This is a genomic window from Streptomyces sp. NPDC047079, assembly GCF_040643755.1.
Lineage (GTDB): Bacteria > Actinomycetota > Actinomycetes > Streptomycetales > Streptomycetaceae > Streptomyces.
In genome coordinates, this window is sequence record NZ_JBEYUZ010000024.1 from 1 (window position 1) to 56,665 (window position 56,665).

At 71.3% G+C, this 56,665-nt stretch carries 50 protein-coding genes and 4 pseudogenes (1 of these 54 cut by a window edge); 20 read left to right on the plus strand and 34 right to left on the minus strand.

Going from position 1 to position 56,665, the window contains the following annotated elements; genetic code table 11:
* The 12 genes and pseudogenes from ABZ823_RS25125 to ABZ823_RS25180 all read right to left on the minus strand — a co-directional run.
* Nucleotides 1–323: pseudogene (locus ABZ823_RS25125) on the minus strand (hypothetical protein); the annotation flags it as partial.
* Nucleotides 320–487 (minus strand): hypothetical protein, encoded by a 168-nt coding sequence (locus tag ABZ823_RS25130; protein ID WP_361664573.1) that lies wholly within the window; start codon nt 485–487, stop codon nt 320–322. The pseudogene ABZ823_RS25125 and the gene ABZ823_RS25130, both read right to left, overlap by 4 nt.
* Before the next feature lie 15 nt (nt 488–502).
* Nucleotides 503–1,045, minus strand: coding sequence for a single-stranded DNA-binding protein (locus ABZ823_RS25135; RefSeq protein WP_361664576.1), 543 nt, complete (start codon nt 1,043–1,045; stop codon nt 503–505).
* Nucleotides 1,045–1,308, minus strand: a complete 264-nt coding sequence (locus tag ABZ823_RS25140; protein WP_361664579.1) for a hypothetical protein — start codon at nt 1,306–1,308, stop codon at nt 1,045–1,047. The genes ABZ823_RS25135 and ABZ823_RS25140 overlap by 1 nt, the downstream gene beginning before the upstream one ends.
* Nucleotides 1,305–1,700 (minus strand): hypothetical protein, encoded by a 396-nt coding sequence (locus ABZ823_RS25145; protein WP_361664582.1) that lies wholly within the window; start codon nt 1,698–1,700, stop codon nt 1,305–1,307. The genes ABZ823_RS25140 and ABZ823_RS25145 overlap by 4 nt, the downstream gene beginning before the upstream one ends.
* A 233-nt stretch (nt 1,701–1,933) precedes the next feature.
* Nucleotides 1,934–3,007, minus strand: a complete 1,074-nt coding sequence (locus ABZ823_RS25150) for a helicase RepA family protein (protein ID WP_361664585.1) — start codon at nt 3,005–3,007, stop codon at nt 1,934–1,936.
* Nucleotides 3,004–3,951 (minus strand): bifunctional DNA primase/polymerase, encoded by a 948-nt coding sequence (locus tag ABZ823_RS25155; RefSeq protein ID WP_361664588.1) that lies wholly within the window; start codon nt 3,949–3,951, stop codon nt 3,004–3,006. Before ABZ823_RS25155 ends, ABZ823_RS25150 begins: the two co-directional genes overlap by 4 nt.
* An 86-nt stretch (nt 3,952–4,037) precedes the next feature.
* On the minus strand, nt 4,038–4,295 hold the full coding sequence (locus ABZ823_RS25160) for a hypothetical protein (protein ID WP_361664591.1): 258 nt from the start codon (nt 4,293–4,295) through the stop codon (nt 4,038–4,040).
* Nucleotides 4,292–4,615, minus strand: coding sequence for a hypothetical protein (locus tag ABZ823_RS25165; RefSeq protein ID WP_361664594.1), 324 nt, complete (start codon nt 4,613–4,615; stop codon nt 4,292–4,294). Before ABZ823_RS25165 ends, ABZ823_RS25160 begins: the two co-directional genes overlap by 4 nt.
* A complete protein-coding gene (locus ABZ823_RS25170; RefSeq protein ID WP_361664596.1) occupies nt 4,612–4,872 on the minus strand; it encodes a hypothetical protein in 261 nt (86 codons plus the stop codon). The genes ABZ823_RS25165 and ABZ823_RS25170 overlap by 4 nt, the downstream gene beginning before the upstream one ends.
* Nucleotides 4,869–5,336: a hypothetical protein gene (locus ABZ823_RS25175; RefSeq protein WP_361664598.1), complete on the minus strand. Its 468-nt coding sequence runs from the start codon at nt 5,334–5,336 to the stop codon at nt 4,869–4,871. The genes ABZ823_RS25170 and ABZ823_RS25175 overlap by 4 nt, the downstream gene beginning before the upstream one ends.
* 96 nt (nt 5,337–5,432) lie before the next feature.
* Complete coding sequence (locus ABZ823_RS25180; protein ID WP_361664601.1) at nt 5,433–5,681, minus strand: DNA-binding protein; 249 nt, start codon at nt 5,679–5,681, stop codon at nt 5,433–5,435.
* Nucleotides 5,682–5,947: 266 nt separating this feature from the next.
* Here ABZ823_RS25180 and ABZ823_RS25185 point away from each other — a divergent pair, with 266 nt between their 5' ends.
* Together ABZ823_RS25185 and ABZ823_RS25190 are read left to right on the plus strand one after the other, a co-directional pair.
* The gene (locus ABZ823_RS25185; protein ID WP_361664604.1) at nt 5,948–6,535 is read left to right on the plus strand and encodes a helix-turn-helix transcriptional regulator; all 588 of its coding nucleotides are present in this window, start codon (nt 5,948–5,950) and stop codon (nt 6,533–6,535) included.
* A complete protein-coding gene (locus ABZ823_RS25190) occupies nt 6,535–8,094 on the plus strand; it encodes a tyrosine-type recombinase/integrase (protein ID WP_361664607.1) in 1,560 nt (519 codons plus the stop codon). The genes ABZ823_RS25185 and ABZ823_RS25190 overlap by 1 nt, the downstream gene beginning before the upstream one ends.
* Nucleotides 8,095–9,184: 1,090 nt before the next feature.
* Here the strand turns inward: ABZ823_RS25190 and ABZ823_RS25195 are convergent.
* From ABZ823_RS25195 to ABZ823_RS25210, 4 genes and pseudogenes are all read right to left on the minus strand, one after another.
* The gene (locus tag ABZ823_RS25195) at nt 9,185–9,631 is read right to left on the minus strand and encodes a PIN domain-containing protein (RefSeq protein ID WP_361664610.1); all 447 of its coding nucleotides are present in this window, start codon (nt 9,629–9,631) and stop codon (nt 9,185–9,187) included.
* Nucleotides 9,628–9,870, minus strand: coding sequence for a type II toxin-antitoxin system Phd/YefM family antitoxin (locus ABZ823_RS25200; RefSeq protein ID WP_097222963.1), 243 nt, complete (start codon nt 9,868–9,870; stop codon nt 9,628–9,630). Before ABZ823_RS25200 ends, ABZ823_RS25195 begins: the two co-directional genes overlap by 4 nt.
* Before the next feature lie 143 nt (nt 9,871–10,013).
* Nucleotides 10,014–12,422 carry a helicase-associated domain-containing protein gene (locus ABZ823_RS25205; RefSeq protein ID WP_361664613.1) on the minus strand — a complete coding sequence of 803 codons (2,409 nt, stop codon included), beginning with the start codon at nt 12,420–12,422 and terminating at the stop codon, nt 10,014–10,016.
* Nucleotides 12,423–13,504: 1,082 nt separating this feature from the next.
* Nucleotides 13,505–13,830, minus strand: a pseudogene (locus ABZ823_RS25210) (VapC toxin family PIN domain ribonuclease); the annotation flags it as partial.
* A gap of 86 nt (nt 13,831–13,916) precedes the next feature.
* Here ABZ823_RS25210 and ABZ823_RS25215 point away from each other — a divergent pair.
* The 7 genes from ABZ823_RS25215 (at nt 13,917) to ABZ823_RS25245 (ending at nt 25,214) form a co-directional block, all read left to right on the plus strand.
* On the plus strand, nt 13,917–14,150 hold the full coding sequence (locus ABZ823_RS25215) for a type II toxin-antitoxin system VapB family antitoxin (protein ID WP_361664773.1): 234 nt from the start codon (nt 13,917–13,919) through the stop codon (nt 14,148–14,150).
* Nucleotides 14,147–14,554 (plus strand): PIN domain nuclease, encoded by a 408-nt coding sequence (locus ABZ823_RS25220; RefSeq protein WP_361664616.1) that lies wholly within the window; start codon nt 14,147–14,149, stop codon nt 14,552–14,554. The genes ABZ823_RS25215 and ABZ823_RS25220 overlap by 4 nt, the downstream gene beginning before the upstream one ends.
* Before the next feature lie 176 nt (nt 14,555–14,730).
* Nucleotides 14,731–16,332, plus strand: a complete 1,602-nt coding sequence (locus ABZ823_RS25225; RefSeq protein ID WP_361664619.1) for a TIGR02677 family protein — start codon at nt 14,731–14,733, stop codon at nt 16,330–16,332.
* On the plus strand, nt 16,329–17,600 hold the full coding sequence (locus ABZ823_RS25230; RefSeq protein ID WP_361664622.1) for a TIGR02678 family protein: 1,272 nt from the start codon (nt 16,329–16,331) through the stop codon (nt 17,598–17,600). Before ABZ823_RS25225 ends, ABZ823_RS25230 begins: the two co-directional genes overlap by 4 nt.
* Nucleotides 17,597–21,703, plus strand: a complete 4,107-nt coding sequence (locus tag ABZ823_RS25235) for a TIGR02680 family protein (RefSeq protein ID WP_361664625.1) — start codon at nt 17,597–17,599, stop codon at nt 21,701–21,703. Before ABZ823_RS25230 ends, ABZ823_RS25235 begins: the two co-directional genes overlap by 4 nt.
* Nucleotides 21,700–23,010 carry a TIGR02679 family protein gene (locus tag ABZ823_RS25240; protein WP_361664628.1) on the plus strand — a complete coding sequence of 437 codons (1,311 nt, stop codon included), beginning with the start codon at nt 21,700–21,702 and terminating at the stop codon, nt 23,008–23,010. Before ABZ823_RS25235 ends, ABZ823_RS25240 begins: the two co-directional genes overlap by 4 nt.
* Nucleotides 23,011–23,141: 131 nt before the next feature.
* Nucleotides 23,142–25,214 carry a hypothetical protein gene (locus tag ABZ823_RS25245; protein WP_361664631.1) on the plus strand — a complete coding sequence of 691 codons (2,073 nt, stop codon included), beginning with the start codon at nt 23,142–23,144 and terminating at the stop codon, nt 25,212–25,214.
* Nucleotides 25,215–25,797: 583 nt separating this feature from the next.
* Here ABZ823_RS25245 and ABZ823_RS25250 read toward each other — a convergent pair.
* Nucleotides 25,798–26,211 (minus strand): PIN domain nuclease, encoded by a 414-nt coding sequence (locus ABZ823_RS25250; protein ID WP_361664634.1) that lies wholly within the window; start codon nt 26,209–26,211, stop codon nt 25,798–25,800.
* The gene (locus tag ABZ823_RS25255; RefSeq protein ID WP_361664637.1) at nt 26,208–26,465 is read right to left on the minus strand and encodes a type II toxin-antitoxin system VapB family antitoxin; all 258 of its coding nucleotides are present in this window, start codon (nt 26,463–26,465) and stop codon (nt 26,208–26,210) included. Before ABZ823_RS25255 ends, ABZ823_RS25250 begins: the two co-directional genes overlap by 4 nt.
* Before the next feature lie 83 nt (nt 26,466–26,548).
* On the opposite strand from ABZ823_RS25255, the pseudogene ABZ823_RS25260 reads away from it, so the two are divergent.
* Nucleotides 26,549–26,768: pseudogene (locus ABZ823_RS25260) on the plus strand (transposase); the annotation flags it as partial.
* Between the two features lie 62 nt (nt 26,769–26,830).
* On the opposite strand, the gene ABZ823_RS25265 reads toward ABZ823_RS25260, so the two are convergent.
* From ABZ823_RS25265 to ABZ823_RS25275, 3 genes are read right to left on the minus strand one after another with little or no spacing between them, the layout of a single operon-like run.
* Complete coding sequence (locus ABZ823_RS25265; RefSeq protein WP_361664640.1) at nt 26,831–27,253, minus strand: arsenate reductase ArsC; 423 nt, start codon at nt 27,251–27,253, stop codon at nt 26,831–26,833.
* Between the two features lie 31 nt (nt 27,254–27,284).
* Entirely contained in the window at nt 27,285–28,016 is a 732-nt protein-coding gene (locus ABZ823_RS25270) for an MIP/aquaporin family protein (protein ID WP_361664643.1), read from the minus strand.
* Complete coding sequence (locus ABZ823_RS25275; RefSeq protein WP_361664646.1) at nt 28,013–28,387, minus strand: metalloregulator ArsR/SmtB family transcription factor; 375 nt, start codon at nt 28,385–28,387, stop codon at nt 28,013–28,015. The genes ABZ823_RS25270 and ABZ823_RS25275 overlap by 4 nt, the downstream gene beginning before the upstream one ends.
* Before the next feature lie 106 nt (nt 28,388–28,493).
* Between ABZ823_RS25275 and arsM the strand changes: the two genes are divergently transcribed.
* The 4 genes from arsM (at nt 28,494) to ABZ823_RS25295 (ending at nt 35,118) form a co-directional block, all read left to right on the plus strand.
* Nucleotides 28,494–29,387, plus strand: coding sequence for an arsenite methyltransferase (arsM, locus tag ABZ823_RS25280; protein ID WP_361664649.1), 894 nt, complete (start codon nt 28,494–28,496; stop codon nt 29,385–29,387).
* Nucleotides 29,388–29,562: 175 nt separating this feature from the next.
* Entirely contained in the window at nt 29,563–30,765 is a 1,203-nt protein-coding gene (locus ABZ823_RS25285; protein WP_361664652.1) for a permease, read from the plus strand.
* Nucleotides 30,766–31,277: 512 nt separating this feature from the next.
* Nucleotides 31,278–32,111, plus strand: a complete 834-nt coding sequence (locus ABZ823_RS25290; protein ID WP_361664655.1) for a ZIP family metal transporter — start codon at nt 31,278–31,280, stop codon at nt 32,109–32,111.
* A 361-nt stretch (nt 32,112–32,472) separates the two neighbouring features.
* Nucleotides 32,473–35,118, plus strand: coding sequence for a glycosyl hydrolase (locus ABZ823_RS25295; protein WP_361664658.1), 2,646 nt, complete (start codon nt 32,473–32,475; stop codon nt 35,116–35,118).
* A 47-nt stretch (nt 35,119–35,165) separates the two neighbouring features.
* Here ABZ823_RS25295 and ABZ823_RS25300 read toward each other — a convergent pair whose 3' ends face one another.
* Complete coding sequence (locus ABZ823_RS25300; protein WP_361664661.1) at nt 35,166–35,762, minus strand: hypothetical protein; 597 nt, start codon at nt 35,760–35,762, stop codon at nt 35,166–35,168.
* 38 nt (nt 35,763–35,800) lie between these two features.
* On the opposite strand from ABZ823_RS25300, the gene ABZ823_RS25305 reads away from it, so the two are divergent.
* Nucleotides 35,801–35,992, plus strand: a complete 192-nt coding sequence (locus tag ABZ823_RS25305; protein WP_361664664.1) for a hypothetical protein — start codon at nt 35,801–35,803, stop codon at nt 35,990–35,992.
* Between the two features lie 7 nt (nt 35,993–35,999).
* Here the strand turns inward: ABZ823_RS25305 and ABZ823_RS25310 are convergent, their stop codons facing one another.
* From ABZ823_RS25310 to ABZ823_RS25320, 3 genes are all read right to left on the minus strand, one after another.
* On the minus strand, nt 36,000–37,037 hold the full coding sequence (locus tag ABZ823_RS25310; RefSeq protein ID WP_361664667.1) for a rod shape-determining protein: 1,038 nt from the start codon (nt 37,035–37,037) through the stop codon (nt 36,000–36,002).
* Between the two features lie 204 nt (nt 37,038–37,241).
* Nucleotides 37,242–38,600, minus strand: a complete 1,359-nt coding sequence (locus tag ABZ823_RS25315; protein WP_361664670.1) for a carboxyl transferase domain-containing protein — start codon at nt 38,598–38,600, stop codon at nt 37,242–37,244.
* Complete coding sequence (locus ABZ823_RS25320; protein ID WP_361664673.1) at nt 38,593–40,044, minus strand: acyl-CoA synthetase; 1,452 nt, start codon at nt 40,042–40,044, stop codon at nt 38,593–38,595. The genes ABZ823_RS25315 and ABZ823_RS25320 overlap by 8 nt, the downstream gene beginning before the upstream one ends.
* Nucleotides 40,045–40,473: 429 nt before the next feature.
* Here ABZ823_RS25320 and ABZ823_RS25325 point away from each other — a divergent pair, with 429 nt between their 5' ends.
* A complete protein-coding gene (locus tag ABZ823_RS25325) occupies nt 40,474–41,361 on the plus strand; it encodes a hypothetical protein (protein WP_361664676.1) in 888 nt (295 codons plus the stop codon).
* A gap of 247 nt (nt 41,362–41,608) precedes the next feature.
* On the opposite strand, the gene ABZ823_RS25330 is transcribed toward ABZ823_RS25325, so the two are convergent.
* On the minus strand, nt 41,609–42,193 hold the full coding sequence (locus tag ABZ823_RS25330) for a hypothetical protein (protein ID WP_361664679.1): 585 nt from the start codon (nt 42,191–42,193) through the stop codon (nt 41,609–41,611).
* 370 nt (nt 42,194–42,563) lie between these two features.
* Here ABZ823_RS25330 and ABZ823_RS25335 point away from each other — a divergent pair, with 370 nt between their 5' ends.
* Nucleotides 42,564–43,337, plus strand: coding sequence for an IclR family transcriptional regulator (locus tag ABZ823_RS25335; protein WP_361664682.1), 774 nt, complete (start codon nt 42,564–42,566; stop codon nt 43,335–43,337).
* Complete coding sequence (locus ABZ823_RS25340) at nt 43,334–44,182, plus strand: SMP-30/gluconolactonase/LRE family protein (protein ID WP_361664685.1); 849 nt, start codon at nt 43,334–43,336, stop codon at nt 44,180–44,182. Before ABZ823_RS25335 ends, ABZ823_RS25340 begins: the two co-directional genes overlap by 4 nt.
* 41 nt (nt 44,183–44,223) lie before the next feature.
* Here ABZ823_RS25340 and ABZ823_RS25345 read toward each other — a convergent pair whose 3' ends face one another.
* Entirely contained in the window at nt 44,224–47,202 is a 2,979-nt protein-coding gene (locus tag ABZ823_RS25345; protein WP_361664687.1) for a beta-galactosidase, read from the minus strand.
* A gap of 65 nt (nt 47,203–47,267) precedes the next feature.
* Between ABZ823_RS25345 and ABZ823_RS25350 the strand changes: the two are divergent.
* Nucleotides 47,268–47,466: pseudogene (locus ABZ823_RS25350) on the plus strand (transcriptional regulator); the annotation flags it as partial.
* A 189-nt stretch (nt 47,467–47,655) separates the two neighbouring features.
* Nucleotides 47,656–48,192, plus strand: coding sequence for an ATP-binding protein (locus tag ABZ823_RS25355; protein WP_361664690.1), 537 nt, complete (start codon nt 47,656–47,658; stop codon nt 48,190–48,192).
* A 78-nt stretch (nt 48,193–48,270) separates the two neighbouring features.
* Here the strand turns inward: ABZ823_RS25355 and ABZ823_RS25360 are convergent, their stop codons facing one another.
* The 7 genes from ABZ823_RS25360 to ABZ823_RS25390 form a co-directional block, all read right to left on the minus strand.
* On the minus strand, nt 48,271–49,008 hold the full coding sequence (locus tag ABZ823_RS25360) for a LysM peptidoglycan-binding domain-containing protein (RefSeq protein WP_361664693.1): 738 nt from the start codon (nt 49,006–49,008) through the stop codon (nt 48,271–48,273).
* Between the two features lie 457 nt (nt 49,009–49,465).
* Nucleotides 49,466–51,097 (minus strand): histidinol-phosphate transaminase, encoded by a 1,632-nt coding sequence (locus ABZ823_RS25365; protein WP_361664695.1) that lies wholly within the window; start codon nt 51,095–51,097, stop codon nt 49,466–49,468.
* A 146-nt stretch (nt 51,098–51,243) separates the two neighbouring features.
* A complete protein-coding gene (locus tag ABZ823_RS25370; protein ID WP_361664698.1) occupies nt 51,244–52,392 on the minus strand; it encodes an aldose epimerase family protein in 1,149 nt (382 codons plus the stop codon).
* 25 nt (nt 52,393–52,417) lie between these two features.
* Nucleotides 52,418–53,662 carry a multiple monosaccharide ABC transporter permease gene (mmsB, locus tag ABZ823_RS25375; protein ID WP_361664700.1) on the minus strand — a complete coding sequence of 415 codons (1,245 nt, stop codon included), beginning with the start codon at nt 53,660–53,662 and terminating at the stop codon, nt 52,418–52,420.
* Complete coding sequence (gene mmsA / locus ABZ823_RS25380) at nt 53,659–55,218, minus strand: multiple monosaccharide ABC transporter ATP-binding protein (protein WP_361664703.1); 1,560 nt, start codon at nt 55,216–55,218, stop codon at nt 53,659–53,661. Before mmsA ends, mmsB begins: the two co-directional genes overlap by 4 nt.
* 42 nt (nt 55,219–55,260) lie before the next feature.
* Nucleotides 55,261–56,367, minus strand: coding sequence for a multiple monosaccharide ABC transporter substrate-binding protein (chvE, locus tag ABZ823_RS25385; RefSeq protein WP_361664706.1), 1,107 nt, complete (start codon nt 56,365–56,367; stop codon nt 55,261–55,263).
* 58 nt (nt 56,368–56,425) lie between these two features.
* Nucleotides 56,426–56,665, minus strand: partial view of a hypothetical protein gene (locus tag ABZ823_RS25390; RefSeq protein WP_361664709.1) — the 3' end only. 729 nt of this gene lie beyond the right edge of the window; 240 of the gene's 969 nt are visible here — the last part of the coding sequence; the start codon falls outside the window, past its right edge; its stop codon occupies nt 56,426–56,428.

Genomic DNA, 56,665 nt, shown 5'->3' on the forward strand with positions numbered 1-56,665 from the left:
TCCGGGGCAAGGTCGGCGGGCGGGGGCGCCCCGTGGTGCGGCCAGCGCTCACGCTGCACATCGACCCGCCACAGGTGCACGACCTCGGCGGCGCGACCCCAGTTCACCGTGTCGAGGACGTCCTCGTCGAGCGGGGACCGCGGGCCGGCCGCGCCGCGCGTCGCGACGATCTCGCCCCAGCCGGACCGGCGAGGCACCAGGCACTCGCCGACCTCGGCATACAGGGCGGGCAGCTCGTCCAGCTGCTTGGCCAGCGCGACCGTGTGCCGCTCGCACAGGTACCGGCCGGCGGAGTCCTCGCCGCACAGTTCGCAGGCGGTCACGCCGCCGCCCTCTCCCGCGCGGCCTTCAGCTTGGCCTCGGCTGCGCGCAGAGCCTTGCGGTCGCGGCGGTCGTCGAGGATCGCGAAGACCATCTGTACGAGCAGCATGAAGTCCGCGCCCGCGCCGAAGCCGAGGGCGAGCAGCTGCAGTTCGTGGTCAGTCATGTCGTACTCCCGGGTCTAGAACGGGGGTTGGTCGGAGTAGCCGGCGCCCTGCGCCGCGGGCTGCTGCTGGGAGGGCGGGTTGCCCCAGCCGCCGGCCTGCTGCTGGCCGTTGGCCGGACTGGCGTTGGCCCACGGGTCAGGTGTCACATTTCCCTGGCCGGGCGTTACACCTGGCTGCCGCTGCCCACTGCCCGCCGGGTTCTTCTCGACCTTGGCGGTGGCCCGGGCGAGGCTCGCGCCGACCTCGTCGACGTCGAGTTCGTAGACCGTGCGCTTGACGCCCTCACGGTCCTCGTAGGACCGCTGCTTCAGGCGGCCCTGGACGATGACGCGCATGCCGCGGGCGAGGGACTCGGCGACGTTCTCGGCGGCCTGGCGCCACACCGAGCAGGTGAGGAACAGGGACTCTCCGTCCTTCCACTCGTTGGCCTGTCGGTCGAAGGTTCGCGGGGTGGACGCGACGCGGAACTTGGCGACGGCCACACCGGCTGGGGTGAAGCGGAGTTCGGGGTCGTCGACCAGGTTGCCGACGACGGTGATCACGGTCTCTCCAGCCATCAGTTGGTCTCCTTCTCGGGGGCAACCGTGGCGATATCGACACGGTTGGGGTCGGCAACCGTGGGGCTCTGACCCACGGTTGTGGGCTGCTCGCCTACACCTGCGTGGTCCTCTGCCCCACGCAGGCGGCCGAGCTTCTGTGCGTGGCGGGCGGCGAGGCCGCGCTGTCGGGCGGCGGTGAGGGCTGCGCGCCGGCGCTTGGCTGCTTCGGTGCGGGCGCGGGCGGCGGCGATCTTCTCGGCGACCACGTCGTCGACGTTCACGACTCCTCTTCCGGCTCGTACAGGCGGACAAAGTTCGAGGCGGTCGTGGGGTCGTCGGTGTAGCCGTCACGGTCCGCGATGGTCGGAGTGCACGAGCCATCCGCACCCACGAGCCACGCCAGGACGGGGGTGGACTCGACGTCTCCGTTATCCGTGCTGTGCTCGGCGCGCCAGCTTCCCCCCGGGATCGCGCCGACGAGGTGAGTGTCTGCTTCGCGGAGGCCGGCGAAGTTGCTCCAACTGTCGGCGTCACGGAGACGACCCGTCTTCATGTCGGCGACAAGCGCGGCGCCGTCGTCGCCCCAGGCGATCACGGGCTTCGTGGTGAAGTGCGCGCGCCCGTTGCTCTCGTGGCGGTAGCTGGCTTCGTAGCGGGCAGTGGCGGGGATCATGCCTCTCCTTCTCGGGCAGTCCCACCGGCCGCGCCGTTCCCACTTTTCCCACTTCCCACCCCCCTAAGAGAGGGGGGGTGGGTGGGAATTTGGGCGGGCCGTTGGGAAGAAGATGGGAAGTTGGGAAGTGTGCAGGTCAGTTGCTGTGCACTGGGTGGGAAGTGGCCGAATGGGGTGGGAAGTTAGGGGCCTCAGGCAAGATCAATTCCCACGGCGAAAATGGGAAGTTTTCTCTACGCAGCGTCACCATCCTGTTCACTCGCAGTAGCGGTAGACAGGCGCCAGTTGGGCCGCGACTCACTGCCCGTCTTCACGAGGTAGCCCAGCCGCTCGAGCTTGGCGACCGCCCGGTAGACGGTGCTGGACGCCATCTCGGAGACGTCGACCAGGCGGGCCCGCGACACGGCCTCGTTCGGGAAGACGTCGTGCATCACGTCGAGAATCCGCTGCTCGGTCTTCGACAGCTGGTTCTCCTCGGCCGGGCTGGCCACCCGGTTGATGAGCACGCACGACTCGAGGACCGGCTGCATCTTCAGGAGCACGGTGTCGAAGTCCTCGACGTCCTTCTGCTTGTCGCACTGGACTTCGACGTACTCCTCGTTCTTCGTGACCTTGATGATTGAGGTGGCCGCGCCGTCGAATGCCGAGGCGCCGCGCATGTTCTCGCCGTTGCGTCCCGAGTGGTGGATCAGCAGCACGCAGGCGCCGGACGCCTCGCGCAGATGGTCCGCCGCGGCGACGACCTGGCCCATCTCGCCGTTGTCGTTCTCGTTCGCGCCGACGGTGCAGCGGGCTTGCGTGTCGATCACGATGAACGCGGGCCGCATCTCCTGCACGAGGAGCTCGAGGGCCCCGCGGTCGGTGCCGTGCAGCAGCTGCACGGCGATGGGCAGGAACGTCACATCCTTCATGGGGATGCCGGTGTGGCGCTCCCACGCGCGGACGCGCTTGCGGATACCGGAGGTGCCCTCGGCCACCAGGTACAGGACGGTTCCCTTGCTGACCTCGTGGACGCCGGCCCAGGGCAGGCCGTTGGCCACGCATCCGGCCCAGTCGATGCCGACGAACGACTTGCCCGAGCCGGGCTTCCCGTAGATCCAGGCGAGGGAGTCTCGGAAGAGGACGCCCTCGATGAGGGGTACGGGGTCGGGCAGGTTGTCGAGGCCGTCGGTGTCCACCAGGGCGCCGCGCAGGGCGGCGAGGCGGGCCTGCGTGGGGTTCTCCCCACCGTTCCCGTCCGGCGGCTCCTCGGGCGGCGGTTCCTCGCCGAAGAGCCGCTCGAAGTCCTCGTCGAAGGCCGTGCTCACGCCGCGTACCCCTTGTCGCTGGGCCGACTGGCGGCGCTGTCGAAGGAGGCGCGGGCCTCGGAGTCGGTGAGGCCGACGACGGAGGCGGCGTGGAGCAGGGCGGACTCGGCCTCGCCGAGGTCGATGAGCCCTTGCTCGGCGAGCTCGTGAGCGCGGCAGGCCGCGAAGTAGAAGGAGTTGTTACGCCCGTGCTTCCGGTCGCCGGCCACCGAGTCCATGACGTGCTGGACGAGCTGGTCGACGCTCCACATCTTGCCGCCGCCGGGACGGCGTGCCGACCGATTCCAGAACGGATGGCGGAGGTCGCCGGGACGGACGGACGGACGGGGCGCCGGAGGGGCCTTGCGCTCCTTCCGTGGCAGCAGCGCGGCGGGCCAGGCAACGTCCGGCTTGTGGAAGACGTTCTGAGTGCCGGGCCACATGTAGCGGTAGCCGGAGGAGTGCACGGACGGGGCGAGCAGGATGTAGCCGTTGTGCTTGAAGTCGATGCCCTGGAAGGGTTCGCCGGGCAGGTCGAAGTCGGGGGACTGGTAGATCATGTGGAGGCCGTCGCCGCCGGTGATCTGCATGGTGGTGCCGGGCAGGACGCCGACGCGCTGTTCGAGTCGGCACAGTGACTCGCGGCCGCCGTTGCGCGGGTCGACGTCGATGACGGCCCAGCCGTTGAGCTTGCAGGGCGCACCGATGTTGGCGTCGGGTTCCTCGCGCCACCAGCGGCGGACGAGGTCGACGTTGGTGGCGGCGGCCCAGAAGCCGTGACAGGTGGGGACGCCGCACTGGCAGTCCTCGGGGCGGTGCTTGATGTAGAGACTGCTCTGCCGGTCGCATTGCGGGCAGTTGGCATAGGGGGTCTTGTTGCGCCGGACGCGGAAGACCTTGATGCCCGCCTTGGCGTAGGTCTCGGCCGCGGCCGGGAGGTCGGCGGGGATACGAATGCCGGTCACGAACGTGCTCTCTTCTACGAGCTGGATCAGATGGTTCGTGTGGTGCTGGCGGGCGCCGCGGGGGGACGACGGCGCCCGCCAGCGGCTCAGGCGGTACTCCGCTTCGACCGGGCGATCTCCTCGGCGGCAGCGGTGATGCGGCTGCACCAGTTGCGCGCGGTGGTGAGGACGCACACGGGGCTGGGCTGCTGCTCCAGGTCGTGGCGGATGGAGTCGAGGACCATCTCGTGGAGGGCCCGCTCCTGGGCGCGCTGGACATACAGCTCGTCGGTGGCCCGGTCGTGGTCCGCGCCGAGGTCGACGGGTTCGGCGACCGGCCACTGGCCGGGGCGGCGCTCATTCACTGGGCACCGTCCACGTTCTTCTCGATCCAGTCGGCGAGGTCCTGGAAGGACTGGGCGCGGGCCCCCGTGGCGAGGGCGTAGAGCGCGCGCATGCTGAGCTCGAACTCGGCCGCGTTGGCGGCAGCGGCCTTCGGGGTGGCACCCTTGGCGGCCAGGTACCGCTCGGCGGCGAACGGATCCGACTGGGCCCAGGGGGCGGCGGTCTCCGATTCGATCTCGCGGAGCAGCTGGTACGAGGCTTCCGGGATTTCGTCGCCCTCACCCATGGCCTGCACGGCCACGAGGAACTGTGCGCGTTCCATGTACGTCAGGTCGTTCACGTGTCCTCCTGGGTGCGGTGAATCGGCCAGCCGGGGCCGGTCGGGATTTCGGGCAGGCCTTGCAGGGCGCGCGGGGTGTGGGCGGGGCAGCGGTGGCCGGTGATGTACCGGCGGACGCCGTCGGCCTGCTTGCAGTGGCGCTGCTCGGCGCCGATCCAGTGGCTGCACTCGGGCTTCGGCTTGTCGTCGGCCGGGCGGCCGGGGGCGCCCACGAGCTGCGCGTCCCCGGCCGTCGCGGTGTTCTGCTCGGCGGTCATTCCTGGTGCGCCCGCTCGGTCAGGGAGTTGACGAGGTCGGCCAGGACGGCGGCGCGCTCGATGGGGTCCTGTCCCTCGGGAACGACGAAAATCGGGCGCCCGTTTTTCGGGAGCATCGCGAAGGCCACGAATCGCTCGCGCAGCTTCGGGTCGAGGGGCTCGGCGTCCCACTCCTCGAGCTGGGCGTCGTGCTCGGCGCAGATGGCGCGGATGGTGTCCTCGGCCTCGTACACGTTGGCTATGCGCTCGATGGCGTCGAGCTGGGCGCGGGCCTCGGCGACCATGCGGAGCAGCCGGGCCGGGACGGTCGGCTCGCAGGCGCGCTCATCGGTGGTGACGATCAGGGAGTCGGGGCCGCCGTCGGGGTCCTGGAAGATCTCGGCCTCGAGGACGAGGCGGACGCGCTGGTCTCTCGGGGCAGGCGACGCCGTCGGCGCCTGGGTGGGCTGTGCCAAGATGGACATGAGGACGTCTTCTTTCCGGCGGCGGCACTGATGGGGCGGGCAAGGCCCCCGGTGCCGCCGTCTTGCTGGGTAGCTCTGGTGTGGATTGGGTCGTTCTCAGGCGGCGTCGGACGGGCAAGGTCCGGCGTCGCCGTCGTTCTGGGGCGCTATCTGAAGCACGCGCAGAAGGTCGGCGGTCACGGCGCGGTAGGCCTTGCCGGCGCGAATCACTCGGCAGGGGAACTCGCCGTTGCGGGCGAGGCTGTATGCCGTAGTGCGTCCGACGCCGAAGGCGCGGCCGGCGGTGACGAGGTCGACTGTGGCGGGGAGCTCCAGAAGCTCCTGGGTGGTCATGGGCGTGGTCACGTTGGTGAGCCTCCGTGCATGCGAAGTCGAGGCGGGCAAGGCCCTGACCTGCAAATATGCTGCAAGAGGTTGCGGCATGAACCTCTCTGAGACCACTGTGGCATGTTGTCTGGTGCTGGGTCAAGCTGTCCAGGGTTCACCAGTTCAACCTGTGATCGGTTAACCGATGCCATTGAGTGCCCGTGTGTGGACATGTGTGGTCACCTGTGCTGCGCTATGTCAGGCAAGGTTGCCCTATGCTCTTCTAGGTTCTAACCTCGAACCTCATGAAGGTTGACGCCGCAGTTGAGCAGGCCATGAATGACACGGAGCTCCGCATCGGCCGCAACTTGCGGCGGATCCGCGAGAGCCTCGACCTCTCCCAGCAAGACATCGCCCAGCGGCTGACTGATCTTGGATTTCGATTCCATCAAACCCAGGTCGCGAAGATTGAGCGTGGCGAGCGCGCGGTGCGAGTTAATGAGTGGATCGCAATTGCCGAGGCGTTGGGCGTGATGCCAATGGCCCTAATGGCAGGCGGGCTAGGTACGGATGACGCGGTGTTTGAAGCTCGGCTGAATTTCGAACGCATGCGAATCAACGTCGAGAACGTAAGTGCAAAGCTCTATGAGGTAGGCCGTGACCTCGAGGCCGCCTTGGAGCTGTATCACGAGGCCCTGGAACACTACTTGCGGACAGCCGACGAGGCTGGGGAGCCTGTGACCGCGGAGGCTGTAGAGCTCGGCAAACAGTGGATTCTCAAGTTCCAGGAACGGCCAGGTACGGAAGAATACGCAGAGGACCTGGAAGCGGCGATGGCCAAGGCCGAAGCACTGTTTACCATGCAACGCCGCGAGGAGGCGGAGGAGTCTTAATGCCTGCATCTCGCCGTGCTGGCGGCATCAGTAAGCGGTGTGAGTGCCGCGGCCCGGACGGGAAGCGGCTCGGGGCGAAGTGCCCGGACCTGTCGAAGCGGTCCCACGGCAAGCACCGCGTCAGCCAGGAACTCCCCGAGGACGCCGAGGGTGAGCGGCGGCGGTTCCAGCGAACCGGCTACGCCGGCGTGAAGGAAGCGCAGGCGGACCTCGACCGGATCCGCGCCATCCTCGACCTGGCGGGCGACGACGAGGACGGGCAGCGCCGTGTCGGTGACCTGCTCGCCGAGCTGCAGACGACGCGCGGACCGATCCCTGAGCCGACCGAGGTGTCCCGCAAGCTCGGCGTCGGCGTACCGCTTGACGGCAAGATGACGGTCGCCGAGTGGCTCGACACGTGGATCGCGTCGAAGAGGACCAAGGCCACGACCACCGACAGCTACGCGAGCCACATACGCGTCCACCTGAAGCCGGGCCTGGGCCACCTCCGGCTGGACAAGCTGACCGTCGCCCACGTTCAGGAGTTCTTCGACGCCATCGATGACACCAACGAAACGGTCACGGCGGAGAACCAGGCCCGGCGTGAGCAGGAAGCGCGGGCCAAGTGGGGCAGGAACTCGCGGCCGCCGGCCGCCGAGTCGGCGCGTCTGGCGGTGGAGAGGGAGAAGCTTGCCGCGATGCCGCCATACAGGCTCATCACGGGCCCGGCGACCAAGCAGCGGATCCGGGCGACGCTGCGGACCGCGCTGAACGCGGCGATTCGTCGTCAGCTGATCACCTTCAATCCGGCCCAGTGGGTGGAGCTCGATTCCGGGAAGCGGCCCAAGGCGGTGCTGTGGACCGAGCAGCACGTAGCGCACTGGCGGAAGACGGGGGATAAGCCGTCGGCGGTGATGGTGTGGACTCCGACGCAGATCGGTGCGTTCCTCGACGAGGCCGAGACGGATCGGCTGTACGCGTTCTTCCACCTGGTCGCATTCCGGGGCCTGCGCCGCGGCGAGGCGGTCGGGCAGGACTGGCGGGACGTCGACCTCGACGGGCAGGCGATCACGATCGCCAAGAACATCGTCGTGCGGCAGTGGACCCCGGAGGAAGGCGTGCCGAAGACCGACGGCAGTGCAGGCACGATCGCGCTCGACAGCCTCAACGTGGCCGTGCTCCGGGCGCACCGTGAGCGCCAGCTGCAGGAGCGTGAGGCGTGGAACAAGCACGCGGCCGAGGAGCGCGCGAAGGGTAAGGACACCGCGGACTGGACAGACACGGGCAAGGCCTTCACCGACGTCGACGGGACGTGGCTGCACCCGGAGAAGGTGTCGGACGCATTCCGGAGGATCTGCCGGCGCGCTGACCTGCCGCCGATCAACTTGCGGGACCTCCGGCACTGCGCGGCAACACTGATCCACGCGGGAGGCGGCGACCTCCACGCCATCAAGGAGACGCTTCGGCACTCCACGATCAAGCTCGCGTCGGACACGTATACGTCGCTGCTGCAGGAGGTCGACCTGGAGATCGCGGAGAAGGCGGCGAGCATCGTGCCGCGCGCCCGGAAGGGGACGTGAAGGCTGGCCCCGGTGCCTGACAACGGGCTGTGTGAGGCGTACCGTTGAGGAGACGAGACAAGGCCTCCGACCTGCGGGTCGGGGGCCTTTCTGCTCAACCGATGCTCAACCGAACGCCCCGTAACGGGGCGACACGGGACGGCATGAGACGTCACGACGAAGGGTGGGAGTTGTCTCCCATCCTCGCTCTGAGCAGGACTTTGCGGGGCGGCGCGATACGGGGCGACACACTCCGGATCTAGACGTATCAAAGCCACTGGAGACTCATAATCCGTCGGCCGTGGGTTCGAGTCCCACCCGCCCCACCTGTGCAGGTCTGTGACCTGCGGAAACGTCCCTTCTTGGCAGGGAGATCATGAACTCCGGCCCAACGGAGAGAATCCGCTGCTCAGGCGTACGGTCCGAAGCTGCAGGGGATCGCCTGTCTGATCCTGGCAGGGCTCTGACCTGCAGTGACGCGAGCGTTCGGGTGTACTGGAGGCCGCCTGGCGGCTCTGTGATCCAAGATCCAGTGGACGCACAGTGGACGCGAGGGCGTGGAGCTGGTTGGAGAGCGGCATGGCCGGTTCGAGGAGGAAGAGGATCGTCGGGGCGGTTGTCCGAGTTCAAGAGCCGCTTCGGTCATAGCGGATCCATGAAAGCCGCGGGTGAGTGAGGCGCCACCCCGGACGTGGCTACCGTGTACTACGTGCCGCCCTGCGCGCCCGACTTCACCCCGGAAGGCATCTGGTCCTTCCTGCAACGCGGTTGGCTTGCAGGCACCATGTATGCCAGCTGCCGCCCAGGCGGCACGACAGGGCGGTGGCCACCGCCGTTGTAGACAGCCCTGACCGAGCGCGCCGGCAGGCGGCACGCAGCAGGCGTCATTGCTGCCTGTACCTGAGTTTGAGTGGACACGAGGCCCCGCGCGGCCTCCGCTGCCCCGGCTTGGGATCACGCTGTAGCGCGCCCTGCTCGTGCTGACCAACGGCGAGGTCGCACGCTGGCCGACTGTCTTCGCCGCCATCTGACGGAAGCGGCTGTGCCAGGAGCACGCCGCACCGACGTGATCGGCTGGTGCTGGTGCTGGGTGTCGCGCCAGCGGTGCGGGCTACAGGTCGTCGGGTAGGAGCCGGAAGGCGGGATGGCCGGTCAGGGGGCGGACCATGCGGAAGTGATGGTCGGTGGTGAGCAGGGCGTCGGTGCGGTAGGCGGCGGCCAGGGCGACGTTCATGGCGTCGGTCAGTCCGATGCCTTTGCCGCCGTCGGCGTCGGCATACCCCTCTGCGACCGCGATCGCCGCACTCAGGTGCGTGCTGACAGGCGGCACCTCGAATCGGCGCGTCGCTACGTTGCGTTCGATGAACCGGGCCGCCGCCAGAGCTTTGCGGGCTCCGGCGCGTGTCGCGATCAGGTAGTCCAGCTCGGCCAGAACCAGGGGGGAGATGACCAGGTGGCTGGTCGCTGCCAGTGCCTTCCTGTGTTCCTGGTGTCCGGTGAGGTTCGGATCGAGCAGGCGGTACAGGCCGTTGGTGTCGGCGATGGCGATGATCGTCACGCGCCCATCCCCTTGAGCGTGTCCTCGATCTCGTCGTCGGTGAGATCGGGCAGGCCGAGGTCGGGCAGGTCGAGGTCCCCCATGGGGTCGGTCGGGTACGGGGGGATGTCGGTGTCGCTTATCGGTACGACCCGAGCCACCGGGGTGCCGTTCTTGGTAACCGTGACGGTCTCGCCACGGGCCGCGGCGGCAAGGATCTGCGAGGACTTCTGGTTGAACTCGCGGGCAGTGGTTTCCATGTAGTACATGTTACTACCCTAGGCTGTCGGTGACGGACGGTGCCGCTCATTCGGTACCCCAGCCGAACGGCCGGAACGCGAGTGCCGACGACCCTCCGGGATGGGTACGGCCGCCTCGCACGTCCGGGCCCATCGCCCGGGCGTTATGCCGGGGGCATCACCGCGTGGATCCGCGACAGGGTGAACACCCGCTCCGCATCGCGTAGATGACACCAGGCATACAGATACGGAGGATCGAGGTCGAGGCCGCTGATGGTGCGGATCGTGCGGCTGCCCGTGGTGGCGACGTACTCGATGGTGACCGCCGTCCCACTGTCGACGGCGTGGGCGAGTTGGCGGACATCGGCGTGGGGGATCTGGGTCGCGTATCCGGCGATGATTTCTTCGGTATCGGTGGCGAAGGGGATGCCGTTGCAGGGGTCGGGGGCGGGATGGGCCAGTGGGGCGCCCGCGAGTCGGGTGGCCAGCTCGGCCTGCTTCGGGGTGGCGGTCGTGCGGGATGGGGTGCTGGGCCTGCTGACCGCTCTGCGCAGGGGCGGTACCGGCGCGGTCGCCCGGGGGCTGCGGGGTCGTTCGACGCGCACGGTTCCGTCGGCTGTCTCCGCGACCGGCGCGTATCCCTCGGTCCGCAGTGCGGCGAGGGTTTTCTCCAGCGGGGTGCGGCTGACGAGGACGGTCGGGGCAAGGTGCCGCAGGCCCAGTCTGGAGAGTTTGCGGTGGGTGGCGATCTCGGTGAGGAGGGCGGGTTCCTCGCCGTGGATGACGCAGGCGGCCGAGGCGATGCGGATCCGGCCGTGGCTGCGTGCCGTGTCCGTGATCAGGTAGGACAGGGGCTGGGGCACCGGGTTGGCGGCGACGGCACCCAAGTCGGCCTCGATGGAGTCCGGGCGATGGCCTGCGTCCAGGGCGCGGCGGACGCTCGCCGGGCTGAACCGCCACAGCGAGGCCGTGCCGCTGGTCTCCCGGTCGGCGACCGAGTCCAGCAGCGTGACCAGCCGCGCGGTGGGCGTGCCGGTGACGACAGCGGTCAGGTCGCTGCCGAATCGGGCCGTCGCGGTGGCGGCGGGAAGCAAGCGGTGGCAGGCGGCGGCCAGTTCCTCGGTGCTGTCGGCCAGCAGAGCGGCGCCGATCGGGGACAGCGCACCGCGAGCGAGGACACCGAGCAGCTCCGCCTCCCGGATCACGGTGGCGAACGGCATCGCGTCCTGTGGCAGCACCTCGGCGAGTGGCCGTGACCAGTGGGCAAGAGGACCCAGTTCGGCTGCGTTCTTCGCGCCTTGCCCGGCCGGAAGCCGGGAAGCGGCGGTGAGCAGCCCCTTCCGGGCCTGGAGACAGCCGGCGCAGGACGGGGTCCCGGCCAGGGCGGGCAGCACCTTGTTGTCGTTGTCGCGGGCTTGCGAGGGGGTGAGCCCAAGTGTCCACCAGGCGTGCAGCAATACCGGAAGTCGCTCTGCGGGCTCCGACTCGGCCCAGGTGTCGTAGGCGTCCGTCGTCGCGACCCGGTCGCCGTCACGGGCCATGAGACCGGCTTCGTACGCCGTCTCGAGGGTGAGACGTACGACGGTCTCCTCGCAGCGTGCTGCCTTGCCGATCCTGGCCAGTTCGCGTGCTCCGACGCCGCCGGACTTCAGCCGGGCGGGCGGAGCCGTCGCACACACCGACAGGACCGAGGCGGCGTGGGCGGCGAACGCCGTGGCCGCGGCGGACGCCTCACTGTCGACTTCCGCCGGGGAGACGGGCACCAGGGGTGTGACGGGCGGCGCGGGGGCGAACGGAGGATGCCAGCCTGGTCCGCGCAGCGCGAGCGCCACCTCGGCGGGCATCCGTGCGGGGCCGTAGCCGTATCGATGCTGGACCAGCAGCCCCCGCTCCAGCGCCCAGCGCGCACCCGGTTCAGAAGCGGGCTGGCTCCCGAAGAGGACGAATGCCTGGGGTCGGTACGCGGGGTCCGCCCTCAGTTTCAGCAGTTTCCGGGTGTCGGCCGGTGCCTGGGCTACCACCGCGGCGACACGTGCCGGGTCGCTGTGGTGCTCCACGAGCGACGCGAGGCGCTGCGGTTTGGTGCCGGGAGGCCGCACGCCCAGAGCTGTGAGCATGCGGCGCAATTCCTCGGAGGTCGTGTCCTTCGACAGCGCCGCCAGCGGCTGGTCCAGCCCGAGCGGCGTGTCCCACGCCTGCCGCAGGGGCGCGGCCATGCGCAGTGCTCCCTCGCGGTCCGGCCAGACCAGCGCATGCGTGGACAGCGTCTGGAGCGCCGTTTCCAGACCGCGTGCGGCCCGGCCCTCCGTCGCGTTCAGCAGGTCGGCCAGGACGTCCCGAGAGGCCGGCGCACCCAGTGCCGCCAGTGCCTCGGCTGTCTGCAGGGCGGGCAGCGGGAGCCGGGGCAGCGCGAGCGCGACCGAGCCCGGGCGTTGCAGGCGTTCGGCCAGTTCGCTCACCGAGCGGGGCTCCGGCGGGGACACGGCGTCCGGCCGTGCCGCGAGTACCCGCTCCAAGTGTTCGGCGCTGAGGCGGTGGAGCCATGCTGCGAGGGTTGACTTACCGGACTTCACTGATCGGTGCACCTCGTTGAGGGAAACGCCACGCTTCGCGCCCACAGGCTGGGCGAGACGCGCCGTGCCGTACGGCCTCCAAGCATGGCGCATCCGGCGGGTGCCGCATGGCCGTCGTCGGAGATTCGCGGACAGGGCCGCACCGGGTCTCTCTCCCCACACAAAGTCGTCGCCGTGTGGCAGATGGAGAAGCCGGAGAGGGATCGGTCGTGAAAGGCGAGAGGGAACCGTAGCCGTGCGGAGGGCTGCATGGTGGGCCCGTAGTGGACACGCAGTGGACGGAAGGACCGGTAACGATCAGGAAGACCGGAGCAGGAAGCGGCGGTCGCCACCCTTGTGACCTGCATAAACAGGAAGGTAAGGGAAGGAATCCGGACGGGAGCGAAACACCCGCAAGGACTCATAATCCGTCGGCCGTGGGTTCGAGTCCCACCCGCCCCACCAGTCGCAGGCCGGAGAAACGTTCTGACCTGTGGAAACGTCTCTTCCGATGTCCGGATTCGGGACTCTGGGCCAACGGATGCCACTCCGTTTGCCATTACTTCGGTAAACACATGAGTCCAGGGTTGCCTGTGGGCTGTGACCTGCGGTGATGCAGTGCCTGGAGAGGCGTCGGGTTGGTGTGGAACCGTGGCCAGGGGACGCGCAGGGGACGCGCGACACCCGGCAGCTGGGGCGCGTTCAGCTGGTAGGGGAGCGCCCGTAGTGCCCTCCGAGGGTGCCGGGCAGCCTTGCGGGCCTGCGCGTCGGGGCCCACGGCGGCGACCGTGGAGCCGCGACAGCGTGAACACCCGCGCGTCGTCGTGCAGATGACACCACGCGAGGGGTGCGGCGGGTCGAGGTCCAGGTCGCTGACGGTACGGATCGTTCGGTTGCCCGTGGTCGGCGACGTACTCGGTGGTGACCGCGAGGCCGTTGTCGGCGGCATAGGCGGGTGTACGTCGGCGTGGTAGAGGGTTCGGGCGTAGCCGGCGGTGCTCTGTCGGGTAGGTGTCGAACGGGACGCCGTTTGTTGTACGGATTGAGGGCGGGAGCGCCCGCTCACTGCGTGCTGGACGGCGTCTCGCGGTCCTTGAGGTGGATCAGTCCTTGAGATCGATCATCCGTACCGGCTGTCCGGTCGTACGGGCGATCGTTTCGGAGTCGCGGTCGTGGTGGCTCAGGGTCAGTCCGGCCTCTTCCGCGGTAGCGGCGACGAGCAGGTCGACGGGGCCCGCGCTGCGGTGGTCGCTCCTGGTGGTGAGCAGTTCCTGGACGACGCGTGCGCGTCGGTAGATGCCGTCAGGCATGGGGTACCAGGTGTACTGCGCGTTCATCGTGCGCTGCGCGCGTCCCGGTCTGCCGCCGAGCGTGCGGAATCAGAGGGTTCTGGTTCGGTGACATCGCATAGGGTGCCGACTCTCGCGCCGATCCGGCCGCCCCGCTCGGCGTCGGCCTCCATGTTGGCGTTGTATCCTAAGTGCATACATTGCATATGTGGAGGTGATGGCCTACATGTCGGTGACGCAGATCGACCTGGATGACGAGGCGCTTGCCGAGGCGATGCGTCTCATGGGCTCCACCACGAAGAAGGACACCGTCAACGCGGCTCTACGGGACTATGTGGCGCGTGTGAAGCGGCTGGAAGCCGCCGAGAAGCTGGCCGCGCGCGGCCAGCGCGGCGAATTCGAGGCCGCCGCGGCTGCGCACGAGGCCGTCAAGCGCGCGCGGCGGGCGGCCTTTGAGTGATCACCTACCTGCTCGACACCTCTGCTCTGTGGCATCTCTTCCGCACGCCGGGGGCGCTGCGGCCCTGGGAGGGGCACATCGCCGCGGGCGTGTTCCATATCTGTGAGCCCACGCGTACCGAGTTCCTCTACTCGGCCACCAGCCCGGCCCACCGCGACGAACTGGCCGAGGAACTGGACGCCCTGTGCCGGCCGTCACCGGTCCCGAAGAACGCGTGGCGCTGGGTCGACACCGCGCAGTACAAGCTCACGCAGCGAGGTCAGCACCGGGCTGCGGGCGGCATCGATCTCCTCGTCTGCGCGACTGCGGTTTACCACGGCCACACCGTGCTCCACGTGGACAACGACTTCGCCGCCGTGGCGGCAGTCCTCAAGGAAGTCGAGCAGCGCGACATACGGGTGTGAGGAAACGCCGAGGTCCGGCGGCCTTCCGGCCGTCCTCTCAGGGCCGTGACGGCACTCGCCCGCCCATGCCGAACCGGGGCGCACCATCCCCCGGGCATACGGCGTATAACCACCCAGTGTGAAGGTAGGGCCATGGTTGCCGCGAGAGGGTATGCGTCGGGGAGAATGCCGGGACGATGACGTCGCAGCCTGCCGAACCCGACCCCGTCGAGTCCACCGAGCCCGCCTCCTACGCTCCTTTCGCGCACCTCACCGTGCGCAACACCGCCCTCTACCGTCAGGTGATGGACGTGTTCATCGCGGCCAAGGAGCGGTTCGCTGTGCATCTGCGGCCCGAGGAAGTACACGCGGCGCTGGCCCCGGAACATCGGCCGACCGACCTGGACACCGTGGCCAAGGCGCTGGACAGCCTCGTGGAGTGGGGCAATCTGCGGGCGGACCCGGACACCTCCCGGGTCACCGCGGTCGAGGACTTCTACCGAAAACGCTTCATCTACCAGCTCACCCGGGCCGGTGAGGCCGCCGAGCAGGCGCTGTCCGCGTACGACGAGGCGCTGGGGCGGCGCGGCGCGCTGCAGGCCGTGGCGCTGCACGACATCGTCACGCAGTTGCGGGCCTTGCTGGTGCTCGCCGCCGAGCAGGACGAGCAGGTGGAGGGCGAGCCGGACGCGGCCAAGGCGCACCTTGCGCTGTCGGCGCTGACCAGCCGGTTCGAGGCACTGGCGGAGAACGCGCGCGCCTTCATGGGGTCGCTTCAGCGCACCATCGACCTGCACGGGGTCGAGGTGGAGGTATTCCTCGCCTACAAGGACCGGCTGATCCAGTATCTGGAACGGTTCATCCAGGACCTGATCACCCTCGGCGGACGGATCGCACGGCTCATCGGGGAGCTGGAGGAGCAGGGCAGGGTCGGCGTGCTGCTGCGGCTGGCGGCGGCCCGGGAGGCGGGGGACGCCGCTCCGGACGAGGCGGAGACCGCCGAGGCGCGGGCGCAGGAGCGGTGGGCGGCGAAGTGGGAGGGGCTGTCCGCCTGGTTCGTGTCGGCGGACGGCCGCGAGTCGCAGGCCCGGCTGCTGCGCGGACGCGCGCTGGGGGCGATCCCGCAACTCCTCGCTGTCGTACGGCAGCTGAACGAGCGGCGGGCCGGGCGCTCGGACCGGTCCGCCGACTTCCGCACCCTGGCCCGCTGGTTCGCCGAGGCCCCCGACGACGAGGCACGGCACCGGCTGTGGCGCGCGGCCTTCGGGCTCTACCCCGCCCGCCATCTCACCGTCGACGCCGACACCCTCGCCGAGCGCGCCGCCCGCCCGGTGGCCGCCTCGATCCCGTGGGCCGAAGCCGAGCCGCTGCGGATCAGCCCGCAGCTGCGCCGCACCGGAAGCTACGAGCGGCGCGGCAAGCCGCGCCGGGTGCAGGACCGGTCCGAACAGCGGCGGCAGCTGGCCGAGATCGCCGCCAAGCAGGCCGAGGAGATCGCGGCGGCCCGCGCGCGGCTGGCGACCGACGGCATCACCCGGCTGTCCGCGCTTCAGGAACTCGACCCGGTGGCCTTCCGCCTGTTCCTGGGGCTGCTCGGCGACGCCCTCGCCACCTGGCGGCCCGGCGTCACGACGACCGAGGCGACCAGCAACGACGGCACGATGAGGATCCGGCTCACCGTCCTGAACGACGGCACGACCGCGGAGATCCGCACGCCGGGCGGGGTGTTCCGGGGCCCCGACCACACGGTCGAGGTCACCGACCTCACGAGGAGCAACCCGGTGCGGGAGCCACGATGACCACGCCCCTGGGCGAGGTGCTCGACGGCCGGCGTACCGCCGAGTTCCACAAGGCCGCCCGCGCCCTGCTGAAGGAGCCGCTGCTGCTCGCCCGCGGCCCGCACGCCGACGCCCACCGCCTGGTGCGACAGCATGCCACCGAACTGCGCGACTGGTTCGACCGCAACACCGGCTGGTCGCTGCGGGTGGACGCCGAAGCCGCCCGGCTGCGCAGGACGCCCGGCACCCTGGCCGACCCGACCCACCCGGCGCGCGAGGCATCCCGCGCCGGTGCGCCGTTCAGCCGCCGTCGCTACGTGCTGCTGTGCCTGGCGCTGGCCGCGCTGGAACGCGGGGAGGCGCAGATCGCGCTCGGCCGTCTCGCCGAACAGGTGGTGCTGGACGCCGCCGATCCCCATCTCGCCGCCGTGGGCGTGGAGTTCACGCTGGAGCGGCGCGACGAGCGCCTCGACCTCGCCGCCGTCGTACGGCTGCTGCTGCGGTACGGAGTGCTGCGGCGGGTCGCCGGGGACGAGGACGCCTACGTCAGCGGGGCGGGGGACGTGCTGTACGACGTGGAGCGCCGGGTGCTCGCCGGGCTGCTCGCCGCCCGCCACGGCCCGTCACTGATCACCGCCGACGGCTTCGAGGAACGGCTGGCCGCACTCACCGCGGAGAGTGCCCTGGACAGCGACGAGCTGCGGTTCCGCGCCATGCGCCAGACGCTGACCCGCCGCCTCCTCGACGACCCGGTGCTGTACTACGACGAGCTGACCGACGAGGAGCTGGCCTACCTGACCCGCCAGCGCGCCTTCCTCACCGCGCGGATCACCGAACTGACCGGCCTGGTCGCCGAGGTACGGGCCGAGGGCATCGCCATGGTCGACCCCCTGGACGACCTCACCGACGTACGCATGCCGGAGCAGGGCACCCACGGGCACGTCACCCTGCTGCTCGCCGAGCACCTGGCCGCCGCGGACGGCGAGGTGAGCCGAAGTGAACTGGAGCGCCGGGTACGGGGACTGGCCGCCGAGCACGGCGGGTACTGGTCCAAGAGCGCCAAGCAGCCCGGCGCCGAAGGAGAGCTGGTCGAGCAGGCGCTGGCCAAGCTGACCGCGCTCGGATTGGCCAGGCGCACCCCCGAGGGTGTGGCCCCGCTGCCCGCACTCGCCCGCTACGCGGTCGCGGAGGCCGTCGTGCTGGAACCGGGGGAACGCAGAGAACACAGTCCACGCAACACCCCTCGTAAGACACCCCGAAACGCTCAGCGAAAGGCATCGCAGCCGTGACCGCCCTGCCCGTCCCCGCGCCCGGCCGGTGGCGGCCGCTGCGCATCGGCCTGGTGGACCTCTTCTACTACGACACCGAGGAGTTCTGGTTCCGCGACGGCCGCCTGCTGCTGCGCGGCAACAACGGCACCGGCAAGTCCAAGGTGCTCGCCCTCACGCTCCCGTTCCTGCTGGACGGCGACCTGTCGGCGCGCCGGGTGGAGCCCGACGCCGATCCGGGCAAGCGCATGGAGTGGAACCTGCTGCTCGGTGGGGAGCACCCGCACCCCGAGCGGCTCGGTTACACCTGGATCGAGTTCGGCCGCGTCGACCAGGACAGCGGACAGGCCGACTTCCGCACCCTCGCCTGCGGACTGAAGGCCGTGGCGGGCCGAGGCATCGCCCGCCACTGGTACGCGGTCACCGACCAGCGCGTCGGCCAGGACCTCAGCCTGCTCGACGCGACCGGCACCGCGCTGTCGCGGGACCGGCTCGCCGAGGCGATCGCCGGGCACGGCATGGTGTACGACACGGCCACGGCGTACCGCAGGGCGGTCGACGAGGTGCTGTTCGGGCTCGGCGAGCGGCGCTACGCCGCCCTGGTCGACCTGCTCGTCCAGCTGCGCCAGCCGCAGCTGTCCAAGCGGCCCAACGAGGCCGCGCTGTCCCGCGCGCTGACCGAGGCGCTGCCGCCGATGGACCAGGCCGTGATCGCGGATGTGGCCGAGGCGTTCCGGTCCCTGGACGAGGAGAAGGAGGAGCTGCGGGCGGCCGCCGAGGCGGAGCGGGCGGCCTCCGCATTCCTGGATCACTATCGCCGCTACGCCCGCGTCGCCACCCGCCGCCGGGCCCGGCTGCCGCGCAGCGAGCACGCCCGCTACGAACAGCTGCACCGCGACCTTGCCCAGGCCCGCGCGGAGCGGGAGGAGGCGGAGCGGGACCGGGAGGCGGCCGCCGAGCGGATCGCCGAGCTGGAGGAGACCGCCACCCGTCTGAAGGCGCAGGAGGCGGCGCTGCGCGAGGGCCCCGAGATGCGCAGCGCCCGCGAACTGGAGCAGGCGGCAGCCGACGCGCGCCGCACCGCGGGGGAGCTGGCCCGCACCGAGGCGGACCGGCAGCAGGCGGCGCAGGCGCACACCCGGGCGCTGGGCCGCCTTCAGACGGCCGAGCGGCGGCTCGAGGTGGCCGAGGAGCTGGTCGCGGACACGCTGGCACGCGAGCGGGAGGCGGCCGCGGCGGCCCGCATCGACGGCGATCCGCGCACCGAGGGCCTGCCGGAGGCCGAACTGCGGTGCGCGGCCGAGGAGTCGGTGGCCCGCAGGCGGCGCACCGTTGAGCATGTGGAGGAGCTGGCGGTCCGAGCCGACCAGGCCGCCGCCGAACGGCGCGCCGCCGCCCGACGCCTGGACGAGGCAGGGACCGAGGCCGGCCACACCGCGCGGCGGCAGGCCGAGGCGGAGGAGAGCGCGGAGACGGCGGGTGCGGACCTCGTCGCCGACGTCCACGCCCACCTGGACACCTGCGAGGAACTGGCCGTCGCCGATCCCGCCGGGCTGCTGGACGGCCTGCAGGACTGGGTGACGCACCTTCAGGGGCCCTGTCCGGCACGGGAGGAGGCCGGTGCGGCGCACCGCGCGCGGGTGGCGCACCTGGCCGACCGGGCCGCCGCCCTGGGGCAGGAACTGGCCGGACTCCAGACCCGGCGCGCCGAGGCCGAGCGGGAGCTCGCCGGCCTGGAGGCGGGCGGCCAGCGGGGGCCTGCGGCGCCTCACACCCGTACGCCCGGAGTCCGCGACCAGGTCCCGGGGGCGCCGCTGTGGCGGCTGGTCGACTTCCGCGACCACGTCACCGCCGCGGAACGCGCGGGCCTGGAGGCGGCGCTGGAGGCCTCCGGGCTGCTGGACGCCTGGGTGCGCCCGGACGGCACCGCCGTGCACGCGGACGGACACGACGTCCTGTTGTCCCCGTCGTCCCCCGGCGGCCCGCCGACTGGGGACACCCTCGCCGACGTGCTGCGCCCCGCCGTGGACCACGGCGACCTGCACGCGGCGGCGGTGGGCGAGCAGATGGTGGCCCGCGTCCTCGCCTCCGTGGGCCTGGGCTCCGGCGGGGACACCTGGGTGGCGGCGGACGGCCGCTTCCGCGTCGGCGCGCTGACCGGCAGCTGGTCGAAACCGGCCGCCGCATACGTCGGCGAGGGCGCCCGCGAGGAGGCGCGCCGCGCCCGGATCGCCGCCCTGCGCGGCGAACTCGCAGCCCTGGACGGTGACATGTCCCGCATCGAGGCCGAGCGCGCCACGGTGGCCCGGCGCCGGAGCACCCTGGACGCCGAACTGGCCGGTGTCCCTGACGACGCCGCGCTGCGCCACGCGCACGCGCTCGCCGCCGCGGCCGCTGACGCCGCCCACCGGGCCCGGGCCCGCCGCGACGAGTGCGCCGCCGGCCTCGCCGAGGCGACCCGCCAAGAGGCCGAGGCCGTCACCGAACGCGACGACACGGCCGCCGCGGTGAACCTGCCCGCCGACCGCGCCGGCCTGACCGCCGTCCGCCAGGCGCTGGCCGACTACACCGCCGTCCTCGCCGCCCTGTGGCCCGCGCTGCGCGAGCGCGCCGACGCTGCACGGGCCGTCGCCGACGAATGCGCCGAGGCCGAGCGGGCCGGCGGCAGAGTGGCCGAACTGGCCGAGCGTGCCGAGGAGTCGGCCCGTCTCGCGGCCGCCGCCGACGAGCGCCACGCCACCCTGCGCTCCACCGTCGGCACCGCCGTCGCGGAGCTGGAGCGGCGCCTCGCCGAGACCGCTCAGGCGCTGGCCGCGTGCGAGCGCGAGCAGCGCCGGGCACGCGAGGACCACACGGCCGCCGACCGGCGCGCCCATCTGGCACTCGGGCACATCGAACGCCTGGACGTGGACGTCCGCGAGGCGACCGAGGCCCGCGCCGAGGCCATCGCCGCGCTCCAGCGGTTCGCGGGCACCGGGCTGCTGGCCGTCGCCCTGCCCGAGGCGGCCGTACCGCCCCTGGACGCCGGACCGTGGGCCGCCACCCCGGCCGTGGCGCTGGCCCGCGCGATCGAGGCCGAACTGTCCGGGACCGACGACTCCGACGGCGCCTGGGAGCGCGTGCAGAAGCGGCTCAGCGAGGAGTACAAGAAACTCCAGGACGCCCTGTCCCGCGGCGGCCACTCCGCCTCCGCCCGGATGGCCGAGGACGGCATGGTCGTCGAGATCGTCTACCAGGGCCGTGAGCGGGCCGTCCCCGAGCTCGCCGAGGCCCTCGCCGCGGAAGTGGCCGAGCTGACCCGCATCCTGTCCGCGCACGAACGGGAGATCCTCGAAACACACCTGATCACCGAGGTCGCCGGCACCCTGCAGGAGCTGATCGGCGCCGCCGAGCGCCAGGTGCTGGCCATGAACGCCGAGCTCCAGGAGCGGCCCACCTCCACCGGTATGAGACTGCGCCTGCTCTGGCGCCCCTCGCGCAAGGCTCCGGCGGGGCTCGCCCAGGCCCGTGACCGGCTGCGCCAGTCCGCCGACGCCTGGACGCCCGAGGACCGGGCGGCGGTCGGCGAGTTCCTGCAGGCCGAAATCGCCCGCCGGCAGTCCGAGGACACGGCGGGCAGCTGGCTGGAGGTGCTCACCGCGGCCCTCGACTACCGGGCCTGGCACGAGTTCGGCATCGAACGCCACCAGCACGGCAAGTGGGTCCCGGCCACCGGGCCCGCCTCCGGCGGCGAGCGCGTCCTCGCGGTCTCGGTACCGTTGTTCGCTGCGGCCTCCTCGCACTACGCCACCGCCGCACCGCACGCCCCGCGCCTGGTCACCCTGGACGAGGCCTTCGCCGGCGTCGACGACGACTCCCGCGCCAAGTGCCTGGGCCTGCTGCACGCCTTCGACCTGGACGTGGTGATGACCTCCGAACGCGAATGGGCCTGCTACCCGCAGGTCCCGGGCATCGCCATCGCCCAGCTCTCCCGCGTCGACGAGATCCCGGCGGTTCTGGTGACCCGCTGGGAGTGGGACGGCGCCGAACGGCTGCGGGGCGGTGAACCCGGCCATGGGCTGGTGGCCCTCCCCACGCAGACCGCCGCCTCCGAGCCGGAGAGCCGGGATGCCCTATGGACGTGACCGACGACAGAACGGCAAACGTGACCGACGACGTGACCGAAAGCGTGACCGAGGGCATGAGCACGCCGGGCAGGACCACGTCGCCCGTCGACCGTGACCGCCTGGCCCGCCTCCTCGGCGGCCCCGACCTCGCCTGGCTCGTCGACCGGGTACGCCGCCGTATGGCACGGGACGAACCCCTCACCGGGCCCGTCACCCTGTCCGAACCCACTCCCGCGCAGCGCGAGGCAGCCGAACGCCTGCTGGGCCGCGCCCCCGGCGCCGGACGGTCGCTGTGCATACGCCTCGACGCGGTGGACGCCGTCCTGCGTCGCTCCGGCGCCGGCCCCGACGGCCTCGCCGCCGCCGTCACCGCCCTCACCGGGCCCGTCACCCAGCTGGCCGACCTGCGTGAGCGGGAGGAACACGCCTGGCGTGAGGCGTACGCCCCGCTCGATGGGCTGATCCGCAGCGGCAGGCCCGAACTGGCCGACTGGGCCGACCGGTTGCGGCGCGACGGGCTCGTACGCAGGCTCGCCCGCACCCCGCACGCGGCGAAGAAGCTGCTGGACGACACGGCCGGGGCCCTGCGCCGCCTGCCGGCCGAGCCGGCCGTGTCCCTGCCCGTCTTCGCCGCCGACGCGTTCGGCGACGCGCACGCCCTCGACGACGGCACCCCGCTCGCCACCCTCGTCCTGTCCGGCGTCCGCGCCCTGACCGGCTTCCCGGACGGCACCGGAGCCGAGTGGCGCCGCGAGGCATGGGCCTCGGCCGGCCTGCTCAAGGACGCCCTGTCCTCCACCGTCCTCACCCTGGGCCTGCGCGGCACGCCCGCCCTCGACTGGGCGGCCGACGCGGGAGAGCCGGCCGTCCTGACACTGCGCCAGCTCACCCATCTCCCCCCGCGTACGGCCCCCGCAGTAGTCCATGTGTGCGAGAACCCGGCCGTCCTGGCCACCGCGGCCGACACCCTGGGTGCAGCCTGCCCGCCGCTGGTCTGCCTCCAGGGCCAGCCCTCGGCCGCCGCCCTCACCCTGCTGCGCCACCTGCACACCCACGGGACCACAGTGCTCTACCACGGCGACTTCGACTGGGGCGGCCTGCGCATCGCCACCGCCCTGCTGCACCGCGTCCCCTGGCGCCCCTGGCACTACACGGCCGCCGAATACCGCGCCGCGGCCGCCGCCACCCCGCTGGCCCCGCCCCTGACCGGCACACCCGCCACCGCCCCATGGGATCCGGACCTGAGCCCGGCCCTCACCGAACTCGGCGTGCGCATCGAGGAGGAGACGGTGCTCGACGACCTGCTGGCCGACCTCGGGTCCTGACCCGGGCGCTGGGGCAGGGCCTCCGGCGCACCACGGCCGGACAGGCGGTGGACGACCGCCGAACACGGCGGCAGCGCGCGAGCCGTCCCGGTACCGTGACCGACGAACCCCACGAAGGAAACGACACTCCCATGCGCATGTGCTACGACCCCGACGACGAGGACGAGTTCGAGGCCGGCCGTGACCTTCTCGTCGACCGGCTCGAACGGTGGGCCGCCCGGTGCGGCGAGCCCCGGGGACAGGTCGACGCGTTCGCGGTGGCCGCCGCCCTCGACTACCGGCATCTGGGCACGCCCGACGGGCGTCTCGGGCTGTGGGAGCCACGGCATGTCAAGGAGTACCTGCTGGACTGGGCGCCGCGCACGATCACCGTGCTGCCCGACGAGGAACTGCCCGACGCGCCGGGGGCGCTGCGGCTGCTGCTGCGCTTCCTGCACGCGGCGCACCTCGCAGACCCGCGCGGGCCCGGCCTGGACACCCAGCTCGCCGCGGTGGACGAGGCCGCCCGCACCTACCGGGAGGCGATGGCTGACCGCACCCGCTTCGGGCCGGCCAGGTTCTGGCTGACCCTGGCCGCCGAACACGGCAGCGACCCGACCAGCCAGGAGGACCTCGACCGCTTCGTCGAACGCGTGCACGCGGGCGAGATCGATCACGACGAGGCCGCGCTCGCCGTGATCGCCCGGCGGCACCTCATCGAGGGCCCTGCCGACGCCCGGCGCAGCGAGCCGCAGCTGCCCGTCGCCCTGCCGTCCGAACAGGAACTGCGCGCGGACGCCGAGCGGATCACCCTCCTCACCCAGGTCCGGCTGCTCACCGAGTGGGCGGGCCGGCAGGGCCGCGCCCTGACCACGACCGGACGGCTGAAGACCGCCGACGCGCGGGAACTCGCCGACCGGCTGGCCACCGGCGACGCCCCCGCGGAAACCGTACGCTCCCTCGACGACCTGCCGCGCCTGAACCTGGTCTTCGAACTGACCCGGCAGGCCCGCCTGGTACGGGTCGTCAAGGGCCGCCTGTACGCGGTCGCCAAAGCTGCACCCGAGCTGAAGGATCCCCTCGCCCTGTGGCGGCGCGCCTTCGACGCCGTCTTCGCTCTGCGCCGGACCTTGCTCGGGGCGAAGAGCGGCCGGCACGTCGAGTCCCTGCTCTTCGACACGTACGAGGACACGCTGGCCGACATCCTCAACACCCTCTACAGCCTGCCCCATCCCATGCCCTGGCCCCGACTGCGCGACAGCGTCGACTACGGCCACCGCGTCCGCCTTCAGCTCGACGACCAGGCGCCCGCCATGTGGTTCGACCACGCGCACCGGGATCTACGCCGTGTCCTGGACGTCCTCGACGAACTGGGCGCCCTCGGACGCACCCGCGGGCGTCCCGCGCCCGAGTACCTGGAGGTCCCGGCCTCCTCCGACCCGCTGCGCCCGCCCGGCATGCCTGCCGCGCTCGCGGCCCTCCTCCTCGAGCAGCCGCCCGCACCTGCCTTTGACGGCAGCGAACTCGACGGCGATTCGGTGGAGTTGATCCGCCTGAGCGCCCTGGGCACGTGGGCCGTGCGCGCTCGCCTGCTCGACGAGGGCCGTGACGCACCCCTCGTCGGCGAACTTCGCCACGCCCCCGCGGCCGGCCTGCTCGGCGTTTTGGCCGACCACTACGACACCGACTCCGCCCGCAGCGAGCTGACCGCCTGGAGGGAGGCTCACGGCGGTGCGGAGTCCGCCATCGCGCAACTTCTCGACTCCGTACGGGACATGCCCTTCCGCAGCCGTGCCCAGGCCATGCTCGACACCCTGCTGGTCGCGCTGCCCGAGCCGGAGGGCGAGCGTCTCGTCCGGTCCCTGCGCGGCGACCCCCGGCTGGCCCCGTACGCCATTGGCGTCCTGGTCCAGCGCGACCTGCTCGACCCCGACGACCTGACGGACGCCGAATCCCTGGTCATGGTCGCCGAAGGCATGTTTCAACTGCTGGAGCTCACCGGCCCCGAGGGTCTTGCCGAGGCCGCACTCACCCGGGAGCCCGACCTCCGCGACGCGATCGAGGCCGCCCTGGCCGCGCCTCACCCCGACCGGGCCGCCCTCGCGGAACTCGAGGAGGCCGCTGTCCGGCTGCCCCGCACCGGCCGGGCGCGCGGGGAACGGCGACGGCGCGGGAGAGGGTCCGGAACCGGACACGGAAGGAAGAAGCGCGGACGGGGCCGCTGACTGCAGGTCCGGGCTCTTCGTCCGGCTCCACCCTGGGTCGAAGAGGGCGGGCTTTCTCGTCGGTACGGCACTCCGCTGTGGGAGAGTTGGGAACCGCAACTGCCCGGTCGCTCAACCTGCGTCGATCCAGTCAGGCACCCCAAGCGACTCCCTCGGAAAGGCTCTCGGGGGACCGCCAGGGGACACGCAGGGGACGGAAGGACCCGGAAGGATCAGGAAGGCCGACGCAGAGCCGGAATGGCAAAGCGCCTCTGACCTGCGGTTATAGGAAGATCGAGGCAAGAGTGGGGACGGATCGGAAGATCCGAAAAGGACTCATAATCCGTCGGCCGTGGGTTCGAGTCCCACCCGCCCCACCAAGAGCAGGCCAGAGAAACCTGCGGAAACGTCTCTTCGGGCTGCCGGATTCGGAACCCTGGCCCAACGGGGTGGCCTCCGTTGGGCGTTACTTCGGTAGCCGTCTGGGTCCGCAGTTGCTCATGGGTCTGCGACCTGCGGTGATGCAGGGGCAGCGGAGTGGAGTGGAAGCGCGGTGTGTGTGGGACGGCGTCTGTCAGCTCTGAGAGCGTTCCCTTGAGACCGGTCAGTCCTTGAGATCGATCATCCGTACCGGCTGTCCGGTCGTACGGGCGATCGCCTCGAAGTCGCGGTCGTAGTGGAGCAGTGTCAGCCCCGCCTCTTCCGCGGCAGCGGCGACCAGCAGATCGACGGGGCCGGCACAGCGATGCTCGCCCTTGGTGGTGAGCATTTCCTGGACGACGCCTGCTCGCCGGAAGATGCCGTCGGGCATGGGGCACCAGCTGTAGTGGGCGTTCAATGTGCGCTTCACGCGCTCCCGGTCCGCCGCCGAGCGTGCTGAGTAAAGGACTTCCAGTTCGGTGATGTCGCACAGCGCGACGAGTCCCGCGCCGATCCTGTCGTCCCATTCGGCCGTGGTCCGGCCGAGGAGGACACGGGCGAGGGCGGAGGTGTCGATCAGGTAGTCGGCGACGGTCACTCGTGCGCCTCTGCGTCGTGGGCAGCGTCTGTCCCGCCGGAGGGCCGGTACTTGCTCTTGTCAAGGAGGAGGTCGATGTCCAGGGCGCCTTCGGCGGCCAGTTCGCGGGCTTCTCCCAGGGCGCGCAGTCGCCGGTAGCGGGCGGTGACCTCCCGCAGGGCGGTGTTGATGGTGTCGCGCTTGGTCGTCGTGCCGAGCTCCTTGGCGGCGGCCGCCAGCGCCTCGTCGTCGAGATCGATCACGGTGCGGCTCATGGAGACCCCCTTGTGTATACGGCATTGTATATCAATATACATCACCTGGTGTGCATGGCGGGGTGTTGTCTGTTCCGAGTCGCCTGCGCCTGGCAGCCCGGCAAGATGTGCGTCTGACCGGCGAAGAGGGCTGTCGCAGCAGCTGACCAAGTGGCTGCTGGAGTCCGCACTGGAGGCGGGATCACCGACCATTTCGGCCATGACAAGCACGGTCCGACGGGCAAGAACGGCGGCAACTCCCGCGATGGCAAACGCGGCAAGACCGTGCTGACCGACGTCGCGCCGGTGGAGATATCCGTGCCTCTCACGAGTGAAGCTGACCAAGCCCTACCAGCCTGTCATCAGGCCGCTGACCCGCGTGGCCGTCATGCCGTGGCCGGGAGGCCGAGCTCAGCGAGCAGGCCGCGTACCCGCTGCTCGATCTCGTCCCGGATCGGGCGGACAGCCTCGACGCCCTGGCCGGCCGGGTCATCCAGCTGCCAGTCGAGGTACCGCTTGCCGGGGAAGAAGGGGCAGGTGTCCCCGCAGCCCATGGTGATGACCAGGTCGGACGCCTGCACCGCCTGGGGGGTGAGGATCTTCGGGGTCTCGGCGGAGATGTCGATGCCCCTCTCCTTCATCGCCTCCACGACGGCGGGGTTCACGGTGCCGGCGGGCGCGGACCCGGCCGAGCGGACCTCGACCCGGTCGTCGGCGAGACGGGTGAGGAAGGCGGCGGCCATCTGGGAGCGGCCGGCGTTGTGGACGCAGACGAACAGCACGGAGGGGCGCGGGGCGGCAGTGCTCATGGCTGGTGTCCTTGCAGATGGAAGCAGGTGGTCAGGAGGACGCGAGTTCGGGCTCGCCGTGCGGGACGACGACGTCCGTCACGCGAGCGGGGCGCCCGTACACCACTGCTACGACGGCCAGCCCGAGTGCGGCGCCGAGCAGTTGGGCCGCGATGAACGCGGTCACGGAGGCGGGGGCGATGCCGGCGAAGGTGTCGGTGAAGGCGCGGCCGACGGTCACCGCCGGGTTCGCGAAGGAGGTGGAGGAGGTGAACCAGTAAGCGGCCCCGATGTAGGAGGCCACGGCGGCCGGGGCCAGGGCGGCGCGGCCGATGCGCTCCAGGCCGAAGATGAGCAGGATCAGCCCGGCGGTGGCGACGACTTCGCCCAGCCACAGGTGTCCGGCCGACCGGTCGTGGGTGGAGAACTGCACCAGCGGCTTGGCGAACATGGCGTCGGCCAGGACTGCGCCGCCGATCGCCCCGGCCACCTGCGCGGGAATGTACGCGGCGACCTCCCACAGGGGCGGGCCGGTGCGGTTGCGGCGGCCGGTGAACCAGGCCGCAAGAGTGACGACAGGGTTGAAGTGCGCGCCGGAGACCGGCCCGATGAGCGCGATGAGCACGCCGAGGCCGAAGACGGTGGCAAGCGAGTCGGCGAGCAGTTGCACGCCCACGTCGTGCGAAAGCTCGGTGGCCTGGATGCCGGAACCGACGACGACCGCGACCAGCAGCCCAGTCCCGATCGCCTCGGCCGCGACACGGCGGCCGAGCGGCGCGCTCACGCGGTGGCTCCGGCGGTCTGCGGCGCGGTCAGGAACGCGGCGAGCCGGTCCAGGACGCCGGGCGGCACCCAGTAGTACACCCAGGTGCCGCGGCGCTCGCAGTTGACGAGGCCGGCCTGCCGCAGCAGCTTGAGGTGATGGGAGATCGTCGGCTGCGACAGCTCGAAAGCGGGGGTCAGCTCACAGACACACACCTCGCCACCCTCCCCACGTGAGGCGATCATGGACATCAGCCGCAGTCGCACCGGGTCGCCGAGGGCCTTGAACACCTTCGCCAGCTCGGCCGCCTGGTCCTCATCCAGCGGCGCCGCGGACAGCCCTGCGCAGCAGGCGGCACCCTGCCCGATCACCTCAAGCTCCTGTTTCGGCATGCCTCTATGTTGACGTTTTTCGATCCAAGGCGCAAGGTTGAATCAATGAACGTCAATACAGGCCGCTCCGGGGCACCGCCATGCCCCGTCACCCAGGAGTGATGTCATGAGCGAACAGCCCACCGATCTGCGCGAAACCGTTCGCCGACGGTACGCCGCAGCGGCCGTGAAGGTGACCGATGGCCTAAGCGCCTGCTGCGGGCCCGAGCCGGTCGAGGCCGACGAGAACTTCGGCTCCACGCTCTACGCCGCTGACGAGCGCGACGCCCTGCCCGCCGGGGCGGTGGCCGCCTCCCTCGGTTGCGGAAACCCCACCGCCGTCGCCGAGCTCCGCGCCGGCGAGCGCGTCCTGGACCTAGGTTCCGGCGGCGGCATCGACGTCCTGCTCTCCGCCCGCCGCGTCGGCCCCACCGGCAAGGCATACGGCCTGGACATGACCGACGAGATGCTCGCCCTCGCCCTGGCCAACGCCGAGAAGGCTGGTACGACGAACGTGGAGTTCCTCAAGGGCACCATCGAAGCGATCCCGCTGCCCGCGAACACCATCGACGTGGTGATCTCCAACTGCGTGATCAACCTGTCCACCGACAAGCCCGCCGTCTTCGCCGAGACCTTCCGCGTCCTGAAGCCCGGCGGCCGCGTCGGCTTGGTGGACGTCGTCGCCGACGATGCCCTCACCCCGGACCAGCGGGCCGAACGCGGAGACCACGTCGGCTGCATCGCCGGCGCGCTGTCGTTCACCGAGTACCGCCAGGGCTTGGAGGCCGCCGGATTCACAGGAGTTGAGATCACCCCGACCCACCCAGTGGCCGACGGGATGGTGTCCGCGATCGTCCGTGCCACCAAGCCGGAGACCACTGCCGCTCCGCTTGCGACGGCCGGGGTTGCCGATGTCCGCTGCGGGGTCAACGCCTGCTGCACCCTGGCCGAGACCCCCCGGGACCCCGCCCTGACCGTCACCGAGGCCAGGACGGCATCGGGCTGCGGCTGCCAGAACTGACGGCACAACCGCCGGCACACTCCACACCGCCGCCCTGACCCTGCGCGTGGGCCGATCCCCGGCGGGGCGTCGCTTTCGCACGCGGCGGCGCCCCGCACCCCGGCTCGACGAACCCGCCTCCCCATGGAGCGTGTCTGCCGTCCGTACGGGGCACCTTGGAGGGAAGGCTTCACAGATGCACGCCGTACTGCACGCATTGTCGATCACCGGTTCCATGACCTGGGAGATCACCTGGGCCCTGATCCTGGGCTTCGCCCTGTCCGCCGTCATCCAGGCCGTGGTCCGCAGGTCCACCATCGTCTCCCTGCTCGGCGACGACCGTCCCCGCACCCTCGCCATCGCTGCGGGCCTGGGCGCGGCGTCCTCGTCCTGCTCCTACGCCGCGGTGGCGCTGGCCCGCTCCTTGTTCCGCAAGGGCGCCAACTTCACCGCCGCGATGGCCTTCGAGATCGCCTCCACCAACCTCGTCGTCGAGCTCGGTGTCATCCTCGCGCTGCTGATGGGCTGGCAGTTCACCGCCGCCGAATTCGTCGGCGGCCCCATCATGATCATCGTGCTGGCGGTCCTGTTCCGGCTGTTCCTGCGCGAGAAGCTCGTGCGCGAGGCTCGTCAGCAGGCGGAACGGGGGCTTGCCGGGTCGATGGAGGGCCACGCCGCAATGGACATGTCCGTTCAGCGCGAGGGCTCCTTCACCCGCCGGCTGCTCTCCCGCGAGGGCTTCACCGCCACCAGCCACGTGTTCGTCATGGAATGGGCGGCGATCCTGCGCGACCTGGTCGTCGGCCTGCTCATCGCCGGCGCCATCGCCGCCTGGGTGCCGGACTCGTTCTGGCGCACCTTCTTCTTCGAGGGCCACCCGCTCGCCTCCAAGCTGTGGGGGCCCGTCGTCGGCCCGCTGGTGGCGATCGCCTCGTTCGTGTGCTCCATCGGCAACGTGCCGCTGGCGGTGGTGCTGTGGAAAGGAGGCATCAGCTTCGGCGGCGTGATCGCCTTCATCTACGCGGACCTGCTGATCCTGCCGATCCTCAACATCTACCGGAAGTACTACGGCCCCAAGATGGCCGCCTTCCTCCTCGGCACCTTCTACCTCGCGATGGTCATCGCCGGATACATCGTGGAGTTCGCCTTCGGCGGCCTCGGCCTGATCCCCGACCAGTCCCGCGCGAAGATCCCCATGGAAGGCATCAGCTGGAACTACACCACCTGGCTCAACATCGCCTTCCTCATCCTCGCCGCCGTGCTTCTGGTGCGGTTCTTCCGTACTGGCGGGCTGTCCATGCTGTGCATGATGGGCGGCTCACCCGACACCGGCCATGACCACGCCGGCCACATGCAGCACGGGCACCACACAGGGGACACCCACGGCGGACACCACTGACGGCGGCCCTCCACCCGCGGGTGGAGGGTGCATTCAGCTGTGGATCAACCAGTTCGGCAGCGACGGACCGTTGTACCTTCCCGCCGCTGCCGCTGCCGCTGCCGCTGCCGCTGCCGTCGCCACAGCCCTGCCCGGCACTTGGCAAGCGACCGAGTCCGAGGCCGGCTGGGGCAGCTGGGCCGTCCTGCGCCGCACCCGCTGACACCCGCCCACGGGCTGAGTCGGAAGGGCGCAGCCAGCTGACAGGGCGGGCGGCCGACACCCCTTACAGCACCTTCCGCCTCGACATGGAAAAGCGCCTCGGCCTTCCCCCGACCGCAGTGGTGCCCTCCCCGCGCCGTGGGCGGCCGACGACAGGTCAATGCTGCCCTGCCCTTGACCTGCACCGTCGCCTAAACCGACTCCGTCTCGAGACGTGTTCGACATCTGACGCTCTGAAGGTTGTTAGGGAAGGCTTACCTGCTCTACTGTCTGCGATCGTCTCTCGCTCCCCGTCCCCACGGAGTTCCTTGATGTCCAGTTCGCAGATCGCACTGCTCGGCGCGATCGCCGGCTTCACGATCTACCTCGGCCTGCCGCTCGGCCGGCTTCGCAGACCTGCCCCCCACCTGCAGGCCGTGCTGAACGCGGTCGCGGTCGGCATCTTGGTCTTCCTGCTGTGGGATGTGCTCAGCCAGGCATGGGAGCCGGTCGATGGTGCCCTTGGCGCGCACCATTGGGGCACCGCGGCGGCCAATGGCGTTGTCCTGGTCGCCGGGCTGACCGCGGGGCTCGTCGGCCTCGTCTACTACGACAAGTGGGCAGCGCGCCGCCGGGCCACCGCCGACGCGGGCGAGCGTCCGGCGGCCCCCGGCGCCGCCATCGCGGAACTGGCACCCAAGAGCCGCTCCCAGGCAGCTGAGCTGGCCCTGATGATCGCCACCGGTATCGGGCTGCACAACTTTGCCGAAGGCCTTGCCATCGGCAACTCCGCCGCCAGGGGAGAGATCTCTCTGGCCGTGCTGCTGATCCTCGGCTTCGGCCTGCACAACGCCACCGAGGGCTTCGGGATTGTCGCTCCCCTTGCTGCCGAGGGAGAGCGTCCCTCCTGGACCGCCCTTCTCCTGCTCGGGCTGATAGGGGGCGGCCCCACCTTCGTCGGCACGCTGATCGGCCGGCATCTGGTCAACGACGTCCTGTCGATCGCTTTCCTCGGCCTCGCCGCGGGTTCCATCCTCTATGTGGTCATCGAACTGCTGGCCGTCGCCCGCAGGGCCGCCCTGAAGGACCTCACCACGTGGGGCATCCTCGGTGGCCTCCTCCTCGGCTTCGCCACCGACGCCGTCGTCACCGCCGCCGGCGTCTGAACCTGCGGTTCCCTGCCCGCCCGACGGGCTGCCCCGCCATCCCCACCCCGCGACGGCGGGGCAGGACAACGACTTCACCACAGTGGCGGCGATCCTGAAGGAAGTGCAGCAGCGGGACGCACGCGCCTGACGGCGGCGACCGCTGCGAGCGCGCCCCGGTCGCCCGGTGGCTGCGGGGCCGTCCGACGGCGCCGAGCCGTTCCCCTGTGCGTCGGGCGGCCGCGGCGAGGGCACAGACGCGAGCCTGGGCCCCAGGTGACAGGTGCTTGACAAAAACTTCTCCAAGCCCCGGGCGACTCGCCCTCGCCCGTGATCGGGTCTCCTGCGACGGCTGTACCAACTGCCCGCGTAGGAGGACTTGGTGTCAGCACCAACCCGCAAGAGACGATGGCTCACGATCTGCGCCATCACAGCGTCCGCCGCTCTCGTCGCGATACCCGCGGGAGCCGCGTCCGGACAGAGCGGCAGCCCCTTCGGGGCCCGCGCGCTCGCGCAAGTCGCTAAGGAACGTGAACAGTCGGTGGGTGCGCTCAGCCCGAAGGTGGCGGGGAAGGACGGCGGCGACGGCAACGAGGCCGACGAGATCGCCGAGGGCGCGGACCAGTACGCCGAGGCCCGCACCTCGCCCGGTGTGGTGGCCCCGGGTGCGTACGGCGCCGCCTGGACCGGTATGACCAGACTTCCCGGCACGGGCAGCAGTTGGCGCCATGTCACCGACCTGCCGTACAACTCCGACGACCCGCGCTACCGCGACTACGACTCCAACTCCAGTGGCGGCGCGGGCAACGTCACCGGCCGGATGGCGGCGATGGCCGCCGACGACGACGGGTACGTGTACGCAGGCAGTGCCGGCGGCGGGGTGTGGCGCTCACGCGCCGGTGGCGGGAACTGGCGGCCCATCAGCGACCGGCTGCCCGCGCAGTCCACGGGCGCCCTCGCGCTCGACGGGGCCGGGCGGCTGTGGCTGGGCACCGGCGAGGCGACGACCAATGCGGACGCGTACCTCGGCAGTGGTGTGTACGTCCTGTCCGACCCGCACCACGGTACCTTCTCCTCGCGCAGCCGGGTCGGCGGCGACGAACTCGAGTCCACCACCATCCACCAGCTCCGCTTCGGCGGCGGCAAGGTGTGGGCGGCGACCGGTGAGGGCGTGTGGAGCCACTCCACCAAGACACTGAAGGGCGCCTGGAAGCTGGAGTTCGCGCCCAACCCCGACTACCTGCCCGGCGGTTCGAAGGCGGACGACGAGTCGGCCTCGTACAAGAACATCGCCAACGACATCGCGATCGACCCCAAGGACCCGAGCAAGGTCGTGCTCGCGATCGGCTGGCGCAGCGGTGACGACTACAACGGCTTCTACACCAAGGGCTCCGACGGCACCTGGACGCGGATCACCAGCGGCCTGGGCGACCTGCCGGCCGACCCGGACAACGTCGGCAGCGTCACCTTCGCCCGCTCCGCCGACGGCTCCCGCTACTACGCCATCGACCAGTCACCGGAGCAGCTGAACACCAACCCGGACAGCGGCCTGGAGGGCATCTACGTCTCCAAGTCCGGCTCACCCACCGGTCCCTGGACGCAGATCGCCGACTACAAGGGGCTGGCCGCCGACGGCTCGGCGCTCACCTCCAGCGGCTACATGCCGGGCGTGCAGGCCTGGTACAACCAGTTCCTGACCGTCGACCCGAAGAACCCGCAGCACGTGTACGCGGGCCTGGAAGAGGTCCACGAGACCAAGGACGGCGGCAGCACCTGGTCGGCCGTCGGCCCGTACTGGAACTTCGGCTTCCCCTGCTGGAGCATCGACCCCGCCAAGCAGACGGGCGACTGCAACCAGACCACCCACCCCGACCAGCACGGCGCCGCGATCGGCAGCTACCACGGCAAGAGCTTTGTGTACGTCGGCAACGACGGCGGTGTCTACAAGCGCCCGGTCGACGGCGCCCAGGACGCCTCCGGCCACGCCACCGACTGGACCTCCCTCAACGACGGCACCATCGACACCCTCCAGTACTACTCGGTCGGCATCGGCAAGGACCTCACCTACGGCGGCGTCTCCGTCACCGGCGGCCTCCAGGACAACGGCCAGTCCGTCCTGCGCAGTAACGACACGGTGATGGGCTCCAACTTCGGTGGCGACGGTGGTGACACCCTCACCGACCCGGCCAACGGCTGCAACATCGCCGAGGAGTACGTGTACCTCGCGATTCAGGTGACGCAGAACTGCGCCGTCAACGACGGCTCCTGGGTGACCGACCCCAGCAAGATCACGTCGTACAACGTCGCCCCGGCTGACAACGCCACCGGCGAGGCCCGCTTCATCGCCCCGCTCGCCGCCGACCTGAAGGACAGCGCGACCTGGATCGCGGGCGGACGGCATGTGTGGGTGCAGACCCACGGTTACGCCATCCGCAGCGGCGCGGAGTGGAAGAGCGTGTACGACCTGGGCGCCGGCCGCACGGCGACCGCCGTCGCGGCCTCGGGCGGCAAGGTCTACGCGGCCTGGTGCGGCCCCTGCAACAACCAGGGCTTCGCCCGCGGCATCTCCGTCGGGAACGCGGACGGCACCGGCTGGCACGACATCGCCCTGCCCGTGGACGGGACCGTGCCCAACCGCTATCTCAGCGGCTTCGCCGTGGACCCGAAGAACGCCGATCACGTCTCCCTCGCGGTCAACGGCTTCTCCCGGCACTGGACCGAGGGTCCCGGCGCCGGTGTCGGCCACGTCTTCGAGTCCAAGGACGGCGGCACCACCTGGAAGGACATCTCGGCGAACCTGCCCGACGTGCCGACCGACTCCGCTGTCTTCACGCCGAACGGTGGCCTCGCCGTCGCGACCGACCTGGGCGTCGTCTACCGGGCGCCGGGCCGCACGGCGTGGCAGCGCGTCGGCAACCTTCCGGCCGTCGCCGTGCTCCAGCTCAAGCTCAGCCCTGACGGCAGCACCCTGTACGCGGCCACCCACGGCCGCGGCATCTACAAGATCAAGCTGCGCGACTGCGGTTGAGCCGCAGGGATCAGTGACGCAGGGGTGACCCCGGCAGCCCGCCGGGGTCACCCCTGCGTCGGGTACGGGACCACGCTCAGGTGCAGCGTGAACGCCGGGCGCGCCGCTCCCGCCGTGTCCGGGGCTTTCGCCATCGCACGCACATCGGCCGCGCCGGGCCGTACGGTCGCGCACCGCAGTGTCGCGTGGGCGGTGCCGTCCGCAGCCACCCGCCATCCGGACGGCAGCACGAAGGCGGGCGCCGAGCTGTGCACCGCCGTCCACCGCTTGTCGTCCGCACGGGGCCGCAGGACGAGGGAGACCACCGTCCCGGGGCGGACGCACAGCCGCTGCTCGACGGCGCCACCGGGGGTGATGGTGACGTCGGTGTGACCGGCGGCACAGCCTGTCAGCGAAGCGGAGGCAGCGGGGGACGTGGATGGACCGCCGCCGGTCGCACTCGCCGACGCGCTTGCGGGCGGGGGCGCGGACGTACCGGCGGACGGGACGCCGGATGAACCTGCGGACGCACTTGCGGACGTACCGGCCGACGGCTCGGACGAGCGGCTCCCGGACCCTCCCGCCCCGCCCCCGCCCGCCGACGAGCCGCATGCGGCCAGCACGGCCACCCCGGCGACCACCCATACCCCGGCCCACCACCGCATCAGCAACTCCTCGCCTCAACGCCCGTACTACTCCCAGCATGCCCGCAGTGCGGGCACGGCAGGGCCAACTCCGCATCGGCGTGCCGGGGCGGCCGCCCGTATGCCCTTGGCGGTTCGGGGTGTACCCGCACCGCAGACGCGTCGGGCCGGGCAGCGCCATGAGCGTGCACGGGATCCACCGGCCGGCGCCCGAGTCCGTGCGGGAACTGCGGGCGCTCGTCGCGCGGTAGCCCCGGCTCACGCCGCCAGTGGGTTCAGGGTCAGGGGCTTGATCCGGCCTTCCAGCATGGCGCCCAGGCCCTTTACGGCGCAGATGTCGGGGCGTTCGGCGATGCGGACCGGCATGCCGGTCGCCTGGCGCAGCATCTGGTCGAGGCCGGGCAGCAGGGCGCTGCCGCCGACCATCATGATGCCGCGGTCGGCGAGGTCGGCCACCAGGTCGGGCGGGCAGTCCCGCAGTACCTTGCCGATGCCGTCGAGCACGGCGATCAGCGGGGTCTCGATGGCCTCCCGCACCGCCGCCGTGTCGACCTTCACCGAGCGCGCCAGCCCCGTCGCCACGTCCCGTCCGAGGATCTCGGTCGCGGCGGCCCCGTTCGGGGCGGCCCCGCTGCCGGAGAGGGCGAGCCGCAGGGGGCGTACGGACTGGCTCGGCAGCATCAACGCGTGCTCGTGGCGCAGGTGCTGGACGATCGCGTGGTCGACGGCCTCGCCGCCCACCGGGATCCGCTCCGCGGTCACGATGTTCCCGAGCGACAGGACGGCGATCTGGGTGGCGGCGGCCCCGCACACCATGATCATGGAGGCCTCGGGCTGCTCCACGGGAAGCCCGCAGCCCACGGCGGCGGCGACGAGCGTGTCGACCAGCTCCACCCTGCGCGCCCCCAGCCCGACGAGCGTCTCGACCGCCGCGCGCTGGGCCAGCGGGTCCGCGTCGTGCGGGGTGCAGGCGGCGGCCCGTAGCCGGGGCTTGCGGCGCAGGGTGCGGCGCAGTTTCTCACCGAGCAGATGGCGCAGCATCCGCTGGGCCATCTCGATGTCGACGACGGTGCCGCCGGACACCGGCCGTACGACACGGATGTACGAGGGTGTCCGCCCCGTCATCTTCTCGGCCAGCTCGCCGACCGCTATCAGCGCACCGGTCCGGGTGTTCACCGCCGCGGCGCTCGGCTGGTCGACCACCAGCCCTGAGCCCTTGACGTACACACGGGTCCTCGCCGCGCCGAGATCGACGGCGAAATGGCAACGGCGCAGCTGGTCCAGGCTGACGGTCATGCGGTACCTCCCGAGAACGGACCGCGGGCGGCCGCCGGTCGGCGGCCTCCCTCAGCATCGTGCGCCGGACGGGAGGACCTCGCCCCTTGAAGGGGTCCGGGCGGGTTCACCCGGACGGGTGAACTGGGGCGCGTCGCGTCGCGGGGAGCTTGTGCGCGCCTTCCCACTGCGCCGCGCGCCCGCCCGAGGCGGCGCTCCGGCGGGTCACCCGGGCGGCGGGGGCGCGGCGGCCTCCTGGCCCGCGATCCCCCGTACCACCCCCAGGGCCACCAGGTCCTGGGGGCGGACGCGGAGCTGGTCCGCCGTCGCCCGGACCCGGTCGGCCGGGCGCTTGAGTATCGCCGCGGCGAGCTCCGGCGCGATGACCGAGAAGTAGCTGTCCGGGGTGGCCCAGGTGTTGTCCGGTGCGGCCAGGGCCAGCGCTCCGCCCGAGCCGCCCTCCCCGATCACCAGCGTGGTCAGCGGCGTACGGGCCGTCGCCACGGCGGTGAACAGGTCCGCGATGGCGGCGCCCGCACCCTGGCGCTCGGCCTCCGCGTCATTGGCGGCGCCCGGTGTGTCCACCAGCGTCAGCACGGGCACGGACAGGGCGTCCGCCAGCCGGATCAGCCGGGCGGCGGCGCGGTATCCGGCGGGGCGGGTGGCGGTGCCGGTCTGGGCGGCGTACGCGATGGTACGGCCGTCGTGGCTGCCGAAGCCGCACAGCATGCCGTCCGGGTCCCTGCCTCCGCTGCGGTCGCCGCCGAGAGCCACCCGGCGGGTGAAGTACGCGTCCAGGTAGGCCCGGGCGCGCGGCCGTCCCGGATCGCGGGCGCGCCGTACGGCGTCCCAGCCGGTGGCCGGGAGGTCCGCCGCGCCCAGCGCCCGGGGCACCGGAGCCGGCTCGGTCGAGGGCGCCGTCAGCAGCCCCAGCCACAGGCCCAGCACCGCCCGCAGCTCCCCGGGCGGTACGACCGCGTCGACCGTGCCCGCCGCGAGCTGCGCCTCCGCCGTGTACGCCGCCGGGTCCGCCTCCGGGGGGCGCACTCGGGAGCCCGCGAAGCCCACCTGGGTGCCCGGCAGAGCCAGCACCACATCGGCGCCCGCGCCCAGGGTGGCCCAGCCGCCGCCGGTCGTCGGGTCCCGCAGGACCGCCAGCTGCGCAAGCCCCGCCGCCCTGGTGAGCGCCGACTGCCGGGCCACGCGCTGCAGCTGGGTCAGCGCGAGCATGCCCTCCTGCATCCGGCTGCCGCCCGTCGCGATCAGCGAGACCACGGGCAGCCGGTGCGCACGGGCGTAGGTGTGCGCCGCCTCCAACCGGTCGCCGCCGCGCTCACCGAGCGAGCCGCCCAGGAAGCCGAACTCGAACGCGATCAGCACGGCCGGGGTGGAGCCGACGGTCGCCCGCCCGCACACCACGGATTCCTCCTCGCCGGTGCGCGCGGCGGCGCGGGCGCGCGAGGCGTCGTAGCCCGCCCAGGCGAGCGGGCCGTCCGGGCCGGAATCCCGCATCGGGACCGGCAGTTCCGTGAAGTCGTCGGTGACGAGGGCGAGTGCCTCCCGCGCGGACGGGCGCTCAGGCATCGCCCAGTGCCCGCTTCATGATCTTCCCCATGTCGTTGCGGGGCAGGGCGTCGAGGTACCGCACCGTGCGGGGCCGCTTGTGCGGGGCGAGGCGCCGGGCCACGTGGTCGGCCAGTTCGCCGGCGCCGGGCAGGGCCCCGGGGTCGGCCGGCACCACCCAGGCGACGATCCGCTCGCCCAGGTCGTCGTCGGGTTCGCCGGTGACGGCCGCCTCCCGCACCCCCGGGTGTTCCAGCAGCGCGTTCTCGATCTCTCCCGCCCCGATCTTGTACCCGCCGCTCTTGATGAGGTCGGTGGCCTTGCGGCCCACGATGCGCACATAACCGTCGGGCTCGCGCACCGCCATGTCCCCGGTGCGGAACCAGCCGTCTGCGGTGAAGGCGGCGGCGGTGGCGTCGGGCCGGTTGAGGTACCCCGTGAACAGGTTCGGGCCGCGGACCTGGATCTCGCCGACCGTCTCCCCGTCGTACGCCGTGATCGGGGCGCCGTCCTCCTCGACGAGCCGCAGGTCCACACCCGGCAGCGGCACACCCACCGTCCCCGCGCGCGGCTCCCCGTCCGCGCGCACGCTCGTGTTCATCAGCGTCTCGGTCATGCCGTACCGCTCGATGACCCGGCGCCCGGTCGCGGCGGCGATCCGCTCGTGGTCGTGCACCGGCAGCGCGGCGGACCCGGAGACCAGCAGCCGGGCCCGGCCCAGCGCCTTGGCCAGCTCCGGGTCTGCGGGCAGCGTCTCCGCGATCCGGTGGTACATCGTCGGCACCCCGAACAGCATGGTCGCGCCGTCGCTCAGTTCGCGGACCACGCCGTCCGTACCGAAGCGCCCCAGGTGCCGCACGGAGCCGCCGCGCCGCAGCGGGCCCAGGGTGCCGAGCACCAGCCCGTGCACATGGAACAGCGGAAGGCCGTGCACGAGGACGTCGTCCGCGGTCCACTGCCAGGCGTCCGCGAGCGCGTCGAGCGTGGCGGCCACGGCCCGGCGGGGGATGAGGGCCCCCTTGGGCGGGCCGGTGGTCCCGGAGGTGTAGACGACGAGGGCGGGGCTCTCGCCGTCCACCTCGGCGGGCGCGTAGGCTCCCGCGCCGCGCACATCGACGTCGACGCGCTCCAACCCCTCTACGGCATCGGGCAGTTCGTCACCGGGAGCGGCCAGCACCAGGGACGGCGCGCTGTCCGCCAGGATGTGCCCCAGCTCGCGCTCCCCGGACTTCGGGTTGAGCGGCACGACGGGCACCCCGGCTGTCAGCGCGGCCACCACCGCGACGGCGGTCTCCAGCGAGGGCGTGGCCCACAGGGCCACCCGCCCCGGGACCCCGCCCAGCCGCCCGGCGAGCGCTCCCGCCGCCGCGGCCAGCTCGGCGTAGGCCAGGGCCCGCTCCCCGAACCGCAGCGCGGGCCGCCGCGCCGCCCCGGGGTCGGTCAGGGCCGGAAAGAGGGAGGACACGCGGGACTCCTCGCGTCGAAGCGGACGTGACGTGGTGCGGGCATGCGGACGTGACGCAGTGCGGACATCGAATCCGTTCCTACACCAGAGCGAGCGAAACCCGCCTCCGCCGTGACGGAGACCTCACTCCGCGGGTCGACGAGGGCCCGCACTCCGTCGGCCCGCCCTCGGCCGGCCGTGGCGGCGGACGGCCGTCCGCCGCTCACCCGGCCCGCTCGGCCTCCACGGCCTCCACGGCCTCCACAGCGTCCACGGCGTCCACGGCCTCCATCACCTGTGCCCCCGCCCTTCCGGCCGTGCCGTTCGTCTCTCGTCCTGTGCACCGATGCTGTGGCTTCACCGAAGGTGAAGGTCAACGCCGGGTGCCGCGGTTCCCCGGGCCGTTGTTAGCCTGCGCGCACGCGCTGTCCCAGGAACAGGAGTTCAGACGTGTCCCGCACCTCTGCCGCCCGCGTCGCGCTCGTCACCTGCCGCCCCGGTCCCGGGGTGACGGCCGACATCGACCTTCCGGTTCTCGCCCGGGAGATGCGGGCGGCCGGGGCCGACGCCGACGCCGTGTACTGGGACGACCCGGATGCCGACTGGGCGGCGTACGACCTGGCCGTGATCCGCTCCACCTGGGACTACAGCTGGCGGGCCGCGGAGTTCACCGCCTGGGCCGAGCGGTGCGGGAAGGCCACGCGGCTGGCAAATCCGGCGGCCGTCGTGCGCTGGAACACCGACAAGCGCTATCTGGGGGAGCTGGCCGCCGCGGGCGTGCCGGCCGTCCCCACCCGGTACCTGGCCCCGGGCGACCCCGTCGACCTGCCCGACGACCACGAGTACGTCGTCAAGCCCACCTCGGGCGCGGGCGCCCGGTTCGCCGCCCGCTACACGCCCGAGGAGCACGACACCGCCGTACGGCAGCTCGCCCGGATGCATGCGGAGGGGTTCACGGCGATGGTGCAGCCCTATGTGCGGGGCATAGACGTGGGCGGTGAGCGGGCCCTTCAGTTCTTCGGCGGGCAGCTGCTGCACGCCAGCCGGAAGGGGGCCGTTCTCACGCCCGGCACTCCCTACGACGCGCGGAAGGTGGCCCATCCCGGCCTGGAGCCCTGGACCCCGTGCCCGTCCGAACTCGCCGTGGCCGAGCGCGCTCTGGCCGCCGTACCGAACGCTCCGGAACTGCTCTACGCCCGTGTCGACCTCGTGGACGGTGAGGACGGGCAGCCGTGCGTGATGGAACTGGAACTGGTCGAGCCGAACCTGTTCCTCTCCCTCCACCCCGGGTCCGTGCCGAAGGTGGTGGAGGCCGTCCTGGCCGCCGCGGGCCGGTGACCTCGGCTGCCGCCGGGCCGTTTTCACCGAAGCCCACCGGCGGTCAGGCGAATCAGCCAGGGGGTTTCGCTCGGATCAGCCCGGGTCCGCGACGCCCGGTGCGGCACCTCGCCGCGTTGTCGGACCACCCGAGTGCATCCGGTACGCGGGAGGCCCTCCGCCTTGCGATGGTCCCCCGGCTACCGCTGGGAGGTGCCCCCCGCACCGGACGCCGCGGCCTGATCCGAACTGATCCAAACCAAACCCCCTAGTCCTGGACAGCCACCCGCTGCAACAGCCCCCACGTGAACTCGGCGACCACCTCTCGCGGCACGCCGTGCGCGTCCGGGGCGGTGAAGGCGAGGCCCCAGCGGGTGGGGGCCGTGCCCTGAAGGGGGCGGGCGGGGGAGAAGGCGCGGGCGGCCTCCTCGACCGTGCAGGACCAGGGGGTCAGATCGTCGAGGGTCTCCAGCCTCGGGGCCGGCGCGCCCGGGGCGCGGACCAGCCACTCGTTCCAGACCTGCCCGTTCGGCCCGGCCAGCACCTCGAAGCGCAGGTCGGGCCAGAGCGGGAGGGGCCACAGCCGGGCCTCGCAGTCCAGGTCACCGATCCGGCGGGGGGCCGTCGACTCGGGCTCGCCGAGGACCGACCGGTAGCGGGCGGCGGCCGTCCGGGCGCGCGGCGACCGGACCATCGCCTGCCACCGCTTGTTGGCCTCGCGCATGTCGGCGAGGGACACGCCCAGCGTGCGGCGTGCGTCCTCCACCAGGCCGGGGTTGTGGTCGGCCATGCGGCGCAGCAGGACCAGCTGGAAGTCCTGGGCGCCGAAGGGCTGGTGAGGCGTCCGGTTCACGAGCGCTGCCGACAGCCTTGGGTCTGGGCGGGGTCCACGCACCAACCGTACTTCCCCGTCCCCGGGCACGACGGAAACCGGGGAGACCGATGGGGGCTGCCGGCTGACTCCGTGACGCCCGGCCGGCGCCCGTGGGGGCAGTAACAGCCGTGCGGTGCCGACGCGGTCGGAGGCCGCGGCCGGGACGATCCGCACGTGCGCCGGTGCCGTGGCGGACAGCAACCGCGCCGGATGCGGAACCGCCGGCCCGATCGCGAGAGGCCCCCAGCCCACGCCCCACACGCCCATTGCCCGGTCAAGCCGCAGTGACTAGCCTGTGTTCGCCATGCCGATCGCCAGTTGAAATGTCGAACATGAGAGGGGGCGGGCCGTGGGACGCCTCGTACCTGCCGTGACCCGGGCTCTCGACATACTCGAGCTCTTCCTCCACGGGGACGGGACGCTCTCCGCCCCCGACATCGTGCGCAAGCTGCAGCTGCCGCGCACCACCGTGCACGAGCTGGTCACCACGCTCGCCGCCCGCTCGTACATCGTCCCGGTGCCGGGGCAGCCGGGACGCTACCGGCTCGGCGTGCGCCCGTACCAGCTCGGCAGCCGCTACGCCGAGCAGCTGGACCTCGCCGCCGAGGGCCAGCAGGTCGCCCGCTCGGTCGCCGACACCTGCGACGAGACGGTTCACGTGGCCATCCTCGAGGGCACCGACGTCATCTACATCGCCAAGGTCGACTCCACGCACGCCGTGCGCATGGTCTCGGCCGCCGGCCGCCGGCTGCCCGCCCACTGCACCTCGGTCGGCAAGATGCTTCTCGCGTCCCTCCCCGAACCGGAGCTGGCCACGCGCATCCCGGAAGACGCCGAGCTGGTCGCGATGACTCCGAACAGCATCACCGACCCGGTGGCCCTGCACGAGGCCCTGGGCGAGATCCGTACCCGCGGCATCGCCGTGGAGATGCGCGAGTCCAACCCCGACGTCAGCTGTGTCGCGGCCCCCGTGCGCGACCGCACCGGGCACGTGGTCGCCGCGCTCTCCATCTCCGTGCCGATGATCCGCTGGAGCGACGAGCGCCGCGCCGAGCTGGAGCGGCTCGCCCTGAAGGGCGCGGAGGAACTCTCCGAGCGGCTCGGCCACCGGGGCGCCGCATGACGTCGTACGAGGTCGCCGTACGGGAGTACGCGGACCTCGGCGAGGGCCCGACCTGGGACGCCGCCGCCGGGCGGCTGATCTGGGTCGACATCCTGGGCTCCCGGGTGCACACCCATGACCCCGCCTCAGGGCACCGCACCGTCATGGCGACCGGGCAGCACGTGGGAGCCGCCAAGCCGCGCGAGGGCGGCGGTCTGGTGGTCAACCTCCGCGACGGCGTCGGTCTGTACGGCCCGGACGGGGAAGACTTCCGCTGGCTGCACCGCGAACCGGTCCCCGGCCGCCGCGGCAACGACGCGGCCGTAGCCCCCGACGGCTCCCTGTGGGCCGGAACCATGCGCTACGACGAGGCGCCGGGCGGCGGCACCCTGACCCGGCTCACCGGCGACGGCACGGTCCGCACGGTCCTCGGCGACGTCGCCGTCAGCAACGGCACCGGCTGGAGCCCCGACGGCCGGCTGATGTACTACGTCGACTCACCCACCCGCCGCATCGACGTCTTCGACGTGGGGGAGGACGGTCTCCCGACCGGTCGGCGGCGGCCGCTGGCCCGCATCGACCGCGGGTTCCCCGACGGGCTCACCGTCGACGCCGACGGCTGTGTCTGGGTCGCCCTGTGGGACGGCGCCGCGATCCACCGCTACACGCCCTCCGGCGCGCTGGACCGTGTCCTGGAACTACCGGTCCGCCGCCCCACCGCCTGCGCGTTCGGCGGCGCGGACCTCGCGGACCTGTACATCACCACGGCCCGCACGGGCCTGGAGGCGCCGCACCCGCTCTCCGGTTCGCTCCTCGTCGTCCCCGCTGCCGGAAAGGGCCGGCCGCAGCCCGCGTTCGCGGGCTGACACCCGCCCACGAGCCGGTCCGGGCTCAGGGGGTCCTTGCACTATGCCCGCCCGACGAAAGCGCGAGGCTGGTGTGCGAGCCCGGGGGAGTGCACCGGTGTCACCGGGACTCCTCCGGCCGCCCGGCCGAGCAGGGTCAGCTCCACCGTGCCCGGGCCCGACGGCGTGGTTCCGTCCGACAGGACCGCCAGAGCGAGGGCGTTGTCGCCCCGGGTGCGCAGGATCCCGTTCGGCAGGACGAAGGTGTGCTGGGGGCCCACGTCGTTGATGTACTGGCCCATGTTCCAGCCGTTGAGGAAGATCTGTACGCGGTAGGCGCGGGCCGGGTCGTCCCTGAGGGTCAGGCCGATCGACGCGTCCGTGCCCGGGGCGATGGACAGCCGGAACCCTGTCCGGTACCAGACCACGCCCTGCCGCCGCTCGGCGCGCGGGAAGAGCGCGGGCTTCCAGCCGTGGCCAGGGAGGCCGGGCAGATGCCAGCCCTCCCGCTCCCCGTACAGGCCGCCGTTGTTGAGCGGGCCGCGTACCGGGTCGGGGGCCGCCTCCCCCTGGATCCGCCAGCGCACCACGGGTGAGGCCCCGTCGAAGGCGACGGAGGTCAGTCCCCGGGCCGCCTTGTGGGTGTCGTTCGCCCGGCCGTCCTGGTCGTGCTGCATACGGCGGACGAGGACCGCGAGGACATGGGACCCCCCTCCCGCGACGATCGGGAACGCCGCCGTCGCCGTCCACGTCCCCTGGCGTACGGTCCTCGCGTCGGGTACGGGCATCCGGTGCGTGCCCAGGGGTCTGCCGTCCAGCCACGCCATCAACAGGCCCTGGGTGCCGGTGACATAGGAGAGGGACACCGACCGGGCCCCCTCCGCGCCCTCGAAGCGGCCCCGGTACCAGACGTCCCCGTAGTGGAAGCCGTAGTCGTCGGCGAAGAGGACGGGCCCTTCGGCGGGCACGGGGGTCGTGGCGGCGGACGTGGTCAGATCGGCCGTCCGCCAGGCGGAGTCGTCGTAGTCGGCGGCGGACTCCGGGTTCTCCGCCCTGCGCTGCCACCCGGTGAGCCGGGGCAGCGGCACGGCACCGGCGGCGGGCAGCCGCCGTTCGGCGCGCAGACTGCCGGAGCGGGTGATGCGTGTGCGCAGCGGGGTCCCGTTCCAGGAGACCTCGGCGACCCCGCGCGGCGCCCACACCTCCAGCTCCGCTTCCCCGATCGTGTCGCCGGTCAGTTCGGCGGTCGCGCCGCGCAGGGTGGCCGTGCGCAGCAGCGCGGGCCCGTACACCAGGACCGGCCCCGAGGGGGTGGTGCGGGGCCACAGCCGTACGGATGTCTCGTCGTCGGCGAGCAGCAGAAGCAGGGGGGCCGCCGCTCCTCCGCCCGTCACCGCGATCCTGGTGAGCCCGTGGAGCCGGGCGCGCACGCGCAGGACCCCTTTGTCGTACGCGCAGTCGGCCGCGCCCTCCAGCACGGTGACGGCCGGTTCGCTCGCGCAGTCCAGGGCGGTTTCCGTCGTCTCTCCCGTGCGGCCGGTGAACACGGCGACGTCCCGACGTCCGGCGGCCAGGCGCAGCATGGGCTGCGCGGTGGAGTGGCGCAGCGTCCACCGGCCGAGGGAGATCCCGGTGGCCAGCAGCCGGGCGTCCAGGCCCGGCACCGGCACCTGGACGGCCGTCCCGGCGAGCGGGACGGAGGCGACGGCCTCGGCGGACCCGTCGTTGCGCAGCACGTGGATGTGCGCACCGGTGTCGGGGTTGACGAGGTGGTAGGCCCTGACGCCCGGGGCGCCGACGGCGATGTCGTCCGCACGATCCAGCTTGGCCAGGTCGGGGAAGTGCTGCAGCAGATGCCCGATCTGGTGCATGGGGACGAGCTTGGCGGTCGGCTGCCGGGCCTCGTCGAGGGCGGCCCCGTAGTCGTACGACGTGTAGACGACCGGCGCGGGCAGCCACCCCCAGGATGTGCCGCCGAAGGTCATGTAGACGTTGTGGACCGTGATGCCGTTGGCGAGGTTGGTCAGGTAGAAGCGGCGCTCGTACGCCGCGTCACGGGTGCGGCGCGACTCGGCGTACCCCTTCCCGCGGAACTCGGCGCCGCCCCACGGGTCGAACCAGCCGCCCCCGAACTCGGCGAGGAATCCGGGGGTCTCGGGACTGGCCGTGGATCCGCCCTTGAGCCCGCCGGGGCCGAAGTGCCCCCAGTCCGGCGGTCGTCGGAACGGCGAGGGATAGCCGTCGAAGCCGTACAGCCACCGGCCGCGCTCGCCGCCCGTGTCGAACGTGCCGGGCGTCCAGTGGCCGTTTCTGCCCTTGTCGTTGTGGAACAGCGGTACGTCGATGCCGTCGGCGCGGACCTTCCGGTACAGGTGGGCCATGTAGGCGCGGCCGGTGTCCTCGGCGACGTGGTTCGCGTACTCGTTCTCCAGCTGGTACAGGACGATCGTGCCGGTGCCCCGGGTGTACAGGTGCCGTACCGCGATCCGGTTCACGGCGGTCAGCCACTCGTCGGCGTACCGCAGATACGTCGGGTCAAAGGTGCGGGCGGTGCCCTCGGTGGCGGTCAGCCAGCCGGGGAAGCCGCCCGCGTCGACCTCGGCGTTGATGTACGGCCCCGGGCGCAGGGTCACATACAGCCCCACCTCGGCGGCCGTGCGCAGGAACAGGTCCAGGTCGCGCACGCCCGTGAAGTCGTAGGAGCCGGGGGCCGGGGAGTGGTAGTTCCAGGAGACGTAGACGCTGACCGTGTTGTAGCCGTGCGCACGGAGTTTGTGCAGCACGTCCCGCCACAGGGACGGGCTCGGCAGCCGGAACGGGTGCATCTCGCCCGACCACAGCACGACCCGCCGGCCGTCGACGATCACCGAGTACCGGTCGAAGCCCACGGTGTGCGTCCGCCCGTCCGCGGCCGGGGGCCCCGGTGCCGGGCCCGTCGGCGCGGTGGTGGCCGCCACACACGTCTCGCCGCTCCCGCCGAGCGAGAGGCCGAGCGCCGCCGTGCCGGCGATCGCGCTGAAGGTACGCCTGCTCAACACCAAGACTGTCTCCTCGACGGGGCGCGGGTGCGGCCATTGTGCACAGGGGCAGGCCTGACAACGGGCTTATGAGGATCTCGGCGCGGGCGGATTACGCGGTAAGGGCGGCGCTGGAGCCGGCCGTCCGGCAGGGCGGCGGTCCGGTGACGGCGGTGACGGTCGCCTCCGTGCAGGGCCCAGCTGGCCTGCACCGGCCCGGCCGAGCCGCTGCTGCCGCTGTGGGTGGCGGTCCGGGCGAACGTCCGCCGCATCCTGGAGGGCGTCACCCCGCGCGCGGAACGGGCCGCCGTTCAGTCGGCCCAGCGCCTGGAACTCCCATCGACCACTGTCCGCCACCTCCCGCACACATGGTCACTGCCAGTCACGGGTACTGTCCAGTGTGTGAGTGCGTACGCTCTTGCAGCGTACGCGGCGTCGACCTGGTGAAACACCCTTTCTGACCGGCAGATTGAGCGCATGACCGCACCCTCCACCCCGCAACACCCGGTTACCGTACGTGTGTTCTCGCAGCGTTTCAGTGCCACACCGCGTGGCGCTCGCCTCGCCCGTCGGCTCGCCGTGGCCGAGCTGCACGCCTGGGGCATCCCGCACGGCACGGACACCTCCGACGCCGTCGCCGTGATCGTGGCCGAACTCGCCGCCAACGCGGTGACGCATGGGCGGGTGCCGGGTCGGGACTTCGAGCTGCGACTCTCCCTTGTCACGGGCAGCGTCCGTATCGAGGTCAGCGACACCCGCAGCGGACCGCCCCACCCGCCGGGCCCGGGGGACGTACGGCCTCCGGCGGCCCTGGAGGAGACCGCCCGCGGACTGGTCCTCGTCGACGCGCTCGCCGCCCGGTGGGAGGTGCTGGACCGGGACCCGCCGCCCGGCAAGACCGTACGCGCCGAGGTGGACGTGGCGGGGTGGCTGGCCCTCGTCAGGGACCGTACGGCCTGTGCGCGCCCGAGTGCCCCGGCCCGAGTCGCGTCTCGTACGTCACCGGGACCTTGACCGGGATCGGCATTTCCAGACGCAACGGGGTGGTGGCGGCATTGCGCCGCCACCACCCCGTATCGCGGTTCGGGCCTGTCAGTAGGGGCCGTTCACGTTGTCGATCGAACCGTAGCGGTGGTACGCGTAGTTGCACGCGGCGGTGATGTTGGCGATCGGGTCGTAGATGTCCCACGAGGTTCCCGGCACGTGGTACGCGTTGAACGTCGGCGGGATCACCTGGAGCAGACCCTTGGACGGGATACCGGCGGCGGCGTTGGAGTCCCAGAGGTTGATCGCCTTCGGGTTGCCCGAGGACTCACGGATCACGTTGCGGTAAATACCGTTGTAGCTGCCCGGAATGCCGTGCTGCCTCATGACCGCCAGGGACTGCTTGATCCAGCCGTCCAGGTTGTTGGCGTAGGTCTTCGTGCCGACGGACGTCGCGGTGGCCTTGGCCGCCGCGACGGTCTTGGCCGCCCCGGTGGCCTGGGACGCGCCGGAGGCCGCGGTCGAACCGGTGGGGAGGGTCAGGACCTGGCCCGGCTGGATGACGTAGGGGCTGTAGAGGTCGTTCGCCGACGCGATGGCCTGCCAGCCACCCGGCACCTTGAGGGCGCGGGCGATCGAGGCGAGGTGGTCGCCGGACTGGACGGTGTAGGTCTTCGCCGCGGGCTGGGCCGGGGTGGTGGTGGCCGCGGCAGCCGGAGCGGCGTGGGCGGACACGGCCGTCCCGAACACGGCCGTGGCGGCCAGGGCGAGGGTGCCGACGGTGGCGGCGCCACCGGCGGAGAAGCGGCGCGTCCGGGACGAGCGCTTGGCGGCATGACGGGGCATGGTGCGGTCCTCATTCCAGGGATTGCATCGTGCGCAGTTGCCGATTCGCCTCGACAAACAGCACCGCATTTCGTTTTGCGGCGCCCTGCGGCGAGCACATTGTTAGCCGCAGGGAATAGCTAGACAATTACCCCCTTTACTATGCCGGCTAGTTCCCGGTGGCGTGAGGAGCCGGTTTCCGGTCTCAAATCCCGGAGGTTAAGGGGTGGGTAAAGTCCTAAGACGCTTCGTAAGTGAAGTGCATCACCCCTGGCATGATTGAGGAATGGCCGCTTTGCGGTTGCACTTAACTAGGAATTTATTAGGGCAAGGACTTCAATAGCGGCAATAGGGGCTAAGTGAACCTTAGCGGCTTTAATTGCCTAAAACGGACAAACGACGACGCCGTCGGCGGTCACGAGGCTTTCCTCGTGGCCGCCGACGGCGTCCGGGAGTGGGGCTGTATGCGGGCCGGCGCTCAGCCGACCTGGTTGTACATCGCGCCCGCCGCCGGCCAGCCCGTGGGCTCCGGGGCCGGTTCCGGCTGGGTGCGGCCGCGGACCTGGGCGGCCGTGAGTCCGCCCGCGGCGGGCATGCCGCGCCGGTTCTGCGCGGCCGCCGCGAGTCCGGGAAGGCCGGTCTGCGCAACGGCCTGGAGACCGGCCGCTGGGGCCGGAGCGATTCCCGGCGGCATGCCCGGTACGAGAGCGGGGGCGGGTGCGGCGGCCGCAGGGACGGGCATGGGGGGAGGGGCCTGGACCGGCGTCGGGGCCGGCGCGGGCATGGGCGGGGGGATCGGCAGCGGAGTCGGTGCGGGCATCGGGGCCGCGGCGGGTGCCGGGGCCGAGCCCGGGGCCAGTCTCGGCATCGCCGCGGCGTGGGCGGCGAGCCCCGTCAGACCCGCCCCGTTGGTCTCGCTGACCAGCCGGTCCACGGCCGCCGTACCCGAGCTGTAGCTGGTCCCTGTGCCCGGCTCGGGTACGGCGGCTTCCCTCCTGGCCCCGTAGAGCGCCTGCTCCAGGGCGGACACCAGGCGACGCACGTCCACCTGGGGGCGCACTACGAGGCGCAGGAAGCGGCTGGATGAACCGATCTTGTTGCCGCACTCGCGGACCAGGATCCGGTGCTCGGACAGCAGCCGGTCGCGGACCACGGTTCCCTCGGCGCCCACCGGGAGGCGCACGAAGAGGAAATTGCCCTGGGACGGGTAGACCGTCAGACCGGGCAGCTGGGAGAGCTGGCGGGACATGTCCAGGCGGTCCCGGCGGACCTGGTGCAGGCTCTCCAGGTACTCGGCGCCGTGCTCTTTCAGCATGAACACGACATGTTCGGCGAAGGAGTTGAGGTTCCACTTCGGCAGCATCGAGCGGACCTTGTGCGCGAGTGAGGGATTGGCGACCAGATAGCCGAAGCGGATGCCGTGCAGTCCGAAGTTCTTGCCGAGGCTGCGCAGCACGACGACGTTGGGGCGCATCACCGCGTCCTGGACGACGCTGGGCTCACTCTCGGCGTCGGCGAACTCGAGGAAGGACTCGTCGATCACGACCAGGTCCAGGTCCGCCATCGCGTCCATGAACTGCACCAGCGCCTGCCGGGGTACATAGCCGCCGTCGGGGTTGTTCGGGTTGCAGACGACGGCGACGCGGGTGCCGCGCTTGCGGATGAATTCGGCGTACTGGGCCAGGTCCAGGGTGAAGCCGCTGGACTCCTGGAGCGGGAACATGTCGACGCGCTTGCCGGTCTCCATGGGCTGGTCGGTCCAGCGGCCGAAGGTGGGGACGGGGACGGCGAGGGACTCGCGGACCAGCAGATGGTCGATCCACGTGATCAGCTCCGTCGAGCCGTTGCCCATGGCCACGCACTGCGGGGGCAGCTGGAGCAGATCGCACAGCTCGGCCGTGATCGTGTCGGCGCTGCTCGGGTAGTAGGTGACGATCTCGCGCAGCCTGCCCGCCATCTCCTCGAACATGACGGGGGTGGGGAAGTAGGGGTTGCACGGGATGCAGAAGTCCACGGGCCCCGTTCCGTCGCCGCCCTCCCGCGTCAGCGCCGCCATCGACGGGCTGTGTGCCGCGGTGCTGCGGAACAGCGAGGTGACGTTGTCGGCCATGGAACCTCCGTATAAGGCGGGCCCGTGGGGACGGCGGGCCCGTCGTCCTTGGGTGGCCCGCGCGGGGGAGCGCGGGCCACCCGCTCATACGGATACGCGTGTGGCGTTGTTCAACGCCTGTTTCGCTGGAGTGAGTTCGCGCCTCGTCACGCGCCGAACGAGTGAATCGTGCTCGTTCGGTACGTCTGCCCGGGCCGCAGCACGGTCGACGGGAAGGAGGGCTTGTTCGGCGAGTCGGGGAAGTGCTGTGTCTCCAGGCACAGGCCGTCGCCCTGCCGGTAGGCGTGCCCGGAGGTGCCCACCAGTGTGCCGTCGAGGAAGTTGCCCGAGTAGAACTGGAGTCCCGGCTGGTCGGTGGCGATCTTCAGGGTGCGGCCGGAGCGCGGGTCGCGCAGGGTCGCGACCGGCTCGGGTTTCGCCGTGACGCCCTTGTCGAGGACCCAGTTGTGGTCGTAGCCCTTGGCGGTGACCTGCTGGGGGTGGCCCGCGCGGATGTCCCGGCCGACCGGCTTGGCCCTGCGGAAGTCGAAGGGGGTGCCCGCGACCTCGGCCAGTTCGCCGGTGGGGATCAGGCCCGAGTCGGTGGGGGTGTAGCGGGAGGCCGCGATCGCGACTTCGTGGCCCTCGATCGTGCCGCTGCCCTCGCCGGCCAGGTTCCAGTAGACATGGCTGGTGAGGTTGACGACGGTCGCCTTGCCGGTGGTGGCCTCGTAGTCGATGCGCCACTCGCCGTGCCGGCTGAGGGTGTACGTCACCTTCACCCTGAGGGTGCCCGGATAGCCCATCTCCCCGTCGACGCTGGTGTAGTGCAGGTGCAGGCCGACGTGGGAGCCGTTGGTGAACGGCTCCACGTCCCACACCTGCTTGTCGAAGCCCTTGGCGCCGCCGTGCAGGCTGTTGACCCCGTCGTTGACGGAGAGCTGGTAGCTCTTGCCGTCCAGGGTGAAGCGGCCCCCGGCGATGCGGTTGCCGTAGCGGCCGATGCTCGCGCCGAAGTACGGGCTCTTCGCCACGTAGTCGTCGAGCGCGGCGAAGCCCAGCGACACGTTGGCGTACCGTCCGTGCCGATCCGGGATCTCCAGCGACTGGACGATGCCGCCGTAGGAGAGGACCTTCAGCCGGGTGCCGCCGTTCTCCAGGGACCAGCGGTGGACCTTCGTGCCGTCGGCGAGCGTGCCGAACAGCTCCTTCGTCGGCTTTCTCCCTCTCGCTGCGGCCTGCGCCGAACCGATGGTGGCGGCGGTGAGGCCCGCTGCCGCCGCACCCGCGACGACCGTGCGTCTGCTCAGTTCCATGAAGCGACTCCCCTTCTTCTGGCGCTTACGAACCGGACTTGCGCTTGTTCCACACGTCGAAGCCGACCGCCACCAGCAGCGCCAGGCCCTTGATGACCTGCTGCCAGTCGGTGCCGACGCTGAGGAGGTTCATGCCGTTGTTCAGCACGCCGAGGACGAGACCACCGATGATGGCGCCGAGGACGGTGCCCACACCGCCGCTCATGGACGCGCCACCGATGAACGACGAGGCGATGGCCTCGAGTTCGAAGTTCACCCCCGCCTTCGGCGAGGCCGCGTTCAGGCGGACGGCGACCACCAGACCCGCCAGGGCCGCGAGCACGCCCATGTTCAGAAAGACCTGGAAGGTAATCCTCCGGTCCTTGACGCCGGACAGCTTCGCCGCGGGCAGGTTGCCGCCGATCGCGTAGATGTGGCGGCCGAAGACGGCGTTGCGCATGACATAGCCGTAGCCGACCACCAGGACACCGAGCACGAGGAGCACGATCGGCGCGCCCTTGTAGCTGGCGAGCAGCAGGGTGAGGACGAGGATCGCGGCCACCAGGGCGAGGAGCTTGAGCGCGAACAGCCGTGCGGGCGGCACATCGAGGGCGAACTCCCGCTGCCGGCGCCGGTCCCGCGTCTCCTGCCACACCACGGCGGCGACCAGGACGAGGCCGAGGAGCAGCGTCAGGTTCTGGTAGTTGGTGTTCGGGCCGGCCTCGGGCAGGAAGCCGTTGCCGATCTTCTGGAGGCCGTCGGGGAACGGGCCGAGCGTCTGCCCCTTGAGCAGGATCTCCGTCAGCCCGCGGAAGAGCAGCATCCCGGCGAGGGTCACGATGAACGACGGTATGCCGAGATACGCGATCAGGAACCCCTGCACCGCGCCCGCCACCGCGCCCACCAGCAGGCACAGCACCAGCGCGATCGGCCAGGCCAGATGGTGCTGCACCGTGAGGACGGCCGCGAACGCGCCCACGAACGCCGTCAGTGAGCCCACCGAGAGATCGATGTGCCCGGCGATGATCACCAGCATCATGCCGATCGCGAGGATCAGGATGTAGCTGTTCTGGAGCACCAGATTGGAGACGTTGCGCGGAAGCAGCAGGTCCCCGCCGGTCCAGATCTCGAAGAGGACCACGATCAGTCCGAGGGCGATCAGCATGCCGTACTGCCGCATGTTGCGCCGCAGGCCGCTCAGCACCAGCTGGAGCAGGCCTCCACCGCCGGCCGCTCCGCTCCTGCCCGGCGGCGCGGGGGCCGGGGTCTTGGCGGTCACATCCGTGCTCATCGCGTCACCTCTCTGTCCTGTGTGTCCTGCGTCATCCGCCGCATCAGCACTTCCTGTGTGGCCTCGGCGCGCTCCACCTCACCGGTCAGCCGTCCCGCCGCCATCGTGTAGATGCGGTCGCACATGCCGAGCAGCTCCGGCAGCTCGGAGGAGATGAAGACGACCGCCTTGCCCTGGGCGGCCAGCCGGTCGATGACCGTGTAGATCTCGTACTTGGCGCCCACGTCGATGCCCCGCGTGGGCTCGTCCAGGATCAGCACGTCCGGACCGGCGAAGATCCACTTACTGAGGACGACCTTCTGCTGGTTGCCGCCGGACAGCTTGCCCACCGTCTCGAAGACGGTGGGCGCCTTGATGTTCATGGACGTGCGGAAGCCCTCGGCGACCTGCCGCTCCTCGTGCTCGTCCACCACGCCCCGCCGGGCCACCCTCCTGAGCGCGGTCAGCGAGATATTGCGGTTGACGGTGTCGATGAGGTTGAGGCCGTAGTGCTTGCGGTCCTCGGTGACGTACGCGATCCCGTGCGCGACCGCCTCCGCGACCGTCTTCGTACGGATCTCCCTGCCGTCCTTGAGGACCGTGCCGCCCGCATACCGGCCGTAGCTGCGCCCGAAGACGTTCATCGCCAGCTCGGTGCGCCCCGCGCCCATCAGCCCCGCGACACCGACGATCTCCCCGCGGCGCACCTGGATCGACACGTCGTCGACGACCTTGCGCTGCTGGTCGATCGGGTGCAACACGGTCCAGTTGCGGATCTCCAGGGCCGGCGGCGCGTCCTCCTCTGCCTGGTGCGGGGTGCGTTCGGGGAAGCGGTGGTCGAGGTCGCGGCCGACCATGCCGGCGATGATCCGCTCCTCGGTCGTCCCCGGGGCCTTCACGTCGAGTGTCTCGATGGTGCACCCGTCGCGCAGGATGGTCACCGAGTCGGCGACCTTGCGGATCTCGTTCAGTTTGTGGGAGATGATGATCGAGGTGATGCCCTGGTTCTTCAGCTCCAGGATGAGATCGAGGAGTTGGTCGCTGTCCTCGTCGTTCAGGGCCGCCGTCGGCTCGTCGAGGATGAGCAGTCTCACCTGCTTCGACAGGGCCTTGGCGATCTCCACCAGCTGCTGCTTGCCCACGCCGATGTCGGCGACGCGGGTCTCGGGGTGCTCGTCCAGGCCGACCCGGCGCAGCAGTGCCGTGGCGTGCCTGAGGGTGTCGTTCCAGTTGATGAACCCGCGCGTGGCGTGCTCGTTGCCGAGGAAGATGTTCTCGGCGATGGACAGGTACGGCACCAGCGCCAGCTCCTGGTGGATGATGACGATGCCGTGCTGCTCGCTCGCCCGGATGTCCTTGAAGCGGCAGACCTCCGACTCGAAGAGGATCTCGCCCTCGTAGGTGCCGTGCGGATGGACGCCGGAGAGCACCTTCATCAAGGTGGACTTCCCGGCGCCGTTCTCCCCGCAGATGGCGTGGACCTCGCCCTGACGGACAGTCAGGGTGACGTTCGACAGCGCTTTCACGCCGGGAAAGGTCTTGCCGATCGAGCGCATTTCCAGGACGGGTCCCGCCATGGTCGTGCCTTCCAGTCGGGTGCGGTCGGTGGGCTGCGACGGTTACTTGAGCTGGGCGTCGGTGTAGTAGCCGCCCTTGACCAGGACCTCTTCGGAGTTGGCCTTGTCGACGCTGACCGGCTGCAACAGGTAGGCGGGGACGACCTTGGTGCCGTTGTCGTAGGTCTTGGTGTCGTTGACCTGCGGCTTCTTGCCCTGGAGGAGGTCGTCGACCATCGTCGAGGCGACGTCGGCGAGCTTGCGCAGATCCTTGTAGACGGTCTGCGTCTGCTCACCGGCGATGATCGACTTCACCGAGGCCAGCTCGGCGTCCTGCCCGGTGACGACCGGCAGCGGCTTGCTCTTGGAGCCGTAGCCGTCCGACTTCAGGGCCGACAGGATGCCGATCGAGATGCCGTCGTACGGCGACAGCACCGCGTCCACCCGGGCGCTCTTGTAGGAGGAGGTGAGGATGTCGTCCATGCGCCGCTGCGCGGTGGCGCCGTCCCAGCGCAGGGTGGTCACCTGGTTGAGCTGCGTCTGCCCGGACTTGACGACCAGCTTCTTGCTGTCCAGATACGGTTTCAGCACGCTCATCGCGCCGTTGAAGAAGTACTTGGTGTTGTTGTCGTCGTTGGAGCCGGCGAACAGCTCGATGGAGAAGGGGCCCTTGCCGTTCTTCAGACCGAGCTTGTCGACGATGTAGCCGGCCTGGAGCCGGCCGACCTTCTCGTTGTCGAAGGAGGCGTAGTAGTCGACGTTGGCGGTGCCGAGGATCAGCCGGTCGTAGGCGATGACCGGGATGCCGGCGTCGGCGGCCTCCTGGAGCACGTTGTTCAGGGACTTGTTGTCGATGGCCGCGACGACCAGACCTTTGACGCCCTGGGTGATCAGGTTCTCGATCTGCGAGACCTGGGTGTCCGGGTCGTCCTCTCCGTAGACCAGCTTGGTCTTGTAGCCCTTGGCCTGGAGGTCCTTGACGACGTTGTTGCCGTCGGAGATCCAGCGTTCGGACGACTTGGTCGGCATCGCGATGCCGATCGTGCCGCCCTTGGCGCTGCCCTTGTCCTCCTTGCTGCCGCCCGAGCCGCTTTGTCCGCAGGCGGACAGGGTGAGGGCGAGGGCGGCGGCTGTGGCTGTCGCGGCGAGAGCTGCTCTGCGAGTACGCATGCTGATCAGTCCTTGTTTCTTCTCGTCGGGAAGAGTCGGGAAGAGGGGCGGGCGGCGGTCAGTCGCCGGTGGGGAAGCGGTGGAGCGGGCCGGGCAGCCGGGAGCCGAGCGGCGCCATGTCGCCGTCCGCGCCGTGCCGGGCGAGCAGGTCGAGAGCGAGCCGGCCGCGCCGCACCCGCTCCCGGGCGGTGTCCAGGGTCACGTCCCGCAGGTGCGTCCCGTAGGGGTAGATCCCGGGCGCCTTGGACAGACCGAACTTCAGATACAGCGGGGCGCCGCGCCGGATCAGCTCGGCGAC

What these genes read in the sequence shown, in the direction of transcription:
- ABZ823_RS25130 (WP_361664573.1), bottom strand. Translation starts at nt 487, where the DNA reads ATGACTGACCACGAACTGCAGCTGCTCGCCCTCGGCTTCGGCGCGGGC.
- ABZ823_RS25135 (WP_361664576.1), bottom strand. Translation starts at nt 1,045, where the DNA reads ATGGCTGGAGAGACCGTGATCACCGTCGTCGGCAACCTGGTCGACGAC.
- ABZ823_RS25145 (WP_361664582.1), bottom strand. Translation starts at nt 1,700, where the DNA reads ATGATCCCCGCCACTGCCCGCTACGAAGCCAGCTACCGCCACGAGAGC.
- ABZ823_RS25170 (WP_361664596.1), bottom strand. Translation starts at nt 4,872, where the DNA reads ATGACCGCCGAGCAGAACACCGCGACGGCCGGGGACGCGCAGCTCGTG.
- ABZ823_RS25175 (WP_361664598.1), bottom strand. Translation starts at nt 5,336, where the DNA reads ATGTCCATCTTGGCACAGCCCACCCAGGCGCCGACGGCGTCGCCTGCC.
- ABZ823_RS25185 (WP_361664604.1), top strand. Translation starts at nt 5,948, where the DNA reads ATGAAGGTTGACGCCGCAGTTGAGCAGGCCATGAATGACACGGAGCTC.
- ABZ823_RS25190 (WP_361664607.1), top strand. Translation starts at nt 6,535, where the DNA reads ATGCCTGCATCTCGCCGTGCTGGCGGCATCAGTAAGCGGTGTGAGTGC.
- ABZ823_RS25200 (WP_097222963.1), bottom strand. Translation starts at nt 9,870, where the DNA reads ATGGAAACCACTGCCCGCGAGTTCAACCAGAAGTCCTCGCAGATCCTT.
- ABZ823_RS25215 (WP_361664773.1), top strand. Translation starts at nt 13,917, where the DNA reads ATGTCGGTGACGCAGATCGACCTGGATGACGAGGCGCTTGCCGAGGCG.
- ABZ823_RS25225 (WP_361664619.1), top strand. Translation starts at nt 14,731, where the DNA reads ATGACGTCGCAGCCTGCCGAACCCGACCCCGTCGAGTCCACCGAGCCC.
- ABZ823_RS25230 (WP_361664622.1), top strand. Translation starts at nt 16,329, where the DNA reads ATGACCACGCCCCTGGGCGAGGTGCTCGACGGCCGGCGTACCGCCGAG.
- ABZ823_RS25245 (WP_361664631.1), top strand. Translation starts at nt 23,142, where the DNA reads ATGCGCATGTGCTACGACCCCGACGACGAGGACGAGTTCGAGGCCGGC.
- ABZ823_RS25255 (WP_361664637.1), bottom strand. Translation starts at nt 26,465, where the DNA reads ATGAGCCGCACCGTGATCGATCTCGACGACGAGGCGCTGGCGGCCGCC.
- ABZ823_RS25265 (WP_361664640.1), bottom strand. Translation starts at nt 27,253, where the DNA reads ATGAGCACTGCCGCCCCGCGCCCCTCCGTGCTGTTCGTCTGCGTCCAC.
- ABZ823_RS25275 (WP_361664646.1), bottom strand. Translation starts at nt 28,387, where the DNA reads ATGCCGAAACAGGAGCTTGAGGTGATCGGGCAGGGTGCCGCCTGCTGC.
- arsM (WP_361664649.1), top strand. Translation starts at nt 28,494, where the DNA reads ATGAGCGAACAGCCCACCGATCTGCGCGAAACCGTTCGCCGACGGTAC.
- ABZ823_RS25285 (WP_361664652.1), top strand. Translation starts at nt 29,563, where the DNA reads ATGCACGCCGTACTGCACGCATTGTCGATCACCGGTTCCATGACCTGG.
- ABZ823_RS25290 (WP_361664655.1), top strand. Translation starts at nt 31,278, where the DNA reads ATGTCCAGTTCGCAGATCGCACTGCTCGGCGCGATCGCCGGCTTCACG.
- ABZ823_RS25300 (WP_361664661.1), bottom strand. Translation starts at nt 35,762, where the DNA reads ATGCGGTGGTGGGCCGGGGTATGGGTGGTCGCCGGGGTGGCCGTGCTG.
- ABZ823_RS25305 (WP_361664664.1), top strand. Translation starts at nt 35,801, where the DNA reads ATGCCCGCAGTGCGGGCACGGCAGGGCCAACTCCGCATCGGCGTGCCG.
- ABZ823_RS25310 (WP_361664667.1), bottom strand. Translation starts at nt 37,037, where the DNA reads ATGACCGTCAGCCTGGACCAGCTGCGCCGTTGCCATTTCGCCGTCGAT.
- ABZ823_RS25315 (WP_361664670.1), bottom strand. Translation starts at nt 38,600, where the DNA reads ATGCCTGAGCGCCCGTCCGCGCGGGAGGCACTCGCCCTCGTCACCGAC.
- ABZ823_RS25340 (WP_361664685.1), top strand. Translation starts at nt 43,334, where the DNA reads ATGACGTCGTACGAGGTCGCCGTACGGGAGTACGCGGACCTCGGCGAG.
- ABZ823_RS25355 (WP_361664690.1), top strand. Translation starts at nt 47,656, where the DNA reads ATGACCGCACCCTCCACCCCGCAACACCCGGTTACCGTACGTGTGTTC.
- ABZ823_RS25360 (WP_361664693.1), bottom strand. Translation starts at nt 49,008, where the DNA reads ATGCCCCGTCATGCCGCCAAGCGCTCGTCCCGGACGCGCCGCTTCTCC.
- ABZ823_RS25365 (WP_361664695.1), bottom strand. Translation starts at nt 51,097, where the DNA reads ATGGCCGACAACGTCACCTCGCTGTTCCGCAGCACCGCGGCACACAGC.
- ABZ823_RS25370 (WP_361664698.1), bottom strand. Translation starts at nt 52,392, where the DNA reads ATGGAACTGAGCAGACGCACGGTCGTCGCGGGTGCGGCGGCAGCGGGC.
- mmsB (WP_361664700.1), bottom strand. Translation starts at nt 53,662, where the DNA reads ATGAGCACGGATGTGACCGCCAAGACCCCGGCCCCCGCGCCGCCGGGC.
- mmsA (WP_361664703.1), bottom strand. Translation starts at nt 55,218, where the DNA reads ATGGCGGGACCCGTCCTGGAAATGCGCTCGATCGGCAAGACCTTTCCC.
- chvE (WP_361664706.1), bottom strand. Translation starts at nt 56,367, where the DNA reads ATGCGTACTCGCAGAGCAGCTCTCGCCGCGACAGCCACAGCCGCCGCC.